At 70.5% G+C, this 55,445-nt stretch carries 56 protein-coding genes (1 of these 56 cut by a window edge); 26 read left to right on the forward strand and 30 right to left on the reverse strand.

The annotated features are described in order from the left end of the window. Positions 1-354 precede the first annotated feature (354 nt). The 3 genes from AB0C73_RS28905 (at position 355) to AB0C73_RS28915 (ending at position 3,323) form a co-directional block, all read left to right on the forward strand. Complete coding sequence (locus tag AB0C73_RS28905) at positions 355-1,053, forward strand: transglycosylase SLT domain-containing protein (RefSeq protein WP_362535881.1); 699 nt, start codon at positions 355-357, stop codon at positions 1,051-1,053. A 108-nt stretch (positions 1,054-1,161) separates the two neighbouring features. Next, positions 1,162-2,613, forward strand: coding sequence for an AI-2E family transporter (locus AB0C73_RS28910; protein WP_362535883.1), 1,452 nt, complete (start codon positions 1,162-1,164; stop codon positions 2,611-2,613). Then, positions 2,610-3,323, forward strand: coding sequence for a hypothetical protein (locus tag AB0C73_RS28915; RefSeq protein ID WP_362535884.1), 714 nt, complete (start codon positions 2,610-2,612; stop codon positions 3,321-3,323). The genes AB0C73_RS28910 and AB0C73_RS28915 overlap by 4 nt, the downstream gene beginning before the upstream one ends. 68 nt (positions 3,324-3,391) lie before the next feature. Here AB0C73_RS28915 and AB0C73_RS28920 read toward each other — a convergent pair whose 3' ends face one another. Both AB0C73_RS28920 and AB0C73_RS28925 read right to left on the reverse strand, forming a co-directional pair. Then, positions 3,392-3,925 (reverse strand): alkyl hydroperoxide reductase, encoded by a 534-nt coding sequence (locus tag AB0C73_RS28920; RefSeq protein ID WP_362535886.1) that lies wholly within the window; start codon positions 3,923-3,925, stop codon positions 3,392-3,394. A gap of 2 nt (positions 3,926-3,927) precedes the next feature. Beyond that, positions 3,928-4,482, reverse strand: coding sequence for a peroxiredoxin (locus AB0C73_RS28925; RefSeq protein WP_362535888.1), 555 nt, complete (start codon positions 4,480-4,482; stop codon positions 3,928-3,930). A gap of 131 nt (positions 4,483-4,613) precedes the next feature. Here AB0C73_RS28925 and AB0C73_RS28930 point away from each other — a divergent pair, with 131 nt between their 5' ends. Continuing rightward, positions 4,614-5,564 (forward strand): hydrogen peroxide-inducible genes activator, encoded by a 951-nt coding sequence (locus tag AB0C73_RS28930; protein WP_362535890.1) that lies wholly within the window; start codon positions 4,614-4,616, stop codon positions 5,562-5,564. A gap of 75 nt (positions 5,565-5,639) precedes the next feature. On the opposite strand, the gene AB0C73_RS28935 is transcribed toward AB0C73_RS28930, so the two are convergent. Genes AB0C73_RS28935 through AB0C73_RS28945 form a run of 3 tightly spaced genes read right to left on the reverse strand, consistent with a single transcriptional unit; the run spans position 5,640 to position 9,300 of the window. Then, positions 5,640-8,105, reverse strand: a complete 2,466-nt coding sequence (locus tag AB0C73_RS28935) for an FtsX-like permease family protein (protein WP_362535891.1) — start codon at positions 8,103-8,105, stop codon at positions 5,640-5,642. Then, positions 8,102-8,779: an ABC transporter ATP-binding protein gene (locus AB0C73_RS28940; RefSeq protein ID WP_362535893.1), complete on the reverse strand. Its 678-nt coding sequence runs from the start codon at positions 8,777-8,779 to the stop codon at positions 8,102-8,104. The genes AB0C73_RS28935 and AB0C73_RS28940 overlap by 4 nt, the downstream gene beginning before the upstream one ends. After that, the gene (locus AB0C73_RS28945) at positions 8,776-9,300 is read right to left on the reverse strand and encodes a PadR family transcriptional regulator (protein WP_362535895.1); all 525 of its coding nucleotides are present in this window, start codon (positions 9,298-9,300) and stop codon (positions 8,776-8,778) included. Before AB0C73_RS28945 ends, AB0C73_RS28940 begins: the two co-directional genes overlap by 4 nt. 291 nt (positions 9,301-9,591) lie before the next feature. Between AB0C73_RS28945 and AB0C73_RS28950 the strand changes: the two genes are divergently transcribed. Beyond that, positions 9,592-11,790: a transglycosylase domain-containing protein gene (locus tag AB0C73_RS28950; RefSeq protein ID WP_362535897.1), complete on the forward strand. Its 2,199-nt coding sequence runs from the start codon at positions 9,592-9,594 to the stop codon at positions 11,788-11,790. Positions 11,791-11,883: 93 nt separating this feature from the next. Here AB0C73_RS28950 and AB0C73_RS28955 read toward each other — a convergent pair whose 3' ends face one another. The 3 genes from AB0C73_RS28955 to AB0C73_RS28965 all read right to left on the reverse strand — a co-directional run bounded on the left by AB0C73_RS28955 (position 11,884) and on the right by AB0C73_RS28965 (position 16,242). Then, positions 11,884-13,740 carry an ATP-binding SpoIIE family protein phosphatase gene (locus AB0C73_RS28955; RefSeq protein WP_362535899.1) on the reverse strand — a complete coding sequence of 619 codons (1,857 nt, stop codon included), beginning with the start codon at positions 13,738-13,740 and terminating at the stop codon, positions 11,884-11,886. Between the two features lie 318 nt (positions 13,741-14,058). Then, positions 14,059-14,724: a DUF402 domain-containing protein gene (locus tag AB0C73_RS28960; RefSeq protein WP_362535900.1), complete on the reverse strand. Its 666-nt coding sequence runs from the start codon at positions 14,722-14,724 to the stop codon at positions 14,059-14,061. 66 nt (positions 14,725-14,790) lie between these two features. Beyond that, positions 14,791-16,242, reverse strand: a complete 1,452-nt coding sequence (locus tag AB0C73_RS28965; RefSeq protein ID WP_362535902.1) for a class II fumarate hydratase — start codon at positions 16,240-16,242, stop codon at positions 14,791-14,793. Between the two features lie 107 nt (positions 16,243-16,349). Here AB0C73_RS28965 and AB0C73_RS28970 point away from each other — a divergent pair, with 107 nt between their 5' ends. Continuing rightward, positions 16,350-17,882, forward strand: a complete 1,533-nt coding sequence (locus tag AB0C73_RS28970; RefSeq protein ID WP_362535904.1) for a ricin-type beta-trefoil lectin domain protein — start codon at positions 16,350-16,352, stop codon at positions 17,880-17,882. 67 nt (positions 17,883-17,949) lie between these two features. On the opposite strand, the gene AB0C73_RS28975 is transcribed toward AB0C73_RS28970, so the two are convergent. Continuing rightward, complete coding sequence (locus tag AB0C73_RS28975; RefSeq protein ID WP_362535905.1) at positions 17,950-18,600, reverse strand: lipoprotein; 651 nt, start codon at positions 18,598-18,600, stop codon at positions 17,950-17,952. Positions 18,601-18,696: 96 nt separating this feature from the next. Between AB0C73_RS28975 and AB0C73_RS28980 the strand changes: the two genes are divergently transcribed. Further along, the gene (locus tag AB0C73_RS28980) at positions 18,697-19,209 is read left to right on the forward strand and encodes a hypothetical protein (RefSeq protein ID WP_362535907.1); all 513 of its coding nucleotides are present in this window, start codon (positions 18,697-18,699) and stop codon (positions 19,207-19,209) included. A 43-nt stretch (positions 19,210-19,252) separates the two neighbouring features. On the opposite strand, the gene AB0C73_RS28985 is transcribed toward AB0C73_RS28980, so the two are convergent. Further along, a complete protein-coding gene (locus tag AB0C73_RS28985; RefSeq protein WP_362535909.1) occupies positions 19,253-19,882 on the reverse strand; it encodes an HAD family acid phosphatase in 630 nt (209 codons plus the stop codon). A gap of 168 nt (positions 19,883-20,050) precedes the next feature. Beyond that, a complete protein-coding gene (locus tag AB0C73_RS28990) occupies positions 20,051-21,724 on the reverse strand; it encodes a fumarate hydratase (protein ID WP_362535911.1) in 1,674 nt (557 codons plus the stop codon). 290 nt (positions 21,725-22,014) lie between these two features. Here AB0C73_RS28990 and AB0C73_RS28995 point away from each other — a divergent pair, with 290 nt between their 5' ends. Together AB0C73_RS28995 and AB0C73_RS29000 are read left to right on the forward strand one after the other, a co-directional pair. After that, complete coding sequence (locus AB0C73_RS28995) at positions 22,015-22,746, forward strand: DUF1707 domain-containing protein (protein WP_362535913.1); 732 nt, start codon at positions 22,015-22,017, stop codon at positions 22,744-22,746. Between the two features lie 157 nt (positions 22,747-22,903). Further along, positions 22,904-23,293, forward strand: coding sequence for a WhiB family transcriptional regulator (locus tag AB0C73_RS29000; RefSeq protein ID WP_362535915.1), 390 nt, complete (start codon positions 22,904-22,906; stop codon positions 23,291-23,293). 111 nt (positions 23,294-23,404) lie between these two features. Here the strand turns inward: AB0C73_RS29000 and glpX are convergent, their stop codons facing one another. Beyond that, entirely contained in the window at positions 23,405-24,436 is a 1,032-nt protein-coding gene (gene glpX, locus AB0C73_RS29005; RefSeq protein WP_362535916.1) for a class II fructose-bisphosphatase, read from the reverse strand. 126 nt (positions 24,437-24,562) lie between these two features. Between glpX and AB0C73_RS29010 the strand changes: the two genes are divergently transcribed. Then, on the forward strand, positions 24,563-25,090 hold the full coding sequence (locus AB0C73_RS29010; RefSeq protein WP_362535918.1) for a DUF4245 domain-containing protein: 528 nt from the start codon (positions 24,563-24,565) through the stop codon (positions 25,088-25,090). A 78-nt stretch (positions 25,091-25,168) separates the two neighbouring features. Here the strand turns inward: AB0C73_RS29010 and AB0C73_RS29015 are convergent, their stop codons facing one another. From AB0C73_RS29015 to AB0C73_RS29030, 4 genes are all read right to left on the reverse strand, one after another. Continuing rightward, entirely contained in the window at positions 25,169-25,759 is a 591-nt protein-coding gene (locus tag AB0C73_RS29015; RefSeq protein ID WP_362535920.1) for a malonic semialdehyde reductase, read from the reverse strand. Positions 25,760-25,962: 203 nt separating this feature from the next. Then, on the reverse strand, positions 25,963-26,241 hold the full coding sequence (locus AB0C73_RS29020; RefSeq protein ID WP_362535922.1) for an exodeoxyribonuclease VII small subunit: 279 nt from the start codon (positions 26,239-26,241) through the stop codon (positions 25,963-25,965). A 64-nt stretch (positions 26,242-26,305) separates the two neighbouring features. Beyond that, a complete protein-coding gene (gene xseA / locus AB0C73_RS29025) occupies positions 26,306-27,517 on the reverse strand; it encodes an exodeoxyribonuclease VII large subunit (protein WP_362535923.1) in 1,212 nt (403 codons plus the stop codon). 112 nt (positions 27,518-27,629) lie between these two features. Then, positions 27,630-28,877, reverse strand: coding sequence for an APC family permease (locus AB0C73_RS29030; RefSeq protein WP_362535982.1), 1,248 nt, complete (start codon positions 28,875-28,877; stop codon positions 27,630-27,632). Between the two features lie 210 nt (positions 28,878-29,087). Here AB0C73_RS29030 and AB0C73_RS29035 point away from each other — a divergent pair, with 210 nt between their 5' ends. Both AB0C73_RS29035 and ppgK read left to right on the forward strand, forming a co-directional pair. Then, positions 29,088-30,092: a 4-hydroxy-3-methylbut-2-enyl diphosphate reductase gene (locus AB0C73_RS29035; protein WP_362535925.1), complete on the forward strand. Its 1,005-nt coding sequence runs from the start codon at positions 29,088-29,090 to the stop codon at positions 30,090-30,092. Between the two features lie 30 nt (positions 30,093-30,122). After that, positions 30,123-30,875, forward strand: a complete 753-nt coding sequence (gene ppgK / locus AB0C73_RS29040; RefSeq protein WP_362535927.1) for a polyphosphate--glucose phosphotransferase — start codon at positions 30,123-30,125, stop codon at positions 30,873-30,875. A gap of 280 nt (positions 30,876-31,155) precedes the next feature. Here the strand turns inward: ppgK and AB0C73_RS29045 are convergent, their stop codons facing one another. Next, the gene (locus AB0C73_RS29045; protein ID WP_362535984.1) at positions 31,156-31,701 is read right to left on the reverse strand and encodes a DUF6542 domain-containing protein; all 546 of its coding nucleotides are present in this window, start codon (positions 31,699-31,701) and stop codon (positions 31,156-31,158) included. A 254-nt stretch (positions 31,702-31,955) separates the two neighbouring features. On the opposite strand from AB0C73_RS29045, the gene ychF reads away from it, so the two are divergent. The 3 genes from ychF (at position 31,956) to AB0C73_RS29060 (ending at position 34,786) form a co-directional block, all read left to right on the forward strand. After that, complete coding sequence (gene ychF / locus AB0C73_RS29050; RefSeq protein ID WP_362535929.1) at positions 31,956-33,044, forward strand: redox-regulated ATPase YchF; 1,089 nt, start codon at positions 31,956-31,958, stop codon at positions 33,042-33,044. Positions 33,045-33,300: 256 nt separating this feature from the next. Continuing rightward, complete coding sequence (locus tag AB0C73_RS29055) at positions 33,301-34,194, forward strand: Abi family protein (protein ID WP_362535931.1); 894 nt, start codon at positions 33,301-33,303, stop codon at positions 34,192-34,194. A 208-nt stretch (positions 34,195-34,402) separates the two neighbouring features. Further along, positions 34,403-34,786: a hypothetical protein gene (locus AB0C73_RS29060; protein WP_362535932.1), complete on the forward strand. Its 384-nt coding sequence runs from the start codon at positions 34,403-34,405 to the stop codon at positions 34,784-34,786. A 137-nt stretch (positions 34,787-34,923) separates the two neighbouring features. Here the strand turns inward: AB0C73_RS29060 and AB0C73_RS29065 are convergent, their stop codons facing one another. Together AB0C73_RS29065 and AB0C73_RS29070 are read right to left on the reverse strand one after the other, a co-directional pair. Beyond that, positions 34,924-36,042 carry a site-specific integrase gene (locus AB0C73_RS29065; protein WP_362535934.1) on the reverse strand — a complete coding sequence of 373 codons (1,119 nt, stop codon included), beginning with the start codon at positions 36,040-36,042 and terminating at the stop codon, positions 34,924-34,926. Between the two features lie 24 nt (positions 36,043-36,066). Beyond that, positions 36,067-36,567: a helix-turn-helix transcriptional regulator gene (locus AB0C73_RS29070; RefSeq protein ID WP_362535936.1), complete on the reverse strand. Its 501-nt coding sequence runs from the start codon at positions 36,565-36,567 to the stop codon at positions 36,067-36,069. A 121-nt stretch (positions 36,568-36,688) separates the two neighbouring features. On the opposite strand from AB0C73_RS29070, the gene AB0C73_RS29075 reads away from it, so the two are divergent. The 4 genes from AB0C73_RS29075 (at position 36,689) to AB0C73_RS29090 (ending at position 41,271) form a co-directional block, all read left to right on the forward strand. Beyond that, positions 36,689-36,883 (forward strand): helix-turn-helix domain-containing protein, encoded by a 195-nt coding sequence (locus AB0C73_RS29075; protein WP_362535938.1) that lies wholly within the window; start codon positions 36,689-36,691, stop codon positions 36,881-36,883. A gap of 634 nt (positions 36,884-37,517) precedes the next feature. Beyond that, a complete protein-coding gene (locus tag AB0C73_RS29080) occupies positions 37,518-38,693 on the forward strand; it encodes a DUF3631 domain-containing protein (RefSeq protein WP_362535986.1) in 1,176 nt (391 codons plus the stop codon). Between the two features lie 315 nt (positions 38,694-39,008). After that, complete coding sequence (locus AB0C73_RS29085; protein ID WP_362535988.1) at positions 39,009-39,584, forward strand: hypothetical protein; 576 nt, start codon at positions 39,009-39,011, stop codon at positions 39,582-39,584. Beyond that, entirely contained in the window at positions 39,574-41,271 is a 1,698-nt protein-coding gene (locus AB0C73_RS29090; RefSeq protein ID WP_362535940.1) for a mobilization protein, read from the forward strand. The genes AB0C73_RS29085 and AB0C73_RS29090 overlap by 11 nt, the downstream gene beginning before the upstream one ends. A gap of 51 nt (positions 41,272-41,322) precedes the next feature. Here AB0C73_RS29090 and AB0C73_RS29095 read toward each other — a convergent pair whose 3' ends face one another. From AB0C73_RS29095 to AB0C73_RS29120, 6 genes are all read right to left on the reverse strand, one after another. Continuing rightward, entirely contained in the window at positions 41,323-41,904 is a 582-nt protein-coding gene (locus tag AB0C73_RS29095; RefSeq protein ID WP_362535942.1) for a hypothetical protein, read from the reverse strand. 115 nt (positions 41,905-42,019) lie between these two features. After that, on the reverse strand, positions 42,020-42,493 hold the full coding sequence (locus AB0C73_RS29100) for a hypothetical protein (RefSeq protein WP_362535944.1): 474 nt from the start codon (positions 42,491-42,493) through the stop codon (positions 42,020-42,022). 267 nt (positions 42,494-42,760) lie between these two features. Beyond that, positions 42,761-43,306: an HAD domain-containing protein gene (locus AB0C73_RS29105; protein ID WP_362535946.1), complete on the reverse strand. Its 546-nt coding sequence runs from the start codon at positions 43,304-43,306 to the stop codon at positions 42,761-42,763. A 35-nt stretch (positions 43,307-43,341) separates the two neighbouring features. After that, on the reverse strand, positions 43,342-44,034 hold the full coding sequence (locus AB0C73_RS29110; RefSeq protein WP_362535948.1) for a class I SAM-dependent methyltransferase: 693 nt from the start codon (positions 44,032-44,034) through the stop codon (positions 43,342-43,344). 1 nt (position 44,035) lies between these two features. Then, a complete protein-coding gene (locus AB0C73_RS29115) occupies positions 44,036-44,947 on the reverse strand; it encodes an aminoglycoside phosphotransferase family protein (protein WP_362535950.1) in 912 nt (303 codons plus the stop codon). A gap of 78 nt (positions 44,948-45,025) precedes the next feature. Next, positions 45,026-45,775: a hypothetical protein gene (locus tag AB0C73_RS29120; protein ID WP_362535952.1), complete on the reverse strand. Its 750-nt coding sequence runs from the start codon at positions 45,773-45,775 to the stop codon at positions 45,026-45,028. A 224-nt stretch (positions 45,776-45,999) separates the two neighbouring features. Here AB0C73_RS29120 and AB0C73_RS29125 point away from each other — a divergent pair, with 224 nt between their 5' ends. The 3 genes from AB0C73_RS29125 to AB0C73_RS29135 are packed head-to-tail and all read left to right on the forward strand — an operon-like array spanning position 46,000 to position 48,351. Then, entirely contained in the window at positions 46,000-47,355 is a 1,356-nt protein-coding gene (locus AB0C73_RS29125) for a tetratricopeptide repeat protein (protein WP_362535954.1), read from the forward strand. A gap of 1 nt (position 47,356) precedes the next feature. Continuing rightward, positions 47,357-47,893: an NUDIX domain-containing protein gene (locus AB0C73_RS29130; RefSeq protein WP_362535955.1), complete on the forward strand. Its 537-nt coding sequence runs from the start codon at positions 47,357-47,359 to the stop codon at positions 47,891-47,893. After that, complete coding sequence (locus tag AB0C73_RS29135; protein WP_362535957.1) at positions 47,890-48,351, forward strand: hypothetical protein; 462 nt, start codon at positions 47,890-47,892, stop codon at positions 48,349-48,351. The genes AB0C73_RS29130 and AB0C73_RS29135 overlap by 4 nt, the downstream gene beginning before the upstream one ends. Positions 48,352-48,483: 132 nt before the next feature. On the opposite strand, the gene AB0C73_RS29140 is transcribed toward AB0C73_RS29135, so the two are convergent. After that, positions 48,484-49,548, reverse strand: a complete 1,065-nt coding sequence (locus AB0C73_RS29140) for a serine/threonine-protein kinase (RefSeq protein ID WP_362535958.1) — start codon at positions 49,546-49,548, stop codon at positions 48,484-48,486. A 24-nt stretch (positions 49,549-49,572) separates the two neighbouring features. On the opposite strand from AB0C73_RS29140, the gene AB0C73_RS29145 reads away from it, so the two are divergent. Further along, positions 49,573-50,055, forward strand: coding sequence for a hypothetical protein (locus tag AB0C73_RS29145; protein ID WP_362535960.1), 483 nt, complete (start codon positions 49,573-49,575; stop codon positions 50,053-50,055). On the opposite strand, the gene AB0C73_RS29150 is transcribed toward AB0C73_RS29145, so the two are convergent. Further along, the gene (locus AB0C73_RS29150; protein ID WP_362535962.1) at positions 50,033-50,479 is read right to left on the reverse strand and encodes a phosphoribosyltransferase; all 447 of its coding nucleotides are present in this window, start codon (positions 50,477-50,479) and stop codon (positions 50,033-50,035) included. The genes AB0C73_RS29145 and AB0C73_RS29150 overlap by 23 nt on opposite strands. Positions 50,480-50,716: 237 nt before the next feature. Continuing rightward, positions 50,717-51,223: a hypothetical protein gene (locus tag AB0C73_RS29155; RefSeq protein WP_362535964.1), complete on the reverse strand. Its 507-nt coding sequence runs from the start codon at positions 51,221-51,223 to the stop codon at positions 50,717-50,719. Positions 51,224-51,726: 503 nt separating this feature from the next. On the opposite strand from AB0C73_RS29155, the gene AB0C73_RS29160 reads away from it, so the two are divergent. Together AB0C73_RS29160 and AB0C73_RS29165 are read left to right on the forward strand one after the other, a co-directional pair. Then, a complete protein-coding gene (locus AB0C73_RS29160; RefSeq protein WP_362535966.1) occupies positions 51,727-51,948 on the forward strand; it encodes a DUF2892 domain-containing protein in 222 nt (73 codons plus the stop codon). 15 nt (positions 51,949-51,963) lie between these two features. Then, positions 51,964-52,770, forward strand: a complete 807-nt coding sequence (locus AB0C73_RS29165; protein ID WP_362535967.1) for a sigma-70 family RNA polymerase sigma factor — start codon at positions 51,964-51,966, stop codon at positions 52,768-52,770. Positions 52,771-52,904: 134 nt separating this feature from the next. Here AB0C73_RS29165 and AB0C73_RS29170 read toward each other — a convergent pair whose 3' ends face one another. Further along, entirely contained in the window at positions 52,905-53,561 is a 657-nt protein-coding gene (locus AB0C73_RS29170; protein ID WP_362535969.1) for a response regulator transcription factor, read from the reverse strand. Next, the gene (locus AB0C73_RS29175; protein WP_362535971.1) at positions 53,558-54,703 is read right to left on the reverse strand and encodes a GAF domain-containing protein; all 1,146 of its coding nucleotides are present in this window, start codon (positions 54,701-54,703) and stop codon (positions 53,558-53,560) included. The genes AB0C73_RS29170 and AB0C73_RS29175 overlap by 4 nt, the downstream gene beginning before the upstream one ends. Before the next feature lie 213 nt (positions 54,704-54,916). Between AB0C73_RS29175 and AB0C73_RS29180 the strand changes: the two genes are divergently transcribed. Then, positions 54,917-55,445, forward strand: partial view of a propionyl-CoA synthetase gene (locus AB0C73_RS29180; protein WP_362535973.1) — the 5' end (the start) only. 1,376 nt of this gene lie beyond the right edge of the window; 529 of the gene's 1,905 nt are visible here — the first part of the coding sequence; it begins with the start codon at positions 54,917-54,919; its stop codon lies beyond the right edge, outside the window.

Here is a 55,445-nt window from a genome sequence, read left to right on the forward strand (position 1 = left end):
CCGCACGGGAGTTGGCGCCGCCCGGCAAAGCCCGAGAGCCTAGCCGGGCGGCGCCGTGCTGTCTGCCGTATCCGCCAAATCCCGTGCGTCCACCCAGGTGTGAGCTTTCACACGCAACGCGGAATTGCCTTGCGGTGTTGCCGTCCGGCAGAGTCTTGCTTCCGTCAGGCCCCGCATACGGCACACGTGCACCCCCAGCGGTGCAGCACCACACAACTCAACACTCGTTCGCCGTATGCCGCCCACAGCACCACGGGCCCGTGTCTTCTGTGACCCAGCAGTACGGAGACCAGCGTCAGGGGAACGATTTCGCCCGCTTGGTCACCTCTGCGGGTGATTGTGGAAGGAAACCGTGTGAGCCGGATCTCGGTCCGGGGATTCGCAGTGGCCTCGGCCACCGCGGTCACCACCGTCGGCGCCGTCGTCGGCGTTGCCTCGGGGAACGCTGCCCAGGCTTCGGACGACAACTTCGAGGCCACCGCGGCCGACACGACGCTGCTCGCTGACATCCCCGCGGGCTCGCAGGCCCAGGTACAGGTCACCTCGCTCTCCGAGCAGGCCGATGTCCAGGCCGCCGCCGCCGACTCCCTCGCGCGCAAGTCCGCCGAGGAAGCCGCCCGCATCCAGGCCGCCAAGGACGCCGAGGCCAAGAAGAAGGCCGCCGACAAGGCCGAGCAGGAGCGCAAGGAGAAGGAGGAGGCCGAGCGCGCCAGCCGGTCCGCCGTCCGCGACGCCACCAGCTTCGCCGCGCAGAGCTCGTACACCGTCGCCGAGGTCAAGGCGATGGCGCGCCAGATGATGCCGTCGGACCAGTTCCAGTGCTTCAGCAACATCGTGGACCACGAGTCCGGCTGGAACTACCGCGCCACCAACGCCTCCTCGGGTGCGTACGGCCTCGTCCAGGCCCTGCCCGGCTCGAAGATGTCCTCGGCCGGCGCCGACTGGCAGACCAACCCGGCCACCCAGATCAAGTGGGGCCTCAGCTACATGAACGGCCGCTACGGCAGCCCCTGCGGCGCCTGGTCCTTCTGGCAGGCCAACCGCTGGTACTAGGAGCTGCGCTCCACTCAACCCCGTGAAGCCCCTCGCCGTCCTTTCGGTGAGGGGCTTCACGCGTGCGTGGGTGTAGGTTCGTGGACCCGGAGGGGGAGAGGGAAGAGCATGTCGAGACTGCCAGGATGGCTGCACCGCGCCGGAGCGGGCCTCAGCCGCATGGGCGAACGCCTGGACGAACGCCGGGCGCAGGCCGAGCGCGACCCCCTGGGAGCGCCGGTCCTCACCGCTGCCCCGGACCCGGCCCAGGCCCCGGCGCCGGCCCCCGAGCCGATCCCGACCTCGGCCTCGGCCCCCGAGCCCGTGCCGGTCCGTGAGCCGGCCCCGGCCACCGACCCGGCCGCCGCATCCGCCTCCGTACCCGCCCCGCCGTCCTACGCGCCCGCCGTCGCCGCCCGCCCGGACCCCGTCGCCGCCATCCCCTGGGGCATGCGCGTGGCCGCCGAGGCCGGCTGGCGGCTCCTCGTCCTCGCCGGCACCGTCTGGGTCCTGATGAAGGTGATCAGCTCCGTCCAGCTGGTCGTCCTCGCCTTCGTCGCCGCCCTCCTCATCACCGCACTGCTCCAGCCCACCGTCGCCCTGCTGCGCCGCAAGGGCCTGCCCCGCGGCCTCGCCACCGCCGTGACCGCCGTGTCCGGCTTCGTGATCATGGGGCTGGTCGGCTGGTTCGTCGTCTGGCAGGTGATGGACAACATCGACAGCCTGTCCGACCGCGTCAAGGACGGCATCGAGGAACTCAAGCACGGGCTCCTCAACAGCCCCTTCCACGTCACCGAACAGCAGATCAACGACATCGCCAAGAACCTCAGCGACACCATCGGCACCAACGCCGAACAGATCACCTCCGCCGGACTCCAGGGCGTCACGGTGGTCGTCGAGGCGATGACCGGCATCCTGCTCGCCATGTTCTCCACCCTCTTCCTGCTCCACGACGGGAAGAAGGTCTGGGAGTGGGTCCTCAAACTGGTGCCCGCCCAGGCCCGGCCCGGAGTCGCCGGCGCCGGACCGCGCGCCTGGCGCACCCTCACGGCCTACGTCCGCGGCACCGTCCTCGTCGCCCTCATCGACGCCGTCTTCATCGGCCTCGGACTGTGGATCCTCGAAGTGCCGATGGCCGTGCCGCTCGCCGTCTTCATCTTCCTCTTCGCCTTCATCCCGCTCGTCGGCGCCGTCATCTCCGGCGCCCTCGCCTGCGTCGTCGCCCTCGTCACCAACGGCTTCTTCACCGCCCTGATGGTGCTCATCGTCGTCCTCGCCGTGCAGCAGATCGAAGGCCACGTGCTCCAGCCCTTCATCCTCGGCCGGGCCGTCCGCGTCCACCCCCTCGCCGTCGTCCTCGCGGTCGCCGCCGGCGGTCTCACCGCGGGCATCGGCGGCGCCGTCGTCGCCGTCCCCCTGGTCGCCGTCGCCAACACCGTCGTCGGCTACCTCCGCGCGTACACCGGCGAACAGGCCCTCAAGGCCGCGCCCGAGCCGCGCGGCGCCACCGCCTACGAGGTCGCGCCGAAGCCCGCGCCCGGCTCCCTCGACCGGCACACCACCACCGGGGGAGTCGCGTGATCTCCGAACCCGAACTCGTCGGCGGCCCGGCGTTCCCCGAACCCGGCGCGCCCGCGTATCCGCCGCCCCCGCCCCCGCCCGCTCAGACGGCGCCTCCGGCCCGGCCCCGCCGCCCCTGGCTGTGGGCGCTCGGCGGCGTGGTGGCCGCCTCGGCGGTGTGGGGCGGCGGACTCTTCGCGTACGACCGCCACACCGCGAGCGACGGCCCCGACCTGCGCGGCTACCGCGCGGTCGACCCGTGCAAGGCCGGCACCTTCCACGGCCTCACGTCCGTCCTCGGGCGCCGGGGGGAGACCACCAACCCCGACGCGCTCGACGAGCCGGGCCTCTACCGGGCCAACTGCACGGTGAACCTGACCGGCAAGAAGGTGCCCTACGACATCGAGGTCACCTACACCCTGCACCGGGTCACCGAGCCGCGCCCCGAGTTCGAGGCCCGGATGCACGATCCGTACGAGGGCGGCGGCGACCGGATCGACGGGATCGGCGACACCGCCTTCGTCACCGACGGAGGCGGCGACGGCGTCACGGTCCTGGACGTCCTGGACGGGCAGACGGAGCTACGGCTCCGGGTCAGCCCCGTGATCGAGTGGGACGGCATGGGAACGCAGCCGCCCCCGCCGCCGAAGCTCGACCCGGCGGCACTGCGCACCTATCTCGTCGAGGACGCGCAGGAGCTGATGACGGCGCTGAAGAAGAAGCAGGCATGAAGAAGGGCCCCGGGGTTCGTCCGAACCCCGGGGCCCTTCTCCGTACGTACCTGAGGTACGGCCCGGCCCTACTCGGCCAGGACCGCCTCGGCGTCAAGGGTCACGCCGACCGCCTGGATGACCGCGGCGATCTTCACGGCCTCCTGGATGGTCTCGCGGTCCACGCCGGCCTTGCGCAGCACCTGCTCGTGCGAGTCCAGGCACTGGCCGCAGCCGTTGATCGCGGACACGGCGAGCGACCACAGCTCGAAGTCGACCTTCTCGACGCCCGGGTTGCCGATGACGTTCATCCGCAGACCGGCGCGCATCGTCCCGTACTCCGGGTCCGACAGCAGGTGCCGGGTCCGGTAGAAGACGTTGTTCATCGCCATGATCGCGGCGGCGGACTTCGCGGCCTGGTACGCCTCGGGCTTCAGGTTCGCCTGGGCCTCCGGCTCCAGCTCCTTCAGCACCTTCGGCGACCGCGAGGCGATCGCGCAGGCGAGCACCGTGCCCCACAGCTGCTGCTGCGGCAGGGCGCTGTTCCCGATCACCGAACCGAGGTTCAGCTTCAGGTCCTTGGCGAAGTCCGGTACGGCGGCCTTCAGCTCATCGAGCGCCATGCTCACTCACCGGCCAGCAGCGCGACCGGGTCGAGGGTGTCCTCGCCCTTGTTCCAGTTGCAGGGGCACAGCTCGTCGGTCTGCAGGGCGTCGAGGACCCGCAGGACCTCCTTGGGGTTACGGCCGACGGAGCCGGCGGTCACCATGACGAACTGGATCTCGTTGTTCGGGTCGATCACGAACACGGCGCGCTGCGCGAAGCCGTCCTCGCCCTCGACACCGCAGTCGCGCATGAGCTCGTGCTTCGAGTCGGCGAGCATCGGGAAGGGCAGGTCACGCAGGTCGGCGTGGTCCTTGCGCCAGGCGTGGTGCACGAACTCGGAGTCACCGGAGACACCGAGGATCTGCGCGTCACGGTCGGCGAACTCGTCGTTCAGCTTGCCGAACGCGGCGATCTCGGTCGGGCAGACGAAGGTGAAGTCCTTCGGCCAGAAGAAGACCACGCGCCACTTGCCCTCGTAGGACTTGTTGTCGATCTGCGCGAACTCCTTGCCGCTCTCCAGCGACACGCAGGCGGTCAGGTCGTAGGCGGGGAACTTGTCACCGACAGTGAGCACGCGCTCTCCTTGCAGTCGGAAGGATCCCTTTTGGGGGCTTCCATGAGGGTTGGACGTCTCACATCCTGGCACGGGGTGCATTGATCAGTGAAATAGCTAGAGTGGGATGTGTTGATCGAAGGTGGTTATCAGTGATTCCAGCGCGGCGGGCGAAACAGCCCAGCCTTTCCCAGCTCAGAGCGTTCGCGGCGGTCGCCGAGCAGTTGCACTTCCGGGATGCGGCGGCGGCGATCGGGATGAGTCAGCCGGCGCTTTCGGGCGCGGTTGCGGCTCTCGAAGAGGCACTCGGTGTCCAGCTCCTTGAGCGTACGACGCGGAAGGTGCTGCTGTCGCCCGCCGGGGAGCGGCTCGCGGTGCGGGCGCGGGCGGTGCTCGACGCGGTGGGGGAGCTGATGGAGGAGGCGGAGGCGGCGCAGGCGCCGTTCACCGGGGTGCTGCGACTCGGGGTGATCCCGACGGTGGCGCCGTATCTGCTGCCGACGGTGCTGCGGCTCGTGCACAGCCGGTATCCGGAACTGGATCTGCAGGTGCACGAGGAGCAGACGTCCTCGCTGCTCGACGGTCTCGCCGCCGGGCGGCTCGACCTGCTGCTGCTCGCGGTCCCGCTCGGGGTGCCGGGCGTGACGGAACTGCCCTTGTTCGACGAGGACTTCGTGCTCGTGACGCCCGAGGGGCATCCGCTGGCAGGCCAGGCGGACATTCCGCGCGAGGCGCTGCGGGAGCTGAATCTGCTGCTCCTGGACGAGGGGCACTGTCTGCGGGACCAGGCCCTGGACATCTGCCGGGAGGCGGGGCGTACGGAGGGGGCGGCGGTGACGACGACCGCGGCGGGCCTCTCGACGCTGGTGCAGCTGGTGGCCGGCGGGCTCGGCGTGACACTGCTGCCGCGTACGGCGGTGAAGGTGGAGACGGCCCACAACGCGGCGCTGTTCACGGGCGCGTTCGCCGATCCGGCGCCGTCGCGGCGGATCGCGCTCGCGATGCGGGCGGGTGCGGCCCGCCAGTCCGAGTTCGTGGAGCTGGCGGGCTCGCTGCGGGAGGCGATGCGGAGCCTCCCGGTGCGGATCCTGCCCGAGGCCTAGGGCCTGTCCGGCGGATCAGGGCCGGACAGGCCCTGGCAGGGGCCGTTCCCGCTGTTCCGTCATTCCGTCATTCCGTCATTCCGTACGCAGTCCGTCCGCCCGCATCAGGCGCCACAGCAGGGGCAGGCTGAGCGCGGTCACCAGGAGGATCAGCGCGCCGCCGACGCCGGCGACCGGCAGGAACACCCACCAGTCCGCCACCTGCTTGCCGATCATCCGCAGGAGCACCACGCCGAGCGCGAGCCCGCCGCCGACCGCCAGGGCCAGGCCGAGAACGATCGGTACGGCCGTCTGCCACAGCACCGAGAGGCCGAGCGTGGAGCGGCGGGTGCCGAAGGCCACGAGCGAGGACAGCAGGCGCTTGCGCTCGCGCAGTTGTTCCAGGGTGGTGACCAGGAGCGACACCGAGACCAGCAGCATGGTGAGGGTCGCGCCGACCAGGATGCCGGTGCGCACACTGGCGTACTGGGCGTCGCGCTCCATGTCGAGCACGGTCTGGACCCGGGTGAGCGGGTCGAGCGCGGCGACCGTGTTCCGTACGTGTTCCTCGGCGTCCGGCACCGCCGGGTCGAGGCGGATCATGGCACCGGCCTCGGGCGTGTCGAGCCGGCCGGCGTCGATCGCCTTCGGGGTGGCCATCACCCCGAACCGCACGCGCCCCAGCGGGTCCAGGCGCGCGTCCACCGTGCGGGCGGAGGCCGGGATCCGCCACAGCGGCACCGCACCGCCCTGGTAGGTCTGCGGATCGCGCAGGGCGATCTCGGCGCCCGGCTTCGCGGTCCGGGCGACCCAGGCGTCGTCCGGCCCCTCCTTGCCGTGGGCGAGGGCGATGAACACGTCGCCGTCGGTGCAGGACGGCAGGCGGGCGAACTCCCTGAGGGAGGCGCAGTCGCCGACCGCGAGCGAGGTGATCGGGGCGAAGTCCTCGCCCTTTCGCAGCGGTCCGGGGCGCCACGCGTTCGAGTCGATCGTGCCGACGACGCCGGTGACGCCGGGGGTCCTCGACAGCGCCTCGATCGCCCGCCGGGCGTCGTCGGCGGAGTGCGCCTTGACCCGGGTCTCCAGCTGCGCGCGGGCGGAGTCCATGGTCGTGGGCCGCAGGAAGTCGTTCTGCATGGCCTGGAACAGCATCTGCAGGGCGATGGCGCCGGCCGCGGCGACCACGATGCCGCTGACGGTACGGGCGGCGGTGCCGCTGCTCAGCTGGAGCCGGCGGGTGGCGAGCTGCCAGGCCACCGGGCCGCCGCGCAGCCGTTTGACCAGGGCCTCCACCAGCCAGGGCAGCAGGGTGGTGAGACCGATGAGGGCGAGCGTGGCGCCGATCGCGATGCCCGGGGTGTCGATACGGGTCCCGGTGATCTCCACCCCGTCCACGCTCGGTACGAGCACGGCCGCGCCGGCGAGCAGGACGACGAGCCGCCACGCCAGGCGGCGCGGCCGGGGCGTGGCCGTGCGGACCACGCCGAGGGGCTCGATGGCCACGCCGCGCAGCGCGAACAGGCTGACGACCACGGCCGCGACGGGCACGGCGGCGACGATCACCGCGGCGAGCCACGGCACCGGGGACACGTCGGACGGGAAGGCGTTGACGTCCCAGATCCGCACCGTCCCCGCGAGCTGCCGGGCCACGGCGAAGAATCCGGCACCGGCGGCGAGGCCGAGCACCGCCCCGGCCAGCGACTCGCCGGCCGCGATCCGCCGGGTCATGGCCGTGTCGGCGCCGACGAGGCGCAGCGCGGCGAGCCGCCGGTCGCGCTCTTCGCCGCCGAAGCGGACGGCGGTCGCGATGAAGACGAGGACGGGCAGGAGCAGGACGACGCAGGCGATGACGACGAGCAGCAGCAGGAACGCGTTCATCGGTTCCTTGGGAACCGACCAGCCGTAGGTGCGGCCGCGGCCGTCGTAGTTGTCGAGCGTGAGGGTGTCCGTGCCGGCGAGGTAGCGCAGCTCGGCGGGCCCGATCAGTCCGGAGTCGCCGACGGTGCCGGTGATCCTGTAGGGCAGCCGCATCTTGAGGAGGGCGCCCTCGGGGGAGTCGAGCAGCTCGCGCAGCGCGGGGGAGACCAGCATCTCGCCGGGCGCGGGTATCCGCGCGGCGCCGGGCGGAAGGGCCGCCTTCGGGCCGTCGGGCTGGAACAGCATGCCGGTGACGGAGTCGCCGCGGTAGACCGTCTCGGTGCGGACGTAGAGAAAGGTGTCCGGGCCGGGCCTGGTGACCTCGTAGCTCGCGTCGGGCTGCCGCACCGACTCCCGCACCTCGCGCTGGAACAGCATGTTCGGCATCGACGCGGCGACCAGGAGCAGGGCGACGCCGAGGCCGATGCCGGTCGCGGTGAGGAGCGTGCGCAGCCGGCCGCCGCGCCCGCCGGTGACGGCGAAGCGCGCGCCGAGCGCGAGATCGCGCAGCCAGGCGCGGGGGCCGGTGGCGGTGCGGGGGCTGGTGGCGGTGGCGGTGCCGGTTCCGGTCGTACGGGCGGCCCCCCTCCCCGTACGAGGGGCGCCGCTCGTACCCGTACCGCCCAGGTCCGTACGCCCGCTCATGCCGCCCACTCCGAGTCCCGCACCGAGCCGTCGCGGACCACGATCTCGCGGTCGGAGTAGGCGGCGACCCGGGCCTCGTGGGTGACGAGGACGACGGCGGCGCCGGTGTCCCGGGAGGCGTCGGTGAGCAGGGACATGACCCGCTCGCCGTTGAGCGAGTCGAGGGCGCCGGTCGGCTCGTCGGCGAAGATCACCCGCGGGGCGGTGACGAGCGCGCGGGCCACCGCGACCCGCTGGCCCTGGCCCCCGGAGATCTCGCCGGGGCGCTTTCCGGCCACGTCCTCGACCTCCAGGCGGGTCAGCCAGTCGCGGGCCCGCTGCTCGGCGGCCCGGCGCCGCTCGCCGTTCAGGCGCAGCGGCAGGGCGACGTTCTCGACGCAGGTCAGTTCGGGCACGAGCTGCCCGAACTGGAAGACGAAGCCGAAGTCGGAGCGGCGCAGGGCGCTGCGCGCCGCGTCACTCATCGCGGTCAGCTCGCGCCCGTCGTAGTGGATGGTGCCGGCGTCCGGGCGGACGATGCCGGCGAGGCAGTGCAGGAGGGTCGACTTGCCGGAGCCGGAGGGGCCCATCACGGCGACGACCTCGCCGGCGCGCAGCGAGAAGTCGGCGCCGGCCAGGGCCGAGGTCGGCCCGTACGTCTTGGTGATCCCGCTCGCCGTCAGGAGGGCCGTCATCGGCGGATCTCCTCGGCGAGCCGGTCCAGACGTGCCGCGGTCAGCTCCAGCCAGCGCAGGTCCGCCTCCAGGTGGAACAGGGCGTGGTCGCAGATCAGCTGGTCGGCGAGGTCGCCGTCCTTCTTGCGCCGGGTGAGCTCGCGCATCAGCCGCAGGTGCTCGCCGCGCTGGGTGTCCAGGATCTCGGCGGCGCCGCGCCCGGTGAGCAGCGCGAGGACGACCTTGGTGTAGAGCGTGGACTGGAGGTACGGCTCGGGCTTCTCGGGGGTGGCGAGCCAGTGGGCGACATCGGTGATGCCGGCCTCGGTGATCGCGTACTTCTTGCGCTCGGGGCCGCCGCCGGCCTCGATGCCGTCGACCTCGACGAGGCCGTTCTTCAGGAGGCGGGACATGGTCGAGTAGACCTGCCCGTAGTGCAGCGGGCGGTCGTGGCCGAAGCGCTCGTCGAAGGCCCGCTTGAGGTCGTAGCCGTGGCGCGGGCCGGACTCCAGGAGTCCGAGAAGGGTGTGACCGATGGACATGGCTGTCACTCTACACGGGGTGTATACGCATGATGTATAGCCTCCGACGGGCGTCAACGGCCGCCCCGTGCCCGGGCTTTACCCCTCGAACGCACAGACTGTGACCGGTGGCACACAACCATCTCCGCCTGTGGAGCGTCGGTTCCGTCGGGGGTGGGTGCTGATTCTCACGCCCGGAAAAGTCGGATCGATCGCCCTATGTCGTATTGGGCGGTGTTAGCTTTCCAAGCTGATTCGACGCCGGACGACCGGCGGCGGACGACGAGCGGCACGAGCGGAGCGAACGAGGACATGGGCCGAACAGGCAAGGGTCGGGCGGGGGAGCGCGGGCGCATACGCCGCCTCTTCACCTGGAAGAAGCTCCTGGGCACGTTCTTCGTGGGCTGCCTGCTCGTCATGGGCGCCGGCTACGTGCTCTACCTGATGGTCCCGGTCCCGACGGCCAACGCGGACGCGACCCTCCAGAGCAACGTCTACAAGTACGCGAACGGCAAGGTGCTCGCCCGCACCGGCAAGATCAACCGCGAGATCGTGGGCCTGGACAAGGTGCCGCTGGACGTCCAGCGCTCCTTCGTCGCCGCCGAGAACAAGACCTTCTACAAGGACAACGGCGTCGACATCAAGGGCACCGTCCGCGCCGCCTGGAACACCCTCACCGGCAAGGGCAAGCAGGGCGGTTCGACGATCACCCAGCAGTACGTCAAGAACTACTACCTGAGCCAGGACCAGACGGCGAGCCGCAAGCTCAAGGAGATCGTCATCGCGCTCAAGGTCGACCAGAACATGGACAAGAGCGAGATCCTGGCCGGCTACATCAACACCAGCTACTACGGCCGCAGCGCCTACGGCATCCAGGCCGCCGCCCAGGCCTTCTACGGTGTCGACGCCGGCAAGCTCACCGTCGCCCAGGGCGCCTACCTCGCCTCCGTGCTCCAGGCCCCCAGCCAGTACGACTGGACCTCCGCCGGACCCGAGGGCCGCAAGCTCGTCGAGGCGCGCTGGAACTACGTCCTCGACAACATGGTCGAGGAGGGCTGGCTGGACGCGGGCAAGCGGGCCGGCCTGAAGTTCCCGGTCCCGCAGAAGCCCAAGGCCCCCAAGGGCATGAGCGGCCAGAGCGGCTACATCGTCGAGGCGGCGAACGCGGAGCTGCTGCGCCAGGGCGTCAGCGAGGAGGACCTGAAGGCCGGCGGCTGGACGATCACCCTCAACATCGACGAGAAGAAGCAGAAGTCCCTCGTCAAGGCGGTCGACCAGGAGCTGGAGGCCAAGCTCGACCGCGCGGCCGACAAGAAGGACGCCACCGTCCAGGCCGGCGCCACCTCCGTCGACCCGAAGACCGGCGCGGTCGTCGCCATGTACGGCGGCATCGGCGCGACCGAGCACTGGACGAACAACGCGACCCGGCGCGACTACCAGCCCGCCTCCACGTACAAGCCGATCGTGCTCGCCTCGGCCCTCGACAACCACGCCGTGACCCAGGACGGGCGTGCGATCGGCCTCGGCACGATCTACGACGGCACCAGCAAGCGCAAGGTCGTCGGCAGCCCGATCCCCTTCGCCCCGGAGAACGAGGACGGCCAGAACTACGGCCCGGTCACCGTCCAGAAGGCCACCAACAGCTCGATCAACTCGGTCTACGCCCAGATGATCGTGGACGTCGGCCCCGCCAAGGCCAAGCAGACCGGCCTCGCCCTCGGCCTGAAGGACGGCGCGGACTTCGGCGCGAATCCGTCGATGTCCCTCGGCGTCATGGGCGCCTCCACCGTGGACATGGCCGGGGCCTACGCGACCCTCGACAACCACGGCGTCAAGGTCACCCCGACGCTGGTGAAGTCCGCCGAGCACAAGGACCGCAAGGTCGACCCGGTGAAGTCCATCGGCGAGCGCGTCATCAGCCGCGAGGCCGCCGACACCACCACCAAGGCCATGCAGGGCGTCGTCCGGTCCGGCTCCGGCATCCGGGCCGCCGGCGACTACGAGGCGGCCGGCAAGACCGGCACGTCCGAGAACAACCGCTCGGCCTGGTTCGTCGGCTACACCCCCGAACTCGTCACCGCCGTCGGCCTGTTCGGCGAGGACGTCAAGGGCAACCAGGTCACCCTGACCGACACCATCAACCCGGGCCGCGCCAACGGCGGCAAGACCCCGGCCGAGATCTGGGGCGCGTACACCACCAGCGCCCTGGGCGGCGGCTCCAGCGCCTCCTTCGACCTGGAGACCGACGGCACCTCGGGCGGCGACACCGGCCTGCCGACGCCGACCGACAGCGCCAGCGACTCCGCGTCGCCGACCCCGACGGCCACCGAGCAGAGCGCCACCCCGACGCAGCGGCCCACCCCGACCGGCACCACGCCGCCGCCGACGGCGACCGAGACGATCCCCCCGCTGCCCCCGCTGCCGACCGGCACCAAGACGATCGACCCGACGATCCAGCCCACGCCGGACGGCAACACGGGCATCGTCGACACCCGGCCCAGAGGCCAGTGACGTAGACGAAGGAGGCCGGACCCCCTGAAACGGGGGTCCGGCCTTTCGCGTATGCGCTTCGTACGGTACGGCTCCGGGGTTACGGCTCCGGGCTCAGCGCGTGGCCAGCTCGAACCACACCACCTTGCCGCCCGAGAGCCGGGTCGCGCCCCAGCGCCGGGCCAGCCGGTTCACCAGGAACAGGCCGCGGCCGCCCTCGTCGGTGTCCCGCGCCCGCCGCTGCCGGGGCAGCTGCGGCGAGTCGTCGCCGACCTCGCAGCGCAGCACGTCCGTGCGCAGCAGCCGCAGGGTCACCGGCCGCTCCGCGTACCGCACGGCGTTGGTGACCACCTCGCTGATCAGCAGCTCCACGGAGTCCGTGAGGTCCTCCAGGTCCCAGCGGGCGAGGGCGCGCCGGGCGAGCCGCCGGGCCCGGCCGGGGGCCGCGTCCTCCGGCTCCAGGAACCAGTACGCCACGTCGCTCGGCGCGATCCCGTCGAAGCGGGCCGCGAGCAGCGCGATGTCGTCGTCCCGGTCGCCGGGCCCGAGCATGTCGAGCACGTCGTCGCACAGCGCCTCCAGCGGAGGCGAGTGGTCGGGGCCGGTGAGCTGGGCCGTGGCCGCGAGGCGTTCGCGCAGCTGCTCGATCCCGGTCCACACGTCGCGCAGCCGGGACTCGACCAGGCCGTCGGTGTAGAGGAGCAGCGTGGCTCCGGCCGGGGCGTCCAGCTCGACCGCCTCGAAGTCCACCCCGCCCACGCCGATGGGCGCGCCGGGCGGCACCCGGAGCACCTCGGCGCGGCCGCCCAGGTGCAGGAGTATCGGCGGCGGGTGGCCGGCGTTGGCGATGGTGATCCGGTGCGAGACGGGGTCGTACACCGCGTACATGCAGGTGGCCATGCGGTTCTCGCCGAGCCGCTGGGCCTGCTCGTCGAGGTGGTGCAGGACCTCCTGCGGCGGCAGGTCGAGCCCGGCCAGGGTCTGCGCGGTGGTGCGCAGCTGGCCCATGATGGCCGCCGAGGTCATGGAGTGGCCCATGACGTCGCCGACGACGAGCGCGACCCGGCTGCCGGGCAGCGGGATCGCGTCGTACCAGTCGCCGCCGACCCGGGCCGTCTCGGCCGCGGGCAGATAGCGCGAGGCGAGCCGCACGCCGGTGGGCTGCGGCAGCGAGTCGGGCAGCATGGTGCGCTGCAGCTCGTCGGCGATGTAGGCCTCGCGCCCGTAGAGCACGGCCTTGTCGATGCCGAGCGCGGTGTGGGTGGCCAGCTGGGCCGCCACGAGCAGGTCGTTCGGCTCGAAGCCGGCCCGCTCGGGGCGCCGCAGGAACACGGCCGCGCCGATCACCCGGCGCCGCCCGCGCAGCGGTGCGAGTATGGCCCGCAGCCCCGGCGGCAGCGGGTGTTCCGGGCCGAGCAGCTCCGGCAGCGCGGCGCGGGCGGCGGGGGAGTCGCCGGGCACCGGCCGCACCCCGCGCAGCACCTCGGCGAGCGCGCTGCCCGAGCGGACCTCGCACAGCTCCGCGGCAGGCGTCGGGTCGGGGTCCGGGACGAGCACCAGCTCCTCGCCCTCCAGATCCGTTAACCGCAGCCGGTCGGTGCGGCGCAGCCGCAGCACGAACGGCTCTGCCGGGCGCTCGTCGCCCACCGGCAGCGGGTCGCGCAGATAGACCAGGATCACGTCGGAGAAGGTCGGGACGGTCGCCCGGCACAGGCCGAGGATGATCTCGTCGAGGTCGAGGCCGCGCGCGATCCGCCGGGTCGCGGCGCCCACGAACCGCAGCCGGTCGCCCTCGCGGCGCGCCGCGGCGCCGTCGGGTCCCGCGGTGCCGCCGCCCGGCGCGGGAGCGGGCACGGCGACAGCGGCCGCGGCCGCAGGCGCCGCCGCCGCTTCCTGGCGGGGGCGGGTGCGTTCCTGCGGCCGGTCGGCCATCGCCTTGCGGCCTTCGTGGGAGGTGGGATGCTCCGTCACGCCTGGGATTCCGTCCGTCCGGGCCGGTGGTGCGTTGCACGCGCTCTTCTCGCCGATGCCGCGCCTTCGGCGGCGCTAAACCACCTGTATGTGAACCGCTGGCACGAGGAAGATGCGGAGAAGGGCGACGGGGCGTCCGCGCACGGGTCCGGCAGCACTGTTCTCCCCCTCATTGAGGCAATCTGGATGACGTGTGGTGACGTGTGGTCAGGTCCTGCGTCGTGCCGGGTATATGACGTGCGGTCGGATCGGTCGAGTGTGGTCGAGTACGTGCGGAGGACGATCCTACGTTTGCACCCGGGGGGCGCATCAAGGGTCTCATGGTGCCGTGTGCGCCGGGGTGCGATCCCAGTCGGCCGGCAGTTCGGGAACCGTCCAGGCGGGGTCCGGACGCCAGTTCTCCCAGCCGTCCGAGAACGGCGGCCCCCAGGCGTGGATCAGGTCGACCGCGGCCTGCCCCGCGCGCAGCACCCGGTCCGCCTGCGCGGCGTCCATCAGACCGGACCGCTGGGCCTGCGCGAACTCGTCCTCGTCCCGCCACAGCCAGCTGCGGTCGGCGTAGACGGAGATGTCGAGGAAGTGGTCCTCGGAGTCGATGCCGCCGTACCAGCGGGTGCGGGGCTCCTCGAGGTTGACGTACCAGCTGCGGAAGCGCCAGCCGCGCTCCCAGAACAGCCACACCGACCACGGGTCGCCGGGCCTGGCCAGTTTCAGCACCCCGGTGCCGTGCCAGTGCGCGCGGGCGGTGGTGCGCGGCGCGGTGTAGCGGGTGGCCAGCGGCTCCTCGTGGACGGGGGTGCCGTCGGCGAGCACGGGCTTGACGCACTCGGTGCCGGGGGCCATCCAGACCGCGAGCAGCTCAGGGGTGTCCTGGACCACGGTCACCGGGCGGCAGATGTGCACGTCGCCGGTGCCGTTGTCGCGGTAGCGCCAGAGGATGTGGTCCCCCGGCGCCCAGTGCGTGGGGCGGCCGGATCCTGTCATGCGCAGATCTTAGGGGCGGGCCCCGCGCGCCGCTGCGGCGAAGGTCACGGATGAGTCAGGGACGGCTCAGGGGCGGGTCATGCGCAGGACGTCGAGCGCCTCGTCGAGTTGCTCGGCGGTCAGGTCGCCGCGCTCCAGGTAGCCGGACTCCAGGACCACCTCCCTGATCGTCCTGCGCTCGGCCAGCGACTTCTTGGCCACCTTCGCCGCCTCCTCGTAGCCGATGTACTTGTTGAGCGGCGTGACGACGGACGGCGAGGACTCGGCGTACTCGCGGGCCCGCTCGGCGTTGGCGGTGATGCCGTCGACCGTGCGGTCGGCGAGCAGCCGGGACGCGTTGGCCAGAAGGCGTACGGATTCCAGCAGGTTCTTGGCCATGACCGGCAGCATCACGTTGAGCTCGAAGTTTCCGGCCGCGCCCGCCACGGCGACCGTGGTGTCGTTGCCGGTCACCTGGGCGGCGACCATCAGGACCGCCTCCGGGATCACCGGGTTGACCTTGCCCGGCATGATCGAGGAGCCCGGCTGGAGGTCGGGCAGATTGATCTCGGCGAGGCCGGTGCGCGGGCCGCTGGACATCCAGCGCAGATCGTTGGCGATCTTGGTGAGGGAGACGGCGATGGTCCTGAGCTGCCCGGACGTCTCCACCAGACCGTCCTGGGCGCCCTGCGCCTCGAAGTGGTCACGGGCCTCGGTCAGCGGCAGGCCGGTGGCGCGGGCCACCTCGGCGATCACGGCGGCGGAGAAGCCGGGCGGGGTGTTGATGCCGGTGCCCACCGCGGTGCCGCCGAGGGGCAGTTCGGCGAGCCGCGGCAGCGAGGCGCGCAGCCGCTCCGCCCCGTACCGGATCTGCGCCGCGTAGCCGCCGAACTCCTGGCCCAGGGTGACCGGGGTGGCGTCCATCAGGTGCGTACGCCCGGACTTGACCACGCTCGCGAATTCGGCTGATTTCCGCTCCAGGGAGGCGGCCAGATGATCGAGTGCCGGAATCAGGTCCTGGGTCACGGCGGCGGTGGCCGCGATGTGGATGGAGGACGGGAAGACGTCGTTGGAGGACTGGGACGCGTTCACCTGGTCGTTGGGGTGCACGTCCCGGCCGAGCCGCTCGGAGGCCAGGGTCGCGAGCACCTCATTGGTGTTCATGTTCGAGGAGGTGCCCGAGCCCGTCTGGAAGACGTCCACCGGGAAGTGCTCGTCCCAGCGCCCCTCCGCGACCTCCTCCGCCGCCTCCTGGATCGCCCGCGCCGCCTCCGGGTCGAGCACGCCGAGCTCGGCGTTGACCTTGGCGGCGGCGGCCTTGATCCGGGCGAGCGCCGCGATGTGGGCGCGCTCCAGGCGCTGGCCGCTGACCGGGAAGTTCTCCACCGCGCGCTGGGTCTGGGCGCGCCACTTGGCGTGGGCGGGCACGCGGACCTCGCCCATGGAGTCGTGCTCGACGCGGTAGCCCCCGGTGCCGGCTCCGGTGCTGCCGGAACCGGTGCCGGTGCCCGCTCCGGCACCTGTCTCTTGGTCGCTCATGGTTCGTCAACCTCCTGCAGAAGATGAGCACTTGTCTTGTTCCATGTATTCCCAAGTCGCTTACCGGCCAGTAAAAACCGTGGGTAACCCCACTTCCAGGAGGCGCAATGAGGCGCACCAGGTACAGAGTCCGCTGGCCGATCGCGGCCCTCGCCGCTGCCGCGGCCGCCCTCGGCAGCATGACGGCCGCCACCCCCGCCGGCGCGGCCGACACGAGCGACACGGCCGCCATCTCCTCCGTACCGCTCTCTCCCGAGCTGGAGGCGATCCGCGCCGCCGAGGCCACCCGGATCTACGGCAGCCCCGAGGAGCGCCCGCTCGCCGAGCGCAGGACCGGACTGATCTCGCTGGGCGACAGCGAGATCTCCGGCGAGGGCGTCGGGAACTACGACCCGGCGACCAACACCTCGTCGAACCAGTGCCACCGCTCGCCCGAATCCGCGATCCACCGGACCGGGATCGCCGCCGACCTCACCTTCAACGTGGCCTGCTCGGGCGCCTACACCGGGAACATCCGGATCGGCGGCTCGAAGCAGTACGCCGACGAGCTGGTCCAGAGCGACAGCCTGGCCATCAAGGCCCGCAACACCCGCATCAAGATGGTCGTCCTCGTCGCCGGCGCCAACGACGACCTCCAGTTCGGCCCCGTCATGACCGACTGCGTCACCCGCTGGGTGCTCAGCCAGGGCGCCTGCGAGCCGAAGTACGCCCCCGGCTGGCAGGCCCGGGTCGACGGGCTGCGCCCCAAGGTCGAGGCCACGGTCGGGGACCTGCGCACCGTGATGCGCGACGCGGGGTACGCGGACTCCGACTACAAGCTGGTGGTCATGGGCTACCCGAGCCCGATCGGCCCCGACATCTACGACAACCCGAACTTCCCCGGCAAGCTCCCCGGCGGCTGCGCCGGATACGACTCCGACGCCAAGTGGGGCCGCAACTCCGCGGTGCCGGCCTTCGAGCTGGGCATGCGCGCGGCGGCCCGCAACACCGGGGCCGTCTACCTGGACAACTCGCGGCTCTTCCACGGCCACGAGGTCTGCATGGAGGACACCTGGGCCCGCGGGCTCTACCTCGACCTCGCCGACCACTTCCCGTGGGACGAGAACACCGCCCGCCAGTCCTTCCACCCCAACGACCGCGGCCACGGCGCCTTCGCGTCCTGCCTCACCCAGATCTACAACTCGGGCCTGCGCGAGGCGAGCTGCGCCGACGTCAATTCCTCCGGCACGCCCACGCTCTTCCCGGTCGCCTGGGACGACGTCTACCGGCCGCTGAAGAACGCCGCCACCGGCGACTGCCTCGACGTCAACGCCTCGAACTCCGCCAACAACACCGCCGTCCTCGGCTGGGACTGCCACGGCGGCCGCAACCAGGGCTGGTGGTACGACTCCACCCGCCGCACCCTGCACACCCAGCTCACCCAGGACCGCTGCCTCGACGTCCCCGGCGCGGCCTACGAGTCGGGCAAGGCGCTCATCATCTGGAACTGCAGCGGCGCCGCCAACCAGAAGTTCGTCCGTGACGGCGCCACGCTGCGCCCGGCCGCGGCGACCGGCCTGTGCCTGACCCAGAGCGCGGCCGACGACGCGATCCGGCTGCGGGCCTGCGACGGCTCGGCGAACCAGCGCTTCACCTCGTAACGGGCGATCAGCCCCCACGGAACGCCGTGGCCCCTCGTCCCGCACCGGACGAGGGGCCACGGCCCGTTCACGGGGTCGCGAGGGTGGCCCTGGCCAGCTCGTACGCGGGGCGCATCGCCTCGTGCTCCTCGGTGTCCAGGCCGCCGAGATGCACGATGACGACCGTGTCGTCCGCGGTCTCGACGGCGAAGGCGCGCTCGGTCTTCGTCTCGTCCGTCAGCTCGCCGTGGACCTCGTACACCGTCTGGACGGCGGGCAGCAGGCCCGCCTTCGTGTCCGCGTAGACGGCCCTGCGCGAGCCCTTCTCCGCCTTCACGAAGGCTTCCAGGGCCGGGCGCGCCAGGCCCTTGGGGACGGTCCACACCCGCAGGAAGCCGAGGTGCCCGGCGGGCTTGGCGTCCACCTCGCAGCGCAGCGTGGCCGGGCCCTGCTTCGTCAGCTCGGCGAGGTCGGGGTCGGCGGGCACCTCGACCGCCTTCGGCTTCCAGTCCTCGGCGAGCGAGAACGCGAACGGCAGGGCGCAGGCCGTGCCGGGCCCGCCCAGCGTGGCGGCCGGGGCGGCGGTGCCTTCCTGGGCCTCTTGCGCGGGCGTGGGCGCGGCGGCTCCGGTGGGCGCCGCACCGGGCTCCTGCCCCGTACCGCAAGCGGTGAGCAGCAGCCCCGCCGCCGCGAGGAGGGCTGCGGGAACCGCCGTACGCAGGGGTGCTCTCTCTGGCATGTGCTCATCATCCATGACCGGGTGCGGCCCTCCGCCGACGGCCGGACAATGACGAGTGGGCCTCGGGGGAGATCCGCCACCCGCAGGAGGCAGGACATGCGCAGCTTCAGGAGGATCGGCGCGATCGGCGCCGGCACGGTCGCGGCCGTGGCTCTCGTCACCGCCGCCCCGCTGCCGGCCTCGGCCTCGGTACCGGCCGGCCAGGGCGACTTCGAGTTCACGCTGTTTGCCAAGGAGGTCCCGGCGCCAGGGGCCGACGAGAGCGCCCCGCCGCCCGAGGTGGGCGACACCTTCACGTTCGCCGACGACCTGTTCAAGACCAAGGGCGGCGACAAGGTCGGCCGGGACGGCGTCATCTGCGGGGTGGTGCGCACTTCCGGAGACCCGGTCGACGCGAACTGCATCGGCACCTTCGTCCTGAACGGCGGCCCGGGCGGCCAGCTCACCGCCCAGGCGCTCACCACGTTCGACGTCACGAACATGGTGCCGTCCGCCTTCGATCTCGCCGTCACCGGTGGCACCGGCGACTTCAAGAGCGCGAGCGGCTACATCCGTGTGACCCCGTCCGGGGACTACGACCAGATGGAGTTCCACATCACCGGGCGCTGAGGCACCGGGAGGTGCGGGGACGCGCCGCGGACGTGTCGGTGCGTCAGGACAGCTTGCCGTCGTAGTCCGGCAGCTTGAAGGTGCGCTCGGCGTGTCCGCCGACCAGGTCGGTGGTGTTGTTGCCGATGTTGGCGACGATCGTGTAGCCCCTGCCCTCGATCTCCGCGCGCTTGGCCGTCTTGTACGCGCTGACCTCGGCGAACAGATCGGGCAGCGAGCGCACGTACAGACCGTCGACCGGGTAGCCGGCCTGCTTCAGGTTCCAGTCCGTCAGCGAGTAGATGATCCCCGGACGGGCCGTCACGAAGAAGACCGACACCCCGCGCGCGTGCGCGTCCTTCACCAGGTCGCGCACCTCCGGGATGGCCGGCGTCGGCAGCTCCCAGAAGGGGTGGAAGTCCGTCTCCAGCGAGCTGTTGTCGATGTCGAGGACGATGGCCTGCTTCTGGCCGCCGGCGTCCTCGGCGCGCTCCTGGATGTACGGCTTCGCCTGCGCGACCACGGCGGCGACGTCCTTGCGCCAGGTCGTGTAGTCGACGTCGTTGATCGCGGCCGTGGAGGTGACGTGGCTGTCCGGGTCGGCGGCGGACGCGCCGGGCGCGGCGCCGAGCACCAGGACGGCGGTCAGGGCGAGGGTGGTGGCCGCGGTGGCCTTGGCCTTGGCGGAGGGCATGGGGGGCTCCCGAGAGGTGGTCATCCGGCTCAGTGATTGACATGCTCGCGACCCATACTGACCAGTAGGTGACCGAATGACTACCAGTCGGTAGCGACTTTCCGAGCGGGACGTGACGGCGCCCCCGGTCCGCGGAGGACCGGGGGCGCCGCAAAGTGCTACCCGGGGTTACGACAGCTGGGAGCCCTGGCGCACCGGGATGTGCGTGAAGGTCGGCTCCGGGGCCGGGTTCTGGAAGAAGTCGTTGCCCTTGTCGTCCACCACGATGAACGCCGGGAAGTCCTCGACCTCGATCTTCCAGACCGCCTCCATGCCGAGCTCCTCGTACTCGACGACCTCGACCTTCTTGATGCAGTCCTGCGCGAGACGGGCCGCCGGGCCGCCGATCGAGCCCAGGTAGAAGCCGCCGTGCGCGCCGCACGCGTCCGTGACCTGGTTCGACCGGTTGCCCTTGGCCAGCATGACCTTCGAGCCGCCCGCCGCCTGGAACTGCTCCACGTAGGAGTCCATCCGGCCGGCCGTCGTCGGGCCGAAGGAGCCGGAGGCGTAACCCTCGGGCGTCTTCGCCGGGCCCGCGTAGTAGACCGGGTGGTCCTTCAGGTACTGCGGCATCTCCTCGCCCGCGTCCAGGCGCTCCTTGATCTTGGCGTGCGCGATGTCGCGCGCCACGACCAGCGGGCCGGTCAGCGAGAGACGGGTCTTCACCGGGTACTTGGTGAGCTCGGCGAGGATCGTGTCCATCGGCTGGTTGAGGTCGATCTTCACGACGTCGCTCTCCGTGGAGAGGTGCTCGTCGGTGGTGTCCGGCAGGAAGCGCGCCGGGTCGGTCTCCAGCTGCTCCAGGAACACGCCCTCGGCGGTGATCTTCGCGACGGCCTGGCGGTCGGCCGAGCAGGACACGGCGATCGCGACGGGCAGCGAGGCGCCGTGGCGCGGGAGACGGACGACACGCACGTCGTGGCAGAAGTACTTGCCGCCGAACTGCGCGCCGATGCCGATCTTCTGCGTCAGCTCGAAGACCTTCTCCTCCAGCTCCTTGTCGCGGAAGCCGTGGCCGGTCTCGGCGGAGCCCTCGGCGGGCAGCTCGTCCAGGTAGTGCGCGGAGGCGTACTTCGCGGTCTTCAGCGCGAACTCGGCGGACGTGCCGCCGACGACGATCGCCAGGTGGTACGGCGGGCAGGCCGCCGTGCCGAGCGAGCGGATCTTCTCCTCCAGGAACGCCATCATGGAGGCCTCGTTCAGGACCGCCTTGGTCTCCTGGTAGAGGTACGACTTGTTGGCGGAGCCGCCGCCCTTCGCCATGAAGAGGAACTTGTACGCGCCGCCGTCGGTCGCGTACAGCTCGATCTGCGCGGGCAGGTTCGAGCCGGTGTTCTTCTCCTCCCACATGGTGACCGGAGCCATCTGCGAGTAGCGCAGGTTGAGCTTGGTGTACGCGTCGTAGATGCCGCGCGAGAGGGCTTCCTCGTCGCCGCCCCGGGTGAGCACGTTCTGGCCGCGCTTGCCCATGACGATCGCGGTGCCGGTGTCCTGGCACATGGGCAGGACGCCCGCGGCGGCGATGTTCGCGTTCTTCAGCAGGTCCAGCGCGACGAACTTGTCGTTCGCCGACGCCTCCGGGTCCTCGATGATCCGGCGCAGCTGGGCCAGGTGGGCCGGGCGCAGGAAGTGCTGGATGTCGTGGATCGCCTCGGCGGCCAGCTTGCGCAGCGCCTCCGGCTCGACCTTGAGGAACGTACGGCCGTCGGCCTCGAAGGTCGAGACGCCCTCGGAGGTCACCAGGCGGTAGGGCGTGGTGTCCTCTCCCAGGGGGAGCAGATCGGAGTACGCAAACTCTGGCATGACGGCAGCCATTCCTCACTCGGCGACAGCAGCGGGCCGCCTCCGTTGGCGGCCGCGCCCTCCAGCGTAAGACGCGGGAGCGGTCCCGATCCTGTGAGGTAAGGCTCAGTAGGCGCCGGGACCGCTCCGGAACGGCGCGGACGGGCCCCACACGCGCGTGGTGCGCGGGAGGCCGGTTCCGGCGCCGCCGACCCAACCCGCCGCCCTTCGCGGCCGGTTCGGCCCGGCCGTCTACAGGACACGAGGGCTCCCCCTAGTCGCGATCTATCGCGTTTCGCTAGGCTGAGGTCGTGGACCTCGAAAAGCAGCCCCAGCAGCCGGTCACCCCCGCCGAGCCCGCCCCGGCGCCCACCCCCGCGGCCCGGCCCGCGTACGCCGAGCCGGCCGATCCGCAGGGCTCGCTGCGGGCCTCCGACGCCGACCGGGACCGGATCGCGGACATCCTGCGGGACGCCCTGGCCGAGGGCCGGATCGACGCCGACGAGCACTCCGAGCGGATCGACGCCGTCTACCGCGCCAAGACGGTCGGCGAGCTGGAGCCGATCGTGCGCGACCTGCCCGCCGCCCGGACCGGCCGGGACACCCGGACCCCACTGCTGTACGGCCCCGAGGACGCCCAGGGACCGGCGGACAACCTGATCGCGGTGTTCTCCGCCTCCACCCGCAAGGGCCGCTGGCGGGTCGGCCGGCGCACCAACGCCTTCTCCCTCTTCGGCAGCATCGAGATCGACCTGACCGAGGCGATCTTCGCCCAGCGCCTCACCACCATCAACGCCACCTCGATCTTCGGCAACGTCGAGGTCCGCGTCCCGGAGAACGTGACGCTGCACGGCAGCGGCACCGGCGTCTTCGGCAACTTCGAGGTGGTGACCCTGGAGGGCGCCGACCCCCAGGCCCCGGTCGTGGTGGTCAACGGCTGGGCGATCTTCGGCAACGTCGAGGCCCGCCCCAAGCGCGGCAAGTGGATCACCGACCTGCAGAACCTGGTTCAGGACAAGATGCGCAAGCATCTCGGCAACTGACGCCCGCGTTCCGGCGGGTCCGGCGGTGACCGGAATTCGCCGCCCGGCGTCCGCGAAGCGGAACGCCGCGGCACGCAGTGCATAGGCGCGCGCACAGCGGGTAGGGCTGGGGCATCGTCGCTCGCTCGCCCGCGGAAGCCGTCGTCAGGAGTAGACCGTGCTGCACACGCCGCATCAGCCGCCCCTCCGGGTCGCCGCATCCGCCGTGCCTCCCCAGCGGATCCCCGCCCGGGAGGACGAGGCCGGCCCCTGGCACACGGAGGCGGTGTGCCGCAGGGACGAGGCCGGACTCTTCTTCGCCCCCTCCAAGGAGCCGACCGCGGCCCGGCTCTCCCGCGAGGAGGCCGCCAAGCGGGTCTGTGCCCGCTGTCCCGTGATGGTCTCGTGCCGCGAGCACGCCCTGCTCCAGCCCGAGCCGTACGGCGTGTGGGGCGGGCTCACCGCCGCCGAGCGCCGGGTCGTGCTGGCACGGCGCCGCCGCCGCGAGGTCGAGCTGCGCAAGGCCGCCGCGGCCGAGCGGGCCGAGCGGATCGCCCAGGCCGGCTGACGGGTCCGACAGCTCCGTTCCGCGTGTCCGTACGGGAAGGGGCGCCCCCACCGCACATGGGGGCGCCCCTTTTCGTACCGCTGACTCGCCCGGTCCGCGCCGGGCCGCGGGCTACTGCGCCCGGTCGAAGTCGATCTTGCTGTAGGCGCGCAGCTTGGCGAGCCGGTGCGTCGAGTCGATCTGGCGGATCGTGCCGGACTTCGAGCGCATCACCAGCGACTGGGTGGTCGCGGTCTCGGAGCGGTAGCGCACCCCGCGCAGCAGCTCGCCGTCCGTGATGCCGGTGGCGACGAAGAAGACGTTGTCGCCGGAGACCAGGTCGTTGGTGGAGAGCACCCGGTCCAGGTCGTGCCCGGCGTCCAGGGCCTTCTGGCGCTCGGCGTCGTCCTTGGGCCACAGCTTGCCCTGGATCACACCGCCCAGGCACTTTATGGCGCAGGCCGAGATGATGCCCTCGGGCGTGCCGCCGATGCCCATGAGCAGGTCGACGCCGGTGCCCTCGCGGGCGGCCATGATCGAGCCGGCCACGTCGCCGTCGGAGATGAACTTGATCCGGGCGCCGGTCTCGCGGATCTCCTTGACGATGCCCTCGTGCCGCGGGCGGTCCAGGATGACGACGGTGACGTCCTCGGCGTTCATGCCCTTGGCCTTGGCGACCCGGCGGATGTTCACCGACGCGGGCGCGTTGATGTCGACGAAGTCGGCGGCCTCGGGCCCGGTGACCAGCTTGTCCATGTAGAAGACCGCGGACGGGTCGAACATGGTGCCGCGGTCGGCGGCGGCGAGCACGGCGATGGCGTTCGGCATGCCCTTGGCGTTGAGCGTGGTGCCGTCGATCGGGTCCACGGCGATGTCGACCTCGGCGCCGGTGCCGTCGCCGACCCGCTCGCCGTTGAAGAGCATCGGGGCTTCGTCCTTCTCGCCCTCGCCGATGACGACGACGCCGTTCATCGAGACGGTGGAGATCAGGGTCCGCATGGCGTTCACGGCCGCACCGTCGGCGCCGATCTTGTCACCGCGGCCGACCCAGCGGCCGGCGGCCATGGCGGCGGCCTCGGTCACCCGGACCAGTTCCAGGGCGAGGTTGCGGTCGGGAGCCTCGGGAGAGACCTCGAGCTCGGGCGGCAAGTGATGCTCGGTCATCGGAGCGCACCTTTCTGTACGGCGACGGCCGGAAATAAGGAGGGTGCTCTGACTCTATCGTCAGGTCGACAAAATGAGCAGAGGGGCCCACGTATGAGCACAACACCGTGATGCGACCATGGGGGCGTGGCAGGTAAGCAGCGAGGCAGGCAGACGGTACGCGGGATGTTCCAGTCCCTCGCGGTGATCATGGTCGCCGCGGGCGTGATGTATCTCTTCATCCCGCACGACGAGAAGGCCGAACCGGTCAAGGCCAAGGACTACCGGGTCGAGCTCCTGACGGCCCAGCGGGCGGCACCGTACCCGGTGCTGGCCCCCGAGGGCCTCGGCGCGGACTGGAAGGCGACGGTCGTCTCGTACAAGCGCGAGGAGCACAACACCTGGAAGCTGGGCTTCCTGGACCCGGACACCCAGTACGTGGCGGTCCAGCAGTCCACCGAGGACCCCGCGAAGTACGTGCCCAAGGTCACCCTGGAGGCGAAGGACACCGGGAGGACCGCGACCGTGGGCGGCCAGGTGTGGCAGCGCTGGGAGGGCCCGAAGTACGACGCCCTGGTGCGCTCCGAGGGCGGCGCGACGACGGTCGTGAGCGGCACGGCGTCGTTCGAGCGCCTGAGCGAGATGGCGGGCGCGCTGCAGTCGAAGAAGGTGTGATCCGCGTACGTCGCGGCTACGAGGAAGGGCCCCCGGTGCAGGTGCACCGGGGGCCCTTCCTCATGCCGCCGTCCGGGATCAGACGGTGGTGATGACCTCGTCGAAGGCCAGACGCGGGGAGCGCGGGAACCAGGCGTCCTCGCCCGGCTTGCCGATGTTGATGACCATCAGCGGGGTGTGGTCGTCGTCCAGGAACTCCTTCTGGACGCCGGCGAAGTCGAGACCGGTCATCGGGCCGGCGGCCAGGCCGGCGGCGCGGATGCCGACGATGAAGTAGGCGGCCTGCAGGGCGGCGTTCAGCTGGGCGGACTGCTCACGCACCGGGCGCTCGCCGAAGAACATGTCCTTGGCCTGCGGGAAGTGCGGGAACAGGGCCGGCAGCTCCTCGTGGAACTCGTTGTCCGCGGAGAGGATCGCGACCAGCGGGGCGGCCTTCGTCTTGGCGGCGTTGCCCTCGGCCATGTGCTGGACCAGGCGCTCGCGGGCCTCGGGGGAGCGGACCAGGGTGATGCGCAGCGGGCTCTGGTTGAAGGCGGTGGGGCCGAACTTGACCAGGTCGTAGATCGCCTGGACCTGCTCGTCGGTCACCGGCTCGTCGGTGAACGTGTTGGCAGTGCGGGCCTCACGGAAGAGGAGGTCCTGGGCGGCGGGGTCAAGAGCGAGAGACATGCTGCGTACCTTCCGAACTGCAAGGGGGTCGCTCGTCGGGGGGTTCGAGCGATGTCTCGACAGTACGGCGAGGTAGATGAAATTTCAACTATATGAATCGGATAGTGATCCGGTTCACAGGTGAAGTGTACGTGACCTGCGCTTTGACCTGCGCGTTGGCCTGCGCGCCGGTCTGTGCTTTGCCCCGCGCGCCGGCCTTCGGCTCAGCCCTCGTCCGGGCCCGCGCCCCCGGCCGCCTCGCCCTGCTCCTCGGCGCGCTCGGCCGCCAGCGAGGCGTCGAGCCGCGCCCGCGCGCCCTCGAGCCAGTGCCGGCACACCTTGGCCAGCTCCTCGCCGCGCTCCCAGAGCGCCAGCGACTCCTCCAGGGTCGTACCGCCCGCCTCCAGACGCCGGACGACCTCGATCAGCTCGTCCCGCGCCTGCTCGTAGCCGAGTGCGGTCGCGGTCTCGACCGCCTCTTCCGCGCCGTTGCGCGCTGCCATGGATGCCACCTTCGTGTGTGTCGTTCGTCGTCGTCAGGTTGAAGTGGGTACGGGCCGGGGGCCGTCAGCCGTCCACGCGCCGCACCGTGAACTCGCCCGCCGCCACCCGGGCCCGCAGCTCCTCGTCCGCCGCGACCTCCGCCGGGTCCCGTACCACCGAGCCGTCGGCCCGCTGGAGCACCGCGTAACCGCGCTCCATCGTGGCCGCCGGGGACAGCGCACGCACCCGGGCCCGGGTGTGCGAGAGCTCCGAATCGGCCCGGTCCAGGAGATGCCCGAAGGTGCGCCGGCTGCGCGCGAGGAGCGCGTCGAGCTCGTCCTCGCGGACCTCCACCATCCGCTGCGGATGCTCCATCACCGGCCGGGCGAGGGCGTGCGCGAGCCCCCGCTCCTCGCGTTCGAGCAGCCCGCGCACCGCGCGCAGCGCCCGGTCCCGCATCCCGCGCACCCGCTCCAGCTCCTCGCCCACGTCCGGCACGATCTTCTTCGCGGCGTCGGTGGGCGTGGACGCCCGCAGATCGGCGACCAGGTCGAGCAGCGGGGAGTCCGGCTCGTGGCCGATCGCCGACACCACCGGCGTACGGCAGTCGGCCACCGCCCGCACCAGCTGCTCGTCCGAGAACGGCAGCAGGTCCTCGACACTGCCGCCGCCCCGGGCGACGACGATCACGTCGACGTCCCGGTGCGCGTCCAGCTCCTGCACGGCCTGGATCACCTGCGGCACGGCCTTCACGCCCTGCACCGCCACGTTCCGCACCTCGAAGCGGACGGCGGGCCAGCGGCGCCGCGCGTTCTCCAGGACGTCCCGCTCGGCCGCCGACGCCCGCCCGCAGACCAGTCCGATCAGCTGCGGCAGGAACGGCACCGGCTTCTTCCGGTCGAGCGCGAACAGCCCCTCGGCGGCCAGCGTCCGCTTCAGCATCTCCAGACGCGCGAGCAGCTCACCGATCCCGACCGGCCGGATCTCCGCCGCCCGCAGCGACAACTGCCCGCGCGGTGCGTACCACTCGGGCTTCGCGTGCACGACCACCCGGGCGCCCTCGGAGACGACGTCGGCGACGGCGTCGAAGACCTGGCGGTAGCACGTGACGTTGATCGAGATGTCGTACGAGGGATCGCGCAGCGTCAGAAACACCACCCCGGCCCCGGGGCGCCGCGACAACTGCGTGATCTGCCCCTCGACCCAGACCGCCCCGAGCCGGTCGATCCACCCCCCGATGAGCCGGGAGACCTCGCCGACCGGGAGCGGCGCTTCCGCTGACGTGTTCAGACCCATGCGCCGAGCGTAACGGGCGGGTCGGACAGCGGAGGGCCGCCGTGCGGGGCGCCGTGCGGGGCGCGGACCCCGGCCCCGCCGACGTCCCTCCGGGCTCGGCCCGGCGCCGTCACTACAGCGGCCGGCTCGCCCCCTGCAGGGCGAGCACCACCAACCCGATGCCGAACCAGACCACGCCCACCACCTGTGCCGACGGCGAGGCCTCCACGATCACCGCGATCAGGATGGCCGCGCCGAGGACCGGCACCACCACATGGGGGAGCCGGCGCGGCGGGCCCGCCATGCGGCGTACCGCGAACCAGCTCACCACGCTCGCGTGCAGCAGGACGAAGGCGGTCAGCGCGCCGATGTCGACCACCGAGACCAGATGGTCGAGCCCGTCGTCCCGGCGGGCCGCCCACACCGCCGCGATCATCGTGACCGCCGCCGACACGAGCAGCGCCACCCGCGGCACGCCCGAGTCGGTACGGGCGAGCGGGTGCGGCAGGCGCCGCTCCCGCCCCATCGCGAAGAGCAGCCGTCCGCCCGCCGCCTGCCCGGCGAGGGCGGCGAACGCCGCGCCGATCGCCTTCGAGACCGCCACGAGGTCGTGCAGCCAGCCGCCCACGGACACGTCCACCGCGTCGTAGAAGGCCGAGCCCTGCTTCGCCGGATCCAGGGTGAGCTCCGCCGACGAGACCGGTTCGAGCAGCGCCACCAGCCAGGTCTGCGCCACGAACAGCCCGCCCGCGAGGAAGAGGCAGGCCAGCACCGCGCGCGCGACCTTCGAGGGTCCGCCGGTCACCTCCTCGGCGAAGGAGGCGATCGCGTCGAAGCCCAGGTACGAGAGCACCGCCACCGACACCGCGCCCACGACCGCCGCCGCCGAGAACCCGGAGTCGCCGGTGAGCGGCGACCACCAGTCCCGCTGCGCCCCGTCCCGTACGAGCACGACGACCGCCGACACCACGAACACGAGCAGCACGACGATCTCCATCGCGAGCACCGCGAAGCCGACCCGGGCGGCGGCCCGCACCCCCCACAGATTGAGCAGGGTCGTCACCACGACCGCGATCCCCGTCCACACCCATCGGTGCACCTCGGGGACGAGCGCCTCCATGGCGATGCCGGCGAAGAGGTACGCGACGGCCGGGATCAGCAGATAGTCGAGCAGCGCCATCCACCCGGCCACGAATCCTGGCCCCTCGCCCAGCGCCACGCGCGCGTACGCGAAGACCGAGCCGGCGCGCGGCGCGACCCGCACCATCTGCGCGTAGCTGAAGGCGGTGAACCCCATGGCGACCGTGGCCACCACGTACACGAGTGCGACGGCCCCGTGCGACTTGGCGTCGAGCGTGCCGAAGATGCCGACCGGCGCCATGGGGGCGATGAAGAGCAGCCCGTAGACCAGCAGGTCCCGGAAGCCCAGATTCCGTCGCAGCCCCTCGTGGTCCGGCACCCGGCCCTGGTCCGTGGACCCGTCGTCGTCCGGCACCCGGGATTCCTCAGCCATGGCGCAAGTCTCGGCCACGGCCCCGGCCGAACCCCCGATCAAAACGCCGACCGAAACAGGCACCGGCGCGGCCTTACGATGGGGACCATGACTGCGACGCCCGCCGCCAACCGCCCGAAGCGTGTCCTGCTCGCCGCTCCCCGCGGCTACTGCGCGGGCGTGGACCGTGCCGTGATCGCCGTGGAGAAGGCCCTCGAACAGTACGGCGCCCCGATCTACGTCCGGCACGAGATCGTCCACAACAAGTACGTCGTGCAGACCCTGGAGCGGAAGGGCGCGATCTTCGTCGACCAGGCGACCGAGGTGCCGCCGGGCAACATCGTGATGTTCTCCGCCCACGGCGTCGCCCCGACCGTCCACGAGGAGGCCCGCCAGGGCCGCCTCAAGACCATCGACGCCACCTGCCCGCTGGTCACCAAGGTCCACAAGGAGGCCGTGCGGTTCGCCAAGGAGGACTTCGACATCCTCCTCATCGGCCACGAGGGCCACGAGGAGGTCATCGGCACCTCCGGCGAGGCCCCCGACCACATCCAGCTGGTCGACGGCCCCGAGGACGTCGCCGACGTCGAGGTCCGCGACCCGTCCCGGGTCGTCTGGCTGTCCCAGACGACGCTCTCGGTCGACGAGACCATGGAGACCGTCGACGCGCTCAAGGACAAGTTCCCCGAGCTGATCTCCCCTCCCTCCGACGACATCTGCTACGCCACGCAGAACCGCCAGACCGCCATCAAGGAGCTGGCCGGCCAGGCCGAGCTGGTGATCGTGGTCGGCTCCAAGAACTCCTCCAACTCGCAGCGCATGGTGGACGTCGCCAAGCAGGCCGGCGCCCCCGCCGCGTACCTGGTCGACTTCGCGAGCGAGATCGACGAGGCCTGGCTCGACGGCGTCACCAGCGTCGGCCTCTCCTCGGGCGCGTCGGTGCCGGACGTCCTCGTGCAGGAGGTCCTGGAGTGGCTGTCCGAGCGCGGTTACGCGGACGTCGAGCTGGTCAAGACGGCCGACGAGTCGCTGACCTTCTCGCTGCCGAAGGAACTGCGCGACCAGGACCTGCGGGCGAAGGCGGAAGCGCTCGTCAAGGAGTAGCTCCTGTGATCAGCCCGTAACGTTGGGTCCATGAACGTCTTCGGAGTGGACATCGGCGGATCGGGGATCAAGGGCGCGCCCGTGGACCTGGACCGCGGCGACCTGGCGGAGCCCCGCCACAAGGTACTGACCCCGCAGCCCGCGACGCCCGACGACGTCGCGGGCTGTGTCGCGGAAGTCGTACGCGCCTTCCACTGGACCGGGCCGGTCGGCGTCACCTTCCCCGGCGTCGTCACCGGCTCCACCGTCCGTACCGCCGCCAATGTCGACAAGGGCTGGATCGGCGTCGACGCGGGCAAGCTCCTCGGCGACCGCCTCGACGGCCTGCCGGTGACGGTCCTCAACGACGCCGACGCGGCCGGCATCGCCGAGATGACCTTCGGCGCGGGGCGGGGCCGCAAGGGCACCGTCATCCTGCTGACCCTGGGCACCGGCATCGGCTCGGCCCTCTTCGTGGACGGCACCCTCGTCCCCAACACGGAGCTCGGCCACCTGGAGCTCAAGGGCCACGACGCCGAGAAGCGCGCCTCGTCGAAGGCGCGGGAGGACGAGGAGCTGAGCTGGGAGCACTGGGCGACCCGACGGCTCCAGAAGTACCTGGCGCATGTGGAGATGCTGTTCTCGCCGGAGCTCTTCATCATCGGCGGCGGCGTCAGCCGGAAAGCCGACAGGTTCCTGCCGCTGATCGAGGGCATCCGGGCGGAGATCGTCCCGGCGGAGCTGCAGAACAACGCGGGGATCGTGGGCGCGGCGATGGCGGCGCGGGGGCCGGTGGGCGGTTAGGGGTACGGGCGGGCGGGGCCTCTCCGGCGGTACGGGCGGGGGCCGGGGCTGTCGGGGCCTTTCCGGCGGTACGGGCGAGGACCCGGGCTGCTGAAGGCTTCCGGCGGTACGGACGGGCCCCGGGCCCCGTGACATCCGCGGGGCCCATCCGGACGGCCGCGCCCGGGAACGGAACGGGGGCCTGTCCGGCGGTAGGGGCTCGGGCCCCGGGCCCCGGGAAATCCTCGGCGCCCTTTCCCGCTGTCGCTGTCGCTGTCCGCTGTCCTCTGCCCGCAGCCCGCTACCCGCGCTCGGGGGCCGGCCGGCGCACGGGCCGTACGGGCTTGCCGCCGCTCGCGCTCCCGGCACCCGCGCCCGCACCTGCCGCGGCCCGCTGGCGGCGCCCCATGTCCCGTACCTTCCGCACGCTGGCGATCACACCGGCGACGAGCGTCCCGCCGTACAGCCAGCCGGCGTGCACGGCGAGCGCGGTGACCAGCGCCATCGCCTGGCCTCCGACCCCGCCCGTACCGCCCGAGATGGGCACGACGCCCACGGCGAAGGCGATCGGCACGCTGATCGGCGCCGTGACCAGGTCGGCGGTGCGGACCCAGAACGCGGTCAGCGCGCTGACCGGCAGGAACAGCAGCCCGAAGGCGAGCGGCGAGCCGTCCAGGATCAACCAGTCGAGGAACCCGATCACCAGCATCACGGCGGAGGCGAAGAGCCCGGCGCCGAGGCCGGTGAGACGGGGGTTGGGCAGCCGGCGCAGCGCGACCACGACGGGCGGCGCGGGCCGCTCGACCCGCGGCCGGCCGGGCCGGGGACGGGCGGCGACGCGGTACACCGCGGCACCCTCGACCAGTGCGCCGGGCGGCGTCACGGGGCCCTGCGGCCGGTCCGCGGCGGGACGGCGGGGCTGCGGCTTGCGTGTCCTGTGCTGCTCCACCCCACCAACGTAGGTCGGAAGGGGCGGGGAACCGGGTGCGGGACACGCCCTTTGGGTGACCTTGGCGCGAAGAGCGCCGTCATGGCTCCGTTCGCCGCCCCCGTAAACTGGGGGATCGCCCCACCTCCACTCCTCCTAGGGAAGTCGCCACCGTGTCGCTCACGATCGGAATCGTCGGCCTGCCGAACGTCGGCAAGTCGACCCTGTTCAACGCCCTGACCAAGAACGACGTGCTGGCGGCCAACTACCCGTTCGCCACGATCGAGCCCAACGTGGGCGTCGTCGGCGTGCCGGACCCGCGCCTGCAGCAGCTCGCCGACATCTTCGGCTCGCAGCGCCTGCTCCCGGCGACGGTCGACTTCGTCGACATCGCCGGCATCGTGCGCGGCGCGAGCGAGGGCGAGGGCCTGGGCAACAAGTTCCTCGCGAACATCCGCGAGTCGGACGCGATCTGCCAGGTCATCCGCGCCTTCAAGGACGAGAACGTCGTGCACGTCGACGGCAAGGTCTCGCCGAAGGACGACATCGAGACGATCAACACCGAGCTGATCCTCGCCGACCTCCAGACCATCGAGAAGGTCCTGCCGCGCCTGGCCAAGGAGTCGCGGATCAAGAAGGACGTGGGCCCGAAGGTCGCGGCCGTCGAGGCGGCCAAGGAGATCCTGGAGCGCGGCGACACCCTGTTCTCGCAGGGCATCGTCCAGGGCTCGGAGAAGGCGGAGCTCCTCCACGACCTCCACCTCCTCACCTCCAAGCCCTTCCTCTACGTCTTCAACGTCGACGAGGACGAGCTGACGGACGACACCTTCAAGGACGAGCAGCGCGCCCTGGTCGCCCCGGCCGAGGCGATCTTCCTGAACGCCAAGCTGGAGGCGGACCTCGCCGAGCTCGACGAGGCGGACGCCCTGGAGCTCCTGGAGTCCGTCGGCGCCGAGGAGCCCGGCCTTGCCACCCTCGCCCGCGTCGGCTTCGCCACCCTCGGCCTCCAGACCTACCTGACGGCCGGCCCCAAGGAGGCCCGCGCCTGGACCATCCCCCAGGGCGCGACGGCCCCCGAGGCCGCCGGTGTGATCCACACCGACTTCCAGAAGGGCTTCATCAAGGCCGAGGTCATCTCCTTCGCCGACCTCGTCGAGACGGGCTCGGTCGCCGAGGCCCGCGCGAAGGGCAAGGCCCGCATGGAGGGCAAGGAGTACGTCATGCAGGACGGCGACGTGGTGGAGTTCCGCTTCAACGTCTAATACGTTCGGCGAAAGGCCGTCTGACCTGCGACGGAGCGGGTTGGGCGGCCTTTGCGGTCCGCACAGAGTCCGCAGCGTTCTGGATGGGTCCGGTACGCGGGAACCGGCGGGACGGGCGGGAAGAAATAGCCGGTCGACCCGAAGGCAGCGGCTGGTGCGAGGCTCGGCGCATCGGCTAGAATGGTGGCAATCGACCCCCTCCCAAGCCTCTCCACGATGCTCAAATGGGAGGGGCCTCTTTCTTTCCGGGGTGCGAGTGAAGCCGAGCCTGTCCGTGGGGGAGCAGGTCGCACTCCTGGCCCGCCGTGGCCTCGTCATCGACGACGAGGCCGTCTGTGCGGCGTTCTTTGGCTCGAACAACTACTACCGATTCTCCGGCTACGCTCGCTACTTCCAGCGAGCCCCCCACATGGGCGACGATGCGTTTACGTCCGGCACGACGTTCGCTGAGATCCGCCGCATCTACGAGGCCGATGAGGCGCTACGCACCGCGCTCAGCCAACCTCTCGCACGGGTCGAACTCCTGCTCCGCACGCACGTTGCCCGAGTGATCGCCGACGTGCATGGTCCGTACAGCAGCTTCCTCGAGGAAAGCTTCTACACCGACGTCGGCAAGGCTGAGCCGACCGTCGAGTCGTGCCTGCGCGACATCGACCGGAGCAAGGACCGCCACATCCTGCGGTACAGGGGCACCGAAGGTGACCGTGTCGACTACAGCAAGCTGCCCGTGTGGTCCGCCGTTGAAGCGTGGTCGTTCGGGACGCTGTCCAAGGCCATCGAGCGCGGAGCCAGCGGCGCACTGGCCGATGCCGTGGCGACCAGCGTCGGGGTCGCGAAGGCCGGGTTCGCCTACCGTGTGAGGTCGTTGGTCTACCTGCGCAACCGGTGCGCCCACCACAGCCGGCTGTGGCATCACTCGGTTCTCGACGCCGGCCCTACGCCGAACAACGTGCGTAACAAGGCGAAGCGGCTGGCGGGACAGTTCGAGCCGCGTTCGGTTCTCGATGTCATTGCCTCGCTCGACGACGTGGCCATACGCGGCAAGGTCGCTGATCCGGTGCTCCCGCAGGTTGCCAAGCAGCACCCCCGTGACTGCTTGTTCTGGGAGGGACTGGCACGGCCTCAGAGCCCGCGCGATCACAGGGCGTGAATCGGTCCTGAGTAGGGACGATCTCCAACGGGGGTGCGGTGCGGAAGGCATCCGGTCAGGGCCCGGTCGGATCGGTCCCTGCATCCCTGATACCCGTCATTGATGAGAGTGACCTCCCGTTGGTCGGTCAGCCGGTGGAGCCAGGTGCCGTGCGGATGCCCGGCTGCCGATCTGCGGATCCCGGCGATGTTGGAGGCACGCTGCGGAGATGATGAGCAAGAGGCATCTAGCCGCGAGCAGGGAGGGAAAAGTGGATCGGAACGAGAAGAAGAGACTCCGCGAGCGCATCGGAGAACAACTCGACCTATCCGGCGTGCGGCTGACGGACGACGAGGCAGTGTTCCTGAGCGATTTCATCGACGAGTACGACGAGAAGTACCGAGGTCGCAGGGAGACCCGCACGAGGAGTTATCCGGGCTGGAGCTCTGACGGGAGGTACGTCCGCACGGAGAAGGTTACGGACACCTTCACCGACGAGGTCGGTATCCGCACGGACCATGAATATTGGGACGACGACGGACACAGCGGCCAGTCCACGCACTACATCAAGGACGCTCGGGGGATCCTGAACTGGTTCAAGGAGCGAGGCTGAGTTCCGTCCGCGCTGGAAGAGTCCCGGCCGGCGAGCGGTGAAAGGCCGCCTGACTCGTAGCGGAGTGGGTCGGGCGGCCTTTGTGGTCCACGCAGAGTCCACAGCGTGCTGGATGGATCCGACACGCGGGGGAGCGGCTACGCCGCTTCGTCGGCCCGTGGCTGGGCATCGGCGGACTGGTCCGCGTACGCCTTGTCGACCGCGGCCCGGGTCCGCTCCTCGGAGTCGGGCCACAGGTGGGTGTAGATGTTCAGCGTCATGGCCGCGTTGGTGTGGCCGAGGCGCTCGGAGACCGTCTTCACGGACTCGCCGTGCTTGATCAACAGGCTGGCGTAGTGGTGCCGGAGGGCGTGGGGTCCGGTGCCCTTCGCTATGCCGGCCTTCGCGCAGGCGGGTCGCCAGGAGGCGTCCATGAAGTGCGTGTAGACCACGGGCCCGCCTTGCGGCGCCGTGAAGATCCAGCTTTCGGGCCCATCGGCGGGGAAGTCCCGCAGGTGGGCCTTCATCGCATCCACCGCCATGCGGGGCAGCGGGACCGTGCGGTACGAGCGAGCGGTCTTGGGCGGGCAGACGTACACGCCGTGCTTGGCGGTCTGCTGGATCTGCTGCTCGACCGAGACGGTCGCGTGCAGCAGGTCTAGGTGCCGGAGCTGGAGGCCGAAGAGCTCGCCAGGGCGGAGCCCAGTGGCCGCGCCGAGCAGTACGAGGCCCTTATATCGGGCAGGTATCTCCTCGGACAGCGTCCGTACCTGCTCGACGGCAAGTGGCACGATCTTCTTCCGTGGTACCGAGGGCAGCTTCGCCTCGGCGCACGGGTTGTGAGGGATCATCCGGTCACGGACTGCCGCCCTGAAGACGGCGTTGACCGTGTTGAAGACCGTTCGTGAGGTGCTGGCGGCCAGCCCGTGCGTGGTGGTCAGGCTGGTGACCCAGCTCTGCACATCGCCGGGCTTGATGGCGCCGAGCGCCCGCTTCTCCCAGGCCGGATAGACGTAGCAGCGCAGGTGCTGGGCCACCGCCTTGGCCGTGGAAGGCCGGTGCGGCTGGATGGCCCGCCATTCCTCCGCGTACTCCTTGAAGGGCTTCTTCGACGATCGCGGGTCGACGTACTGACCGGTGACCAGGCTGGCCGTGACCTCGTCGATCCACCGCTGGGCGTCGATTTTCCGCTCGAAGTGGCGGGCGTGCTCCTTGCCGTCGAGGTCGCGGTAGCGAGCACGCCATTTACCGTTGGGGCGCTTCTGGATGTTGGCCAAGTGGCCTCTCCTTCGTGTCGGTTGTCAGTAGTGGCCGCCGTCCTCGATGTCGCCGCTGAGCGTGCGAGCGTCCCGCTCATCGCCCATGAGGCGGAGGCACTGCTCGTGGATGGCCCGCGAGCTGTCCGGGTGGGCCTTGATGTGGTCGGAGATGGCGACCACGGCGCGATGGAGCCGGTCTCGTGCGTCGCGGGTCTCGTAGAACGCTTCGACGGCTTCTTGGACGAGGCGTCGGCTGGCGATGTCGAGCCCCTCCAGGGGCGGTGACATCAGCTCTTCGAGGGGGAGCTCGAAGACGCGGGAGAACGCGAGGGCCTCGTCGAGGTTGATGCGCCGGCGGGGTGTGCCGTTCTCGATACGCCAGACCGCCGTCTGGTTCATCTTGATGCCTGCTCTGGTCACCCGCTCGGCCAGCTCGGTCGTGCTCCACCCTCTGACCTCGCGCTCCAGCGCCACGCGCGCGGCCACGTTCCCCTCGCTGTAGAGCAGCGGCACCTCGCCGCCCTCGGGCCTGTCGCCTGCCATCGAACCTCCATCGTCACCGTCGCTATCCCAATTGAAACATGGGCTTCCCGATTTGGTTAACCGCCGATCCCGGGGTACAACTCTATGCAGATCGAATCGCCACCTAGTCGAATGGGAATGCATGCGATACCTGACCACCGCCGAGGTCGCCGAGCGCTACCGCACAGCCGAGAGCACCGTCCGCTACTGGCGCCACATCAAAAAGGGGCCACGCGGCATCAAGGTCGGCAAGCGGGTGCTCTACCTCGAGGCCGAGCTGCTGCGCTACGAGCGCACCCTGATCCAGGGCCAGGAGGAATGGGGCCTGGCCTCGTGAGCCACCGCCAGGCCCGGACACAGCAACGGCCCTCGGCGCGCCAACGCCGAGGGCCGGAGATTCCCCTGCACGTCGCCCATCCCTGAACGAACGAACCGGTGAGAGGCGGGACCTTGCCCGTTCCGTCCCTCACCTGAGAGGAACGCCGATGGAGGACTTTACGTCCCCCGCCACCTCGAACACATCCCACAAGGTCGTCTGGCCTGCCGCTGCGGTCCCCGGCCAGGGCATCCCGTGGCTCGGTCCGGACCGAGCGGACGGCCGGTCCGCTCCTTCGGTGACCGGCGAGCAGCCGGACCGTGCCGCTGGTCAGGTCGGTCCGGGACCGGACCGACCCGCGACCGAAACCCGGACCGGAGTTCCGGACAACCCGGACCAGGAACCCGGACCGACGGAGAACACGCAGCTCAGCGGCCTACCGGACCGGACCGGGAACCCGGACCGTGGACCTGGTCCGGAAGCCGGGGACCGGGCGGAGAGTTCCGGTCAGTCGGACGGCGAACCCGGACCGACGGTCCGGGTTGACCACGGTCACCACGGTGCTCCGGGGACGGCCCCCGAACCCGGACCGGGAACTGGGGACCGCGAGCGCGCCAGCCTCACGGCGGACCGGGACCAGGACGGGACCGCCGTACTGGACGAGCTGCGCGCCGCGATCGGACGGTACGCCGTACTACCGAGCGAGGAGGCACTGACCGCGGTCACCCTGTGGGTGGCGGCCTCCCACATCCAGCCCGCCCTCCAGCACGCGCCGCGCCTGGCGGTGGTGGGACCGACCAAGGGATGCGGCAAGTCCCGTGTCCTGGACGTGCTCCACGAGACCGTGTCCCGGCCGATGATGACGGTAAACACCTCGCCAGCGGTGGTCTTCCGGATCATCGGCGAGGACCCGCCGACGCTGCTGGTGGACGAGGCCGACACCATCTTCGGCCCTAAGGCCGGCGACAAGGAGGACCTGCGCGGCCTGCTGAACGCCGGACACCAGCGCAACCGCCCCGCCTGGCGGATATCCGGCCCTGAGCACAAGCCGACCGCGTTCCCGACCTTCGCCATGGCCGCGCTGGCAGGCATCGGCGACCTACCGGACACGATCATGGACCGCGCCGTCGTGCTCCGCATGCAGAAGCGCAAGCCCGGCGAGAAGGTCGCGCCCTTCCGCTCCCGGCACTCCGTCCCGGAACTGAACGCGCTGCGCGACCGGCTGGCCGCATGGTTGACCCCACTACGCGGGGCAGCGCACCGACTGGTGCCACCGATGCCGGTCGAGGACCGGGCCGCGGACACCTGGGAGCCCTTGGTCATCGTCGCCGACCTGGCCGGCGGCCACTGGCCCGCGCAGGCCCGTGCCGCCTGCCTGGCGATGACCAGGAACGAGGTGGTCCAGGACGAGCAGACGACGCTGAAGACCCGGTTGCTCCGGGACATCCGCCGCGTGTTCGAGCAACAGGGCGACAAGGAGGCGCTGCGCAGCCACGACCTGCTCGCCGCCCTCATCCAGGACGCCGAGGCACCCTGGGCCGAGTACGGCACCAAGGGTCTGAACGCCTACCACCTGGCCAACCTATTGCGCGACTTCGGCATCAGCCCGGCCAACCACCGCTTCGAGAACGGCAGGCAGGCGAAGGCGTACTCCCGCAACCAGTTCCTCGACGCCTGGGCCCGCTACTGCCCCGACCCTGCCCCACCGGCCCCCGCAGCCGGCGAGACCGTGCCCGCACGTCGAGCCCAGGGCAAGCCGCCCACGTCTCCGTCGGGGACGCTGCCCATCGGTCCGCCCGGCGGGCCTGCCGGCCCCAGGCCCACTCGCTGACACCAGCTCCGTATCAATCCGTCGCATCCGTCCCCGCGCAGGTCAGCGCGGGGACGGAGTTCCTCGCCGATACGGATCACTCCGTACCTGCGACCGCCTCCGTACCTGTCCTGACCAGCTACGGGACGGATGCAACGGACGTGACGAAGCCCCACCGCACACGACTACCGGAGCACCACCATGCCCGACACGAGCACCGACAGCGCCCCCGCCCGCCGCCGCAAGGGATTCTTCGGCCTGACCCGCCGATCAGCAGCAAGCTGGAGCGAACGAGCCTCTAACGAGGCTTCGTCCGCGCTTGTCCCCGCCCCAGGGGTGGCGGAGGGGAAGGCCGAGCGTCAGGGGGCGCCCGAGCCGGAGGAGGGTGTAGCCGAGACCAGCTGCCCGCCCGCACCCGACTCCGTCGCTGCGAGTACTCAGCCGCCGACCGACGTCCAACCGCCCGTCGAGCAGCCCTCCTGGCGGGATCTCGATGCCCCCGCCCTGCCCGCGCTGATGAACCGCAAGCGCACCGTGGAGAAGCGCGACCAGGAGAAGACCATCCGCTTCACGCGGACCGCTGTAAGCGTCATCAGCGCCGCCGCTCACCAGCGCGGTCAGAAGTTCGCCGGATTCGTCGGGGACGCCGCCCTGGCCGTCGCCCTCGGCAAGGCGGGGCTGGTCGGCAGCCCGGAGGACGATCCTCTCCGCCCGCTGATCGAGGCCGTCCAGGCACAGACGGTCGCGCTGAACCGCATCGGCGGCAACCTCAACCGGATCACCGCAGCCATCCATCGAGGAACGGTGCCTGAGCGCGCCGAGGCGGTGCTGGACCGCGTTGAGCAAGCGGCCGAGAGCAGCTATCGACTGATCGACCAGGTACTGACGGAGGGCACCGCGCATGGTTCCTGACGTCTCCACCGGCTCCGACTCCCGCGGGCTGATCGTCTATCTCTTCGGCCCCGGTCGCCGCGACGAACACACCGACCCTCACATCGTGGCCGCCTGGGACATGGCCGGCGCCCCTGACCCCGGCCGCGACCCGGCAGCCACCTACTCCCTGCTCGCCAAGCGCCTCGACCACCATGTCGACCTGCGCACCCGGGAGCTGGGCGGCAAGAAGCCACCTCAGCATGTCTGGCACTGCCCGGTCCGTACCGCGCCCGGCGACCGCTACCTCACCGACGCCGAGTGGGCCGAGGTCGCCCGCCGCATCGTTCACGCCACAGGCATCGCCCCCGAAGGAGACGAGAAGGCATGCCGGTGGATCGCCGTGCGCCACGCTGACGACCACATTCACATCATGGCCACCACGGTCCGCGCCGACGGGCGCCGTCCTCGCACCCACCGCGATGGACAGCGGGCCCAGGCGGAGTGCCGCAAGATCGAGGCCGAGTTCGGCCTGCGCCGCCTGAAGTCCGGCGACCTCACCGCGCCCCGCACCCCCACCGGCGCCGAACGCGCCAAGGCCGAGCGACAGGGCCAGACGGTCACGGCACGGCACTGGCTGCGCGAGCAGGCGTACGCGGTCGCCGCCGCCGTACGCAACGAAGCCGACTACTTCACCGTGCTGCAGTCCCTCGGCATCAAGGTCAAGACACGCCTCGGCCCCGAGACCGGCGACGTGATCGGCTACAGCCTCGCCGCCCCCGGCGACACCAACACGGCCGGCGAACCCGTCTGGTACGGCGGCTCGAAACTCGCCCCCGACCTCTCCATCAACCGCCTACGCGAACGCCTCCCCGACCAGAAGGTGGCCGACCACCCCCGGTACGTGGCGGACCCCGCCGCCCCATGGCACCACACCACCACCGCCATACACGCGGCACACACCGTCCTCGACTCCGATGACGATGCCGCCGCCCAGGGCCACCTGGCCGCCTTCGGTGACGCCCTGTACAACATCGCCAGCGCCACGACCGGCCCACACAGGGCGGAACTGCAGGCGGCTGCGATGGCGTTCAACCGCGCCCGCCGCTCCGCCACCCGCGCCGACCACCAGGCCGCCACCGCCCTGCGCAAGGCCGCCAAGGAACTCGCCTACGCCTCCAACCAGCCAGGCGGACTCGCCATCGCCCTGCTCTTCGCCACCGTGCACCTGGCCCGCGCCGCCGCCAAGTGGCACGAGCAACGCGGCCACGAACAGCAGGCCGCAGCGGCCCAGGAAGCCCTCCGCCACCTCCAGGCGGGCTACCAGCAGGCCGCCACACCCGTCCTGGCGGACCTGGCCCGCCGCGCACCACGAGCCACAACCGCCCGCCGCTACGAACAGGACGTACGTGCAGCCCTCCCCGACCACGCCGACCGAATCCTCGCCGACCCCACTTGGACCGCCCTGACCACAACCCTCGCCCACGCCCAGACCGCCGGCCACAACCCCCGACGTCTCCTGGCCGAGGTGGGCGCCCAGCGAGAGCTCGACGGCGCCGAGCACCCCGCCGAGGTCCTCAACTGGCACATCACCGCTCAGCCAAACCGAAGGACGCAAGCCGCTCGCAGCCGAAGTACAGTCAACGGAACGTCGTCCATGTCCGCCACGCCACACCCTCCGGCCACACCAGCGGCCACGAGGCCCGAAGAGCGCAGTCGGCACCGCTGACCCCGGCCCGATGCCCCGCCACGCCTCGTGGCGGGGCATCGGGCCCGGCGGCTACCGCTTCCCGGGACGCGGCGCGGAGCGGAGAACGGACCGCGAGGCGTTCATGAAGTCCTGGCGTGCGCGGGTGGTTACCCGGACGGCTTCTGAGAAGCCGGCGTAGTCCGGCCACTCTCGGGTGCCCGTTCTGGCTCGTATCGCACCGCACATGAGGTGCAGGGCGTCTTCCAAGTTGATCGCCGTCTTGTCGACGGACTCGGGGCCGAGGACCTGCACCCGCTCCAGCGCCTTGAAGGCTTCGACGCTGAGGTCATCAGCTTCCGCACGGACCCGTTCGGCAAGAGCGCTCCAGACGTCCCGCTCGTGGCCCTCGCGCTCTTCCTCATAGCGAGTCCCGAGGACTTGGTTCTCGGCTTCTTCCTCGATCAACCGCCGAAGGCCCTTCACGGCCGTGTCCCAGGCATCCAGGACGGCGATGTACGCCTCCTGCCGCTGCCCGCGGAGCCACTGCTCATGCTCGACCTGTGCCTGGTCGCTCACCTGTCGGCGCCCCATCCGCATGCCGATGAGACTGCCGGTCACACCGACGACACCCGCTACTCCGGCCGCTATGACGGCCGCCACCCCCTGATCCATGGGCGTCATCCTGCCGCAGAAGGCACTCGGTACGGGCCGTAGGACGGGCTCATTGTCCAGGGGTCTGAGCGAATCCGACCACCCGCCGGTCGCGTGATCACACGACCCCTGATCCCTACTCGGCGACGAAGGGTGCGTATCCAGCCGGGACCTCGCTGACCTGAAGGTCAGAGAAGATCAAGGTCAGGTTGTGTGCGTTCGTCTCGATGCGTACCTCGTGGAAGTCGATCCCGACGGCCTTCGACCAGCGGCGGGTCGCCTCCGACTCAGGCAGAATCTTGGCTCCCGGATACAGGTCATGCCACTTCACCCCCCAGACGTATCCGTCGAGATCGACACCGGTTTCATGGTCGATGAGCCGGTCATCCAAAGAGACCCGCCACGTCTCCGTCGGCACTGACGTCTCGCACCGCGCCTCAACGCAGTACCGAAAGAGATACCGGAGGTGGGCCGGCGCGATGCCGGTACGGGGATCAGCCGTTGCATAGACGACGACCTCGTAGTCGCGCATGTAGTTGGTGTATCCGTGGTGCACGACCGCGTGATCGAAGGTCTCGTCCAGCATCTGTTCAAGTACGGCAGTATCCATGCTGCCCTTCTACCTCACTTGACAAGACGCTCTACAACGAGATTCACGGGGCTCACGCGCTGCCGTCTCAGAGACCGAGCGGGGGCAAGTCCTAGCAGGCGGCTCCGACCAACGCCGCGCGACGCTCGTCGAAAATCCCCATGCCGTTGAGCGGCGGCCCGAATGGAACGAAGAGCCCTGGCCGTTTCACAGATCCCTTCACAGGCAGGCAGGGCCCACAGAGCACTCTGGTGCCCTTGCTGCTCGTGGCAGCGAGGGCACCAGTCCTCATGCAGCGCGGGCCGTGGGTAACTGTGAGACCCACGTCGTGACCTCAATCAGGTGCTCGGGCTGCAGCCCGAGGTGCGGGTCGGGTTGAACGAGGAGCGTCGCCGTTCCCTTGACATTGCGCTCCGCTGCCCAGGCGTGGTCGAGGGTGGTGAAGTCGTCGTCGATCCAGACGGCGGGGGCGTCGCCCAGCCAGGCGTCGATGTGGTCGCGCTTCCACAGGTAGCCGTTGGGGTGGCTGGTGGTGATCTGCGGACGCGGGAGATCGACGTACGGCAGGGCCGGGAGGTCGAGAAGGGGCCCGATGAGGGTGGTGGCGTCCTGGCGCCAGCTGGTGCACCAGACGGGAGTGAGCAGGCCGGTGCGGATCACGTCCATGAGAAGGCGGTCGTGGTCGGGGTTGAGGCAGACGGTGACCGGGTTGTCGGCGCTGCGGCCGGCGGGGACGACGTCGTGACGGGCGTGGGTGGCCGGGGTCGAGCCATCCGCGTTGGGAAAGGGTATGAGGACGCCGTCGACGTCGAGGAGCAGGTAGGGCTGGCGCATCGGTTCCTCCAAGGGAAGCCGGGGCGAATGACTGGTCAGAGCTTGTGAGCGCGGATCAGCAGGGTGGTGGGCCAGTAGCCCATGCGGGGGTCGTGGAACTCCTGGGCTGAGGTGAGCCAGAAGCCCGCCTGGCTGAGGTGCTTCTCCCACCGGTCCGTGGAGAACTCCCAACGGGCGATGGGAAGCCGAGTGCGGTCGGGGAGGGTGACGTAGTCGCGGCGAGGCCGGTCGTCGCCAGAAGGACTTCGACCGCCGCGCTGCGGGTGCGGGATGGAGAAGGCGAGCACTCGTCCAGGCGTGAGGCGTTGGGCGATGGCCGGGAGCAGGAGCTCGGGGGCGACAAGCCCGATGGCGCCGAAGACAGAGTAGATCGCGTCGAACTGCTCGTCGGTGGCGTGCAGGTAGTGCAGGGCGTGGCCGGCGACGAAGGTGAGGTTGTTCAGCCGTCCGTAGTGGGAGCGGGCGCGGCGGACCTGGAGGCCGATCAGGTCGACGCCGGTGACGTGGGCGCCGTGGCGGGTGGCGAGGTGGGCGGCGTTGTGGCCGGGGCCGCAGCCGAGTTCCAGGAGTCGCTTGCCGCGCAGGTCGGGGCCGAGGGCGTCGGCTCCGGGACCTTGGCCGGGTCTCGTGGTCCATTCCATCCGTGCGGGTACGGAGAGGGGTTCGGCGAGTCCGGCGGCGGTGCGCTGGAGGGCGTGGGCGTGCCAGGGGGATGCCTGGGCGAGCACGTCAGATCTCCAGGAGGTGGAGGACGTCGGTGAGGTGGCGGCGGACGGCCTTGATGTAGGCGGGGTCGGTGGCCGGGTCGTTGATCCAGCGGATGGACTGCTCCATGAACCACTCGACGGCCCACATGCGGTGCCAGCCCAGGGCCCAGTGTTCGGCGGTGAGCCCGCCGCGTGGGGCGAGGGCGTCGGGGGTGCCGCCAGCGGTGACGTATTGCTCAAGGAAGACGCGCAGGCGCATGGGGTGCGGGGGCTCGATGGTGCCGTGCCAGCTGGCGAGGTCGAGCAGGCCGGGGCCGGTGAAGGCGCGGGCGAAGTCGAGCAGCCGCCACCCGCGCTCGCCGATGTGGAGGCTGGTGGGGTGGAACTCGGAGTGCACCCAGCCGAACGGTTCCAGCGCCGCTCCGGCCGAGCGGGCCTCGGCGGCCTGGGCGATCCGGTCGAGCGCATCCTCGACGTCGTCGGCCTCCTGCCACCGGTCGGCCTTGCGCAGCCGATCGAGATGCTCCAGCGCCCGGGACGGGAGCGTGCGCAGCCGGCCCTGGTCGAGGACGGGCAAGGGCGGAGCCGTGCGGGTGCCGTGCAGGATCACGGCCGCGGCGACGCCGTCGAGGTCGTCGGCCTCGCGGACGGACGGTCCGAGGTCCTCCATGAGCATGCCGAGCCACCCGTCCAGGACGGCGGAGGCGTGGATCCGGGGGACGGGTACTCCGAGGGTGTGGGCCAGACGGAGGGCCTGGTCCTCGCTGTCGAAGGGCTTCTTGGCGTACTTGAAGATGGCCGTGGAGCCGTCGGGGAAGGTCACGCGCTCGACTCCGGACATGGACCACACACGTACCTCCTCCCGTACGGCGGTGGTCTGGCCGGTCGCGGTGAGCAGGTTGTCGAGGAGTTCGGCGCTGGGGTTCGTGGTCACTGCAGGCTCCGGGGAGAGATGGTGGCGTCCGGGGCGGGCGAGGGATGCCGGCCCGCCCCGGAGCCTGTTCGGGTGGGGTTACGCGGCGGGGTTCACTCGGTGGGCGTAGACCTGCTCGATCCAGCCCGCCTTGAACGCGGCGAGGTCGTCACGGAAGTGGGCCATCGAGGCACCGTAGGGCGCGACCACGCCGCCGGACTGATCCGGCACGGACTGGCAGCCGTGCACGAGTCGGCCGCCGAGCGCGGCGTGGGCCTTGATGGACTCGATCCGGCGGTGCTCGTTGAACCAGCCGCCGTGGTAGACCTCGTCGAGCATCCCGCCCATCTCGTCGTCCAGGTCGAAGACGACGGAGGTGGCGGCGGGGAAGAACCAGCACGGGCCGACGTTGGAGATGTGCCCGTCCAGCTCGACCTTGTTGAGCGCCATGAGCGTGGCGGCCTCGCGGAGCATCCGCAGGTGGTCGGCGGTGATCTGCGGCAGGCCGAGGCCGGCCAGGTGCTCCTCGCGGAAGAGGTACGCGTACACCTCGTACGCGGTGGCCAGGACGCGGGCCGCGTCGGAGGTGGACTCACCGTGGTTCTTGATGAAGTCGAGCGCGAGCTGCTCGACCGCGCTCTCGGTCGTCTCGTCCACGTCCAGGAGCTGGGACTTGACCAGCTCCCAGTCTGCGACGAGCCAGGTGCTCGACTCGAAGCGGAAGAAGTACTCGGCCGGGTCGATGGTGATGCGCCGGCCGTCGACCTGGACGCCGGGCAGGCGGCTCCAGCGCGGGTCGAACGCCTCGGGCAGCTCGACCGTGATGGCTGTGGTGTCGATGGTGGTCACCGTGTCTCCGTCTCTGATTCGGCCGGGCTCGGGCACAGGAATGCCCGAGCCCGGTGTGGGCGTACGGAACTTCGGGGTGCCGCCCGGACCAAGGGGAAGCCTGGATCACGGTCGCGCCGTTCCGGGCGGCTGCTGATAAGTGAACCGGTGGTCACGCTCAGTGGGTACGGTGGAAGGGAGTTGAAGCGGTATACGCGGTTTACAGCTCCGGAGTGGAGGCGATCGTGGCGGCGCCGAGAGAACCCAACTCCCGTCTGCGTGACGTCATCGCGGCGGTCGACTGCACCTACGAGGCCCTCGCCAGAGACGTGCGGCGCATCGCCGCCGAGAACGGCGAGATCCTCCAGACCAACAAGTCGGCCATCTCCCACTGGGTGAACGGCACCCGTGCCCCGTCGGGCCGAGTAGGCCAGTACCTCGCCGAAGCGCTGTCCCGTCGAGCGGGGCGCACGATCACTCAGACCGAGATCGGCCTCCAGGCCAGCGATGACGAAGCGCCGGCGGAATCCGACCCCGTCCTCGCGGCTACCGACCTGGGCCGGGCCGACGTCGAGCGCCGCCGCTTCCTCGCCATCGCGGCCTTCACCACCGCCGGCGTCGCCATGCCGCTCGGCTACGACCACGAAGCCACTGCCCGCATGCTCCGCGCCCGTACCGGCACGTCCCTGGTCGGGGCGGAGGACGTGGACGTCGTACGCCAGATCACCGCGGCCTTCAGTGCGGCCGACGAGCGCCTCGGCGGCGGGCACGGCCTGACCACCGTCACCGCGTACCTCGCTGACACAGCCTCCCCCATGCTGCGCGGACGTTTCCCCAATGAAGCCTTACGCCGGGCAGCCTTCGGCGCCGTCGCCGAACTCGCCTACCTCGCAGGGTGGAAGCACCACGACCTCGGCCAGGAAGGCGCCGCCCAGCGCTACTACCAGGTCGGCTACAAGCTCGCCTGCGAAGCCGACCCCCACGGCCACGCCGCCTGGATGATGCGCGCCCTCGCCCACCAGGCCCTGAGCCTCAAGCAGCCTCACCACTGCGTCGACCTCGTCGAAGGAGCCCTCCGCACAGGTCTCGGCCACATCGACGGCCAAACCGAGGCCCTCCTCCACATTACTCACGCCCGCGCCTACGCCGCCACCGACGAGAACTCGTCGGCCGCACGCGCCCTGCTCGCCGCCGAGGACGCCCTCCTCCGTGACGACGGCCCCCAGCCCAGCTACTCCCGCGTGAGCGGCCCCGCCGCCGGCACTGTGGCCAGCCACACCGCCCGCACCCTGACCGACCTCGCCGACCACATCGGCACCGAACAGCAGCACCGAGACGCCCTCACCCGCTGGGACCCGGAGAAGTACAAGCGCGTCCACGCCCTCACCCACGCCGACCTCGGCGACAGCCTCGCCGCACAGGCCCGCGCCGACGAAGCCGTCGCCGCCTGGACCCAGGCCCTGGTCCTGATGGAGGGCATGACCTCCGACCGCACCCGCAAGGCGATCACCTCGATCCGCTCCACCCTCGCGGTCTACCAGCGGCGCAGGGTGCCCGGTGCCGCCGATCTCGCCCGCCGCGCCCGCGAGGCCCTCGCCTAACATGCCCAACAACCCGCCCGACGAAGGGAACACCGTGACCCAGCAGACCGACGACCAGCCGAAGGCCCTCAAGCCGGCGCTCGAATCGATGACCCTGCTGGTCGCGGCCGTCATCGTCCACGACAAGGCCACCAACCGCGTCGTCCTCCTCCAGCGCAGCGAGAACGCCAAGTTCGCCCAGGGCATGTGGGACCTCCCCGTCGGCAAGAGCGAACCGGGCGAGCCCATCACCGAAACCGCGGTCCGCGAGCTCTACGAGGAGACCGGCCTCACGGTGAAGCCCGAGTCCCTCAAGGTCGCCCACATCATCCACGGCGCCTGGGGCGTCGAAGCCCCCAACGGCTTCCTCACCGTTGTCTTCGCCGCCCACGAATGGACCGGCGAACCCGAAAACCGCGAACCCCGCAAGCACTCGCAGGTCTGCTGGGTCGACGCCAACGCCATCCCCGAAGCCTTCGTCGACACCACCGCCAGCGCCCTCCACCATTACCTGAATGACGGCTCGGAAGTCTCGCTGGACGGCTGGTCGGCAGCGTGAGCATCACGCTGCTCCACCTCATACCCAAGGACCCGCACTTTTCGCCTGCGCCCGCTGTGAGCGAGGCTGCGCAAGCGCGGCTACGACAACTGGTTCCCGAGGCATTGGGCGGTTACGACGTCTGGGACATCCCCGGCACAGCCTTCATTGATCCCGGGGAGAACTGGTGTGGTGTTCGGTGCCCCGCATGCGGCTCCGACATCGAAGACTGGTGGGGCGACGCGATGGACACGGCAGCCCTTCCGGACGGCTATTTCGACGCGCTTACCGTGACGATGCCCTGTTGCTCTGCCCAGACGGACTTGAACGCCCTCGACTACGTCGAGGCTGCGGGTTTCGCCAGGTACAGCCTCGTCACCACAGACCCAGAATGCGAGCTGCCACTACCACCAGCCAGCATCCAGGCGCTGGAGGACCTCCTGGGCACGGACCTGCGACAGGTCATCGCCCGGTACTGACGTCAAGCGCTGGCTTCGCTATGCGGGGCTGCTCGGAAACAGAAGCTCGTACGGCAGGTGATCGTCGTCCGGTACGCGAGGCACGTAGTCCGGGGCCGTGCGCGCGGCCACAGCCAGCAGGCGAGCGGCAAGCTAGACGTTGCGAAGCACAGTGCGCAATGCGGCAGGAAGGCTGTCTCGTTGGAGTCCGCTCTTCTCGTGCTGGCGTGCTCGCCGGCCTGTCTCGTGGCGCACCTCGACGCTGTAGCGGCCGCGTGCGTCCTGTACCGCGCAGACCGAGACTGCCTTCGCCGTGTTGGTGGCGCCCCCTTCAAAGCACTGGTCGTGACCGTCGTGGGGTGTGACGCGGCGCCAAGGTCTGTGAGGGCGTGAACATTGAGCGAGTTGGTTTGCGAGAGCTTGCGCGCTGTTGGGACGAGCAACTGGATCGAGGGAGAGTCCTCGTTCAACGACGCTGCCGAGACCCTGGGAGACATGCGGGGCGACATCGCGCAGTTTGTCGAACTGGCGGTGGAGAATTCGCTCCCTGCGGGCGTTTAGTCCCAGGGATTTCGGCCCGTTCGGGTACTGCCCCGACAGGAGGTAGAACATGGTGGCAGCCAGCGAGTAGACGTCTGAGGCCACTGAGCATTTGCCTGTACTCAGTACCTCTGGAGCTACGGTGGCGTATGTTCCGTTCGCGGCGGTATAGCCGTCGGCATCCATCCGCGCGGCAAAACCAAGATCTCCCAGCAGGACGTTGTTGCCGGTGTCGACGAACACGTTGCCTGGTTTGACGTCGCGATGCAGTAGGCCGGCGGCGTGGACGCGCTCAAGTCCGTGTCCGAGCTGCTGGCCCCAGCGCACCGCCTTAGCGATGTCGATACCGAACGGCGCTGAAGCTGATTCAAGATCGCCGTCCATGACGGGCATCGTGATGTAGCGGATGTCGGTCCCGCTGGCGATGTCAGCGTTGTAGACGGGGAGGAGGTACTGGCTCTGCAGCTCCTTGAGCGCTTGGGCTTCGTCCCATGTGGCTGGCTGACCTGACTGCGGTTCGAAGAGCTTGAGCGCCACCTCTGTGCGCAGATGCTCGTCCTCAACCCGATAGACCTGGCCACCAGCCCCGCCCCCGAGGTGTTCCAGCACCTTGTAGCGCTCACTGATGCGGTTCCCGACCTGGTGGTTGCCGACCTGGGCGATGACCGTTCCCGACATGCCCGTCACTCTATAGTGCTGTGCATGGAGGTACTTGGGATCAGTGTGGGCTTTCCAGCGGCAGGGCGAGGTCCTGTAGTTACCTGTGTTGTCCTGGGGGGATCGCAGGGCGAGCCCCAGATTCAGGAGGCTTGTGAGCTTCGAACGGCGGCGCTGGAGGTCATCGACCAGGTTGAAGACCTGGGGCGCATGCTCAGTAGCAAGCTCTCGGCCTTGAATCCCAACGCCGTGGTGATCTGCGTCGCGGACGTTAGCCCCGCGGGGAATCGCAAGGCGGCACCCCGGCATCGCCTCATGATCGAAGGTGCTCTGGGGTACGTGTGCCGCGATCACAAGATCCAGCAGGTTGTGTACCGCAACGGTAAGGAAGTCGGCGAGGCGCTTGGCCTGAGCAAGGCGGAGGCGCTCGCACGCGGTAAGGCGCTGGACTCTAAGCGATCGGCGGCCGCGGCTGCGGCCCTTACGGCTTTGCCCGCTGTATCTACTACAGACCCGAATCTGTCGTAGAAGAAGCGCGGGTCGGCGGTCGTTCTCCGAGGACGTCCAATGCATCTACGCCGCAGTCTTCGGCCTGGGCTGCAACGGCGGTCAGTTGATGGAGGACGACTGCGTGGATACGTCGTGCTCCGCGGCTGCGGGCGTGGCGGGCGGCCTGCGCCACCGTGGTGCCGCTGGCAAGGTTGACGTCCACGATCAGTACGTTCTGTGAGGCTACGGCTGCCTGCGAGGACAAGCTGACCAAGTCGCTGCACGAAGACAGGAGCGCGCCGACCAGGCGCTCGGCAACGGGGCTGGCGGCAAGGACCGCTTGGGCGCCGCACTGGCGCGCGACAGTGATCACTTGCTCGGTGGCGTCGCGTAGTGCACCCGGATCGGTGAGGCGCTCGATGTTGTTGTGAGCCGTGTCCACCGCGTCCAGCAGGTCGCTCATCGGTACACCCCCATAGGAACGCTGGTCTTCGGTATGTGCAGTCTTGATGGGCAACGGCGGCGTGCCAATACCGACGCTGATTCCGTTACCAACGACACTGCCTTCGGCCGCTGTGCGCGGCAAGCCGAACGGCAACCCATCACCCGTCCTGAGGTGTGACACGTCTCCAGGGAGCGTGGTGCCGATAGCCGATCAAACGAGTGAGCGCAGCAGCATTCAGAGGGCATGCAAGGCTAGCTACTCCAGGGAGTGGCACTCGTAGAAGGGCTCGGGTGCCGTGAAGCTCAGGCCGTTCTCGTCGAGCGCGTTGAAGACGGTGACCCGACTGTGCGGGAAGACGAACCCGATAGCCACCATCCCTTGCGCCGCATCGTTGCCGCGCCATTCCAGGAGCTCGATCTTCTGTAGCACCTGGCCATGGAGTGAGGCCAGGGCCGGCACCGCATCGTGGCGCCAACGCAGGTCGAACCCAGGCCAACGGACGGACCCGTGGGGGGTGAGGGAGTTCCAGCCCACCGAGATGTCGTCGAACTTCTGGTGCTGGATCTCGACCTGCTCTCCGTCGAAGTCGAGCAGAACGGGACCATCGGCGAACCATGTGTCGTCCGCGACGTCCCAAAGCAGCCAGGTACGTGCCAGTGTCTTCCCGACCAGCGCTCGCAGGCGGTCGCCGTGGCTGGTGGTGATCGCGGCATGGCCGCGAAGCCACTCGGGGGCGTAGGTGTCGAGGTCGAAATCGAGCATCTGAGCATTGTGCCGGGCGAGCGGCGGGGACACTCAGTCCGCAGCCAGTCCGCAAGACACTCGTAAACGCCTGTCGGGAGCCAACGCGCGCCAACGGAGAAATCCCAGGTCAGGGGCATGTGGGAGGCTCCGCCGCAGGTCAGGATCTGGCTTCAGGTATTCCGCTTCAACGTCTGATACGTCCGGCGAAAGGCCGTCCGACCTGCTGAGAAGCGGGTCGGACGGCCTTTGCGTTCCACGTTCCACGGGGAGTCCGCGGCATGAGGGGCCGGCCGGACCGGAACGCCGGGGCCTTTCGGCTCTGCCGCTGCCTGTCGGGGACTGAGACGGTGAACGGCCTCTCTCAGAGGTCGACGCGTCGTTCTGGAAGGTTGGCATGCGGCGGCTGTTTCTTCGTTACCCACCTCACATTCCGCCTTGTATCCCTCCGGCCTCTTCATCCGTCAGTGCGGGTGAAGCCGAAGAGAAGGCCCAAGAGAAGGCCTTTTCGGAAGGAGGAGGAAATGAAGAAGAACGTGGGGACCGCCGACCGCCTGATCCGGGCCCTCGTGCTCGCCCCGGTCGCGGTGGTACTGGCCGGGCTCGCCGGATGGACGTCCGTCTGGGGGATCGTCGCCCTGGTGGTGGCGGTGGTCATGCTGGGCACCGCAGTGGTCGGGACCTGCCCGCCGTACGCCCTGTTCCGTATCAGCACGTGCCGGCCGCGCGATCGGGCCGGGGTCTGACCCTGGGGCAACATCATGCCGCCGCGGACCGGTGAGCGATCCGAGGGCCTTGACACCGCGACGATCGAGGCCCTCGTCGCCGAGCATTCGGCGGCCCTCCACCGGTTCGCCCGCTCTCTGGCCGGGGGCGACTCCCATGCCGCGCAGGATCTTGTCCAGGAGACCTTTCTACGGGCCTTCGAGAAACGCGACACCTTCAGGGGCGAGGCATCCGTCGGCACCTGGCTGCACCGCATCCTCCGGAACCTCGCGGTGGACCGCATCCGGCGGCACGGCCGGGAGATCCTGGCCGAGGAGGTGGAGGAGAAGTGGCGGGACGACGCCTATACCGTCGACGGCCAGGCCGTCGTGGAACAGGCCGAGACACGTGAGGAGCTGGAGGAGGCGCTACTGCGACTTCCGTTCATCTACCGGTCGGCGGTCGTGCTCCACGACGCCGAGGGGTGGACGATGGCGGAGGTCGCCGAAGCCCTGGACATAGGACTTCCGGCAGCGAAGCAGCGCCTGCGACGGGGCCGGATGATGCTCGTGACGGCGTTGGCCGGCGGCGCCGAGCGGCTGGCCTCGCTGACCGGAGTGCCGATGCGCTGCTGGGATGTCCGCAGCCGGGTGTCGGACTACATCAACGGCGATCTCCCGATGGCCGAACGGGCCGTGCTGGAGCGGCATTTGCAGGCGTGTCCGACGTGCCCGCCGCTGTACGCCTCGCTGGTTGGCGTCCACGACCGACTGGGCGATCTGCGCGACCCGGACACGGTCGTGCCTCCGGGGCTCACCGACCTGATCCGGCAACTGCGTGGGCCCGCGAAGCGGGCGGTGTGAAGGGGCGCCCACCGCTTCCCGAGGTCCGCTGCCGCACCCGTCGGCCAGAACTGTCCATAGCCGCGGACCCGCCTGTCCGATACGTACGCCCGCCGCAGCGCCGGGTACTCCTTGTACCGGGGCGCCGCCGCCGCTCACAGCAACCGCGCCTCGCCCGCCCTGGCGATGGCCTCGACGCGGTTGCGGGCGCCGAGTTTGTGCATGGCGGCCTGGAGGTACGTCTTCACGGTGTTGCGGGCCAGGTGGAGTTCCTCGGCGATCTCCGGGTTCGTGTGGCCCATGGCGACCAGCCGCAGCACGTCGTACTCGCGGCGGGTGATGCCGGCCTCCTGGAGGTGGCGGTGCAGGTCGGTGTCGTCCGGTGCGGAGAGGCGGGGGTCCATCACCGGGGTGCCGGCCGCGACCTTGTGGATCGCCGCCGTCAGGTCCGTCGTCGCCGCGTCCTTGAGGAGGCAGCCGTCGGCGCCGTGGTCGAGGGCCGTGCGGACGCCCGCGTGGTCGCCGTAGGCGGTGAAGAGCAGGACGCGTACGCCCGGGGCCTCGTCCCGGAGCCGGTCGATCACCTCGGGCGCGAGCATGTCGGGCAGGCGCAGGTCGAGCAGGACGACGTCGGGGCGCAGCTCCACGGCCTGCCGTACGGCCTCCGCGCCGGTCTGCGCGCTGCCCACGACGGTGATCCGCGGGTCGTGGCGGAGGAGGAGTCTCACCCCGTCGCATACGACAGGGTGGTCGTCGGCCACCAGGATGCGGACCGGGCGCCGTGACGTCGGCCGTGCCGTGGGCGCGGTCACGGGAGGGGGATCCGGATCCGTACGGTGAGCCCGGCGTCGTCGTTCTCCACCACCTGAACGTTTCCTCCCAGCCGTTCCAAGCGCTCCCGTACGGCACTCAGTCCGATGCCGCCGCCCGGGGCTCCGGTTCCGGTTCCGGTTCCGGTTCCGGCTCCGGCCAGGCCGACCCCGTCGTCGGCGACCACCGCGGTCAGCCCGTCGTCCGTCGCCGTGAGGGTGACGACCACCGACGACGCGTGGGCGTGCTTCTCGACGTTGAGCAGGGCTTCGCGGATCGAGGTGAGCAGGGTACGGAACCGGGGCGGGTCCACCTCGGGCAGGGGGGTGAGCGTGATCGCGCGGGCGGTCACCCCGGTGCGCTCCTCGAACGCCGCGCAGTCCGCCGTCACCATGGCGGACAGCGAGCGGTCCGAGGGGACCTCGCTGAGCGCGGCCAGGGACCGGCGCAGCGCCGTGGACGCCTCGGCGAGCCCCCGCTCGACGTCCCCGAGCCGATCGGCCACCGAGGCGGTGGTGCCGTCGTCGGCCCGCAGATCGCGTACCTGCGCACCGAGCGTGAAGAGCATCGCGCCCACGGAGTCGTGCAGAGCGACGGCTATCCGGCGCCGTTCCGCGAGCGTCTCGGCCTCCCGCTGGGCCTCCGCCAGATCGGCCACGGCGAGGGAGACGGCCGTGGCCTCGGCGATCTTCGCCAGGGCGGCGGTCGTCCGGCCGCCGAAATCGCCGGGGTCGCGGAAGGCGGCGTAGACCATGCCCATGACCTCGCCCCCGTGGTGGATGGGCACGCCGAGCATCGCCCGGATGCCCTCCGCCTGGATCGGCTCGTCGAAGTCGTGGGTGATGCTGCGCGAGCGCGCGTAGTCACGCACCCGGCAGGGCCGGTCGGTGGCGAGGACCTTGCCGCCCAGACCGAGGCCCTTCGGGATCACGAGGTTGTGCAGTCCGGTGCGGTGGGTGCCGGCCCAGGAGCGCACCACGGCCACGTCGTCGTCCTCCATCCGGCCGACCAGGGCGATGTCGGCGCCCGTCAGCGCACGGACCTGGTGCGCCGCCTCGCGCATCGCGGCCCTGCCGTCGAGCAGGGCGACGAGAGGGGAGGCTTCCCAGCCGGTCCCGCGAGGCCCGTGCTCCGTGCTGCTCATATGAACACTGTCCCACTCAGAGTGGCGGAAAGGCGAGAAGGGTCTCCATATGGAGGTGGTGTGACCTGCGTCGCCATCCGATGATGCCTGTCACCCGCCGACGTTCCGGACGCGCCGTAGAGCCGCGGAAGCCCCGGAGCCGGCGCGGTCGCGCTCCCCACGCAGGACAGGCGGGCTGTCCGCGCGTGCCGACCCCAAGGAGTGACGACGCACATGGGCGTCTACAGCGAGCAGTACCGGCACAGCCTCACCGACCCGGAGGGTTTCTGGGGCGACGCAGCCAAGGCACTGACCTGGTACGAGGAACCCGTACAGGTCCTGGACGGCACACGGCCGCCCTTCTACCGGTGGTTCCCGGACGGGCGGATCAACACGTGCTTCAACGCACTCGACCGGCACGTCGCCGCCGGCAACGGTGACCGCACCGCGCTGATCTACGACAGCCCCGTCACCGACACCCGCACGTCCTACACCTACGCCCAGCTCCAGGAGCGGACGGCCCGATTCGCGGGCGTGCTGCGCGGGCTCGGCGTCCGCCGGGGCGACCGCGTCGTGATCTACATGCCGATGATCCCCGAGGCGGTCGTCGCGATGCTGGCCTGCGCACGCCTCGGCGCCGTGCACTCCGTGGTCTTCGGCGGATTCGCCCCGCGCGAACTCGCGCTGCGCATCGACGACGCCCGGCCGAAGGTCGTGGTGTCGGCGTCCTGCGGCATCGAGACCGCACGCGTCATCCCCTACA

Origin of the sequence: Streptomyces sp. NPDC048623 (assembly GCF_040650755.1) — a bacterium.
Taxonomy (GTDB): Bacteria; Actinomycetota; Actinomycetes; order Streptomycetales; family Streptomycetaceae; genus Streptomyces.

Bases quoted from the DNA above. Each gene is read 5' to 3' on its own strand.
- AB0C73_RS28910 (WP_362535883.1), top strand. From the start codon at position 1,162: ATGTCGAGACTGCCAGGATGGCTGCACCGCGCCGGAGCGGGCCTCAGC.
- AB0C73_RS28920 (WP_362535886.1), bottom strand. From the start codon at position 3,925: ATGGCGCTCGATGAGCTGAAGGCCGCCGTACCGGACTTCGCCAAGGAC.
- AB0C73_RS28935 (WP_362535891.1), bottom strand. From the start codon at position 8,105: ATGAGCGGGCGTACGGACCTGGGCGGTACGGGTACGAGCGGCGCCCCT.
- AB0C73_RS28940 (WP_362535893.1), bottom strand. From the start codon at position 8,779: ATGACGGCCCTCCTGACGGCGAGCGGGATCACCAAGACGTACGGGCCG.
- AB0C73_RS28945 (WP_362535895.1), bottom strand. From the start codon at position 9,300: ATGTCCATCGGTCACACCCTTCTCGGACTCCTGGAGTCCGGCCCGCGC.
- AB0C73_RS28950 (WP_362535897.1), top strand. From the start codon at position 9,592: ATGGGCCGAACAGGCAAGGGTCGGGCGGGGGAGCGCGGGCGCATACGC.
- AB0C73_RS28960 (WP_362535900.1), bottom strand. From the start codon at position 14,724: ATGACAGGATCCGGCCGCCCCACGCACTGGGCGCCGGGGGACCACATC.
- AB0C73_RS28965 (WP_362535902.1), bottom strand. From the start codon at position 16,242: ATGAGCGACCAAGAGACAGGTGCCGGAGCGGGCACCGGCACCGGTTCC.
- AB0C73_RS28970 (WP_362535904.1), top strand. From the start codon at position 16,350: ATGAGGCGCACCAGGTACAGAGTCCGCTGGCCGATCGCGGCCCTCGCC.
- AB0C73_RS28975 (WP_362535905.1), bottom strand. From the start codon at position 18,600: ATGCCAGAGAGAGCACCCCTGCGTACGGCGGTTCCCGCAGCCCTCCTC.
- AB0C73_RS28980 (WP_362535907.1), top strand. From the start codon at position 18,697: ATGCGCAGCTTCAGGAGGATCGGCGCGATCGGCGCCGGCACGGTCGCG.
- AB0C73_RS28985 (WP_362535909.1), bottom strand. From the start codon at position 19,882: ATGCCCTCCGCCAAGGCCAAGGCCACCGCGGCCACCACCCTCGCCCTG.
- AB0C73_RS28990 (WP_362535911.1), bottom strand. From the start codon at position 21,724: ATGCCAGAGTTTGCGTACTCCGATCTGCTCCCCCTGGGAGAGGACACC.
- glpX (WP_362535916.1), bottom strand. From the start codon at position 24,436: ATGACCGAGCATCACTTGCCGCCCGAGCTCGAGGTCTCTCCCGAGGCT.
- AB0C73_RS29015 (WP_362535920.1), bottom strand. From the start codon at position 25,759: ATGTCTCTCGCTCTTGACCCCGCCGCCCAGGACCTCCTCTTCCGTGAG.
- AB0C73_RS29020 (WP_362535922.1), bottom strand. From the start codon at position 26,241: ATGGCAGCGCGCAACGGCGCGGAAGAGGCGGTCGAGACCGCGACCGCA.
- xseA (WP_362535923.1), bottom strand. From the start codon at position 27,517: ATGGGTCTGAACACGTCAGCGGAAGCGCCGCTCCCGGTCGGCGAGGTC.
- AB0C73_RS29030 (WP_362535982.1), bottom strand. From the start codon at position 28,877: ATGGCGCCGGTCGGCATCTTCGGCACGCTCGACGCCAAGTCGCACGGG.
- AB0C73_RS29035 (WP_362535925.1), top strand. From the start codon at position 29,088: ATGGGGACCATGACTGCGACGCCCGCCGCCAACCGCCCGAAGCGTGTC.
- ppgK (WP_362535927.1), top strand. From the start codon at position 30,123: ATGAACGTCTTCGGAGTGGACATCGGCGGATCGGGGATCAAGGGCGCG.
- AB0C73_RS29060 (WP_362535932.1), top strand. From the start codon at position 34,403: ATGATGAGCAAGAGGCATCTAGCCGCGAGCAGGGAGGGAAAAGTGGAT.
- AB0C73_RS29070 (WP_362535936.1), bottom strand. From the start codon at position 36,567: ATGGCAGGCGACAGGCCCGAGGGCGGCGAGGTGCCGCTGCTCTACAGC.
- AB0C73_RS29075 (WP_362535938.1), top strand. From the start codon at position 36,689: ATGCGATACCTGACCACCGCCGAGGTCGCCGAGCGCTACCGCACAGCC.
- AB0C73_RS29090 (WP_362535940.1), top strand. From the start codon at position 39,574: ATGGTTCCTGACGTCTCCACCGGCTCCGACTCCCGCGGGCTGATCGTC.
- AB0C73_RS29095 (WP_362535942.1), bottom strand. From the start codon at position 41,904: ATGGATCAGGGGGTGGCGGCCGTCATAGCGGCCGGAGTAGCGGGTGTC.
- AB0C73_RS29100 (WP_362535944.1), bottom strand. From the start codon at position 42,493: ATGGATACTGCCGTACTTGAACAGATGCTGGACGAGACCTTCGATCAC.
- AB0C73_RS29105 (WP_362535946.1), bottom strand. From the start codon at position 43,306: ATGCGCCAGCCCTACCTGCTCCTCGACGTCGACGGCGTCCTCATACCC.
- AB0C73_RS29130 (WP_362535955.1), top strand. From the start codon at position 47,357: ATGCCCAACAACCCGCCCGACGAAGGGAACACCGTGACCCAGCAGACC.
- AB0C73_RS29140 (WP_362535958.1), bottom strand. From the start codon at position 49,548: ATGTCGGGAACGGTCATCGCCCAGGTCGGCAACCACCAGGTCGGGAAC.
- AB0C73_RS29145 (WP_362535960.1), top strand. From the start codon at position 49,573: ATGGAGGTACTTGGGATCAGTGTGGGCTTTCCAGCGGCAGGGCGAGGT.
- AB0C73_RS29150 (WP_362535962.1), bottom strand. From the start codon at position 50,479: ATGAGCGACCTGCTGGACGCGGTGGACACGGCTCACAACAACATCGAG.
- AB0C73_RS29155 (WP_362535964.1), bottom strand. From the start codon at position 51,223: ATGCTCGATTTCGACCTCGACACCTACGCCCCCGAGTGGCTTCGCGGC.
- AB0C73_RS29160 (WP_362535966.1), top strand. From the start codon at position 51,727: ATGAAGAAGAACGTGGGGACCGCCGACCGCCTGATCCGGGCCCTCGTG.
- AB0C73_RS29165 (WP_362535967.1), top strand. From the start codon at position 51,964: ATGCCGCCGCGGACCGGTGAGCGATCCGAGGGCCTTGACACCGCGACG.
- AB0C73_RS29175 (WP_362535971.1), bottom strand. From the start codon at position 54,703: ATGAGCAGCACGGAGCACGGGCCTCGCGGGACCGGCTGGGAAGCCTCC.